The following is a 55,496-nucleotide window of genomic DNA, read 5'->3' on the forward strand; positions in this document are numbered from 1 at the left end:
AGAGCGCCACCTGCTCCGGCGACGTTGTGGCACATCGCGCAGTTGATGCGGAACAGCTCTGCACCTTCCGATGCATCGCCCTCGCCCGTGAGATATTCGGCTGAGGGGATTGCCGGGCCCGGCGCCTTCGAAGCGACGAACTCGGCGAGTGCTGAAACTTGTTCTTCGGTGAACTGCACAGGCTTCTTCTCGGCCTGGGGGCCGGTTGCTGCCAATGGCATACGGCCAGTGCCCACCTGGAAGTCGACGGATGCAGCACCGACACCGATGAGCGTTGGCCCCTGTTTCGTTCCCTGGAGGTTCAGGCCATGACAGGTTGCGCAGTTGGCCGCGAACAGCTTGCCGCCGTCTTCGATGGTTGCCTCTGCTGCAGCGCTGGTTTCAGCCGTCGCGCTGGTCGTGAAGAGCGCGTAGGTTCCACCTGTGGCGAGGAGGCCGACCACAATCAACGCCGCGGTGGCGAGAGGGTGACGTCGACCTGCGGAGCGCTGTGTACGATTTTGTCGTGCTGGCTTCATGGCCATGCTGCGTGGGGTTCCTTTGTTCATCAGGGTGTGGGTCTTGTGTCGTTTCGGCTATTTCAGGATGTAGATGACCATGAAGAGGCCGATCCAGACCACGTCGACGAAGTGCCAGTAGTACGACACGACGATCGCACTGGTGGCCTCCTTGTGGCCGAAGTTCTTGACAGCGAAGGCTCGCCCGATCACGAGCAGGAAGGCGATCAGCCCGCCGGTAACATGCAGGCCGTGGAATCCGGTGGTGATATAGAAAGCCGAGCCGTAGGAATCACTCTGCAGAGTGACGTGTTCGGAGACCAGCATCGCGTACTCGTAGACCTGGCCGGCGACGAACGTGGCGCCCATGGCGTAGGTCAGGTAGAACCACTCGACCATTCCCCACTTCCAGAACTGGCCGAGTGTGCCCGTACGCCTCGCTTGCAGTCGCTCTGCGGCAAAGACACCGGCCTGGCAGGTGAAGGACGAGAGCACAAGCACGATCGTGTTGATCGCCGCGTAGGTGACGTTGAGCTTGGCGGTCTCTTCAGCCCACAGCCCAGGGGATGTGGATTTGAGGGTGAAATAGATTGCGAACAGGCCTGCGAAGAACATGACTTCGCTGCCGAGCCAAACGATCGTGCCCACAGCGACGACGTTGGGGCGGTTAACCGTCTGTGCTCCGAGGGAGCGAGTTAATGAGGCTGTAGTCACCCCTCTATTATGCCCGATTTTCGGGGTAGGTTTTGTCATTCGGCTGGTCTGTCGCGACTCGCTCGTTAGGATTCGATCATGGCACGAGAGCGAACCTGGCCCGGTATCCTTGCAACCTTGGTGGAGGGTGATGACCTATCGATCGGCGAAGCCGAATGGGCCATGCAGAGCGTCATGGCGGGGGAGTCGACGTCAGCTCAGCTGGCTGGATTGCTCGTGGCGCTGCGCATCAAGGGCGAGACCGTAGATGAGATCGTGGGCTTCAGGGACGCCGTGCTCGCGAGTTCCCTTCCTCTCGAGGTCGACCCCATGGTCCTCGACATCGTCGGCACCGGTGGCGACCCCTACGGCGCCGTCCTCAACATCTCGTCTGTAGCGTCGATCATCGCCTCCGCGGCCGGAGTTCCCGTCGTCAAACACGGCAACAGGGGCGCCAGTTCAGCATCAGGAGCGTCGGATGTGCTCTCGGCTCTGGGGGTCAATCTCGACATTCAGCCGCCGCGGGTCGCCGAGGTGCTGCGGGAAACCGGGATCACCTTTGCATTCGCCACGCTGTTCCATCCGGGATTCCGCCATGCGGGCCCCACCCGGAGAGAATTGGGGATCTCGACCCTCTTCAACATTCTGGGACCGCTGTGCAACCCCGCGCGGCCCGAAGCGTCCGCGGTCGGTGTGTCGTTGCTCGAACGAGTGCCGTTGGTGGTTGGTGTGTTCCGTTCCCGCGGGGCAACGGCGCTGGTGTACCGCGGCGACGATGGAATCGACAAGCTCACGACAACCGGTCACAGCCACATCTGGGAAGTATCGCGGGGTTTTGTTAGCGAATACGACCTCGATCCCGCTGACCTGGGAATCGCCCGGGCAGAGATAGAGTCATTGCTGGGAGCCGACCCTGAGCATAATGCCGGCGTCGCGAGGGCGGTGCTGACGGGGGAGCCCGGTCCGGTTCGCGACATTGTGCTGCTCAACGCCGCTGCGGGACTCACCGCCTTCGATCTCGCTCAGAACCCTGAGCAGCTGCGGAAGCCGATCCTGGGCAGGCTGGCCGAGCAATTGGACCGGGCGGCGGCGGTCGTCGATTCAGGTCTCGCTGCAGAAAAGCTCGCAGAGTGGGTCGCGGCTACGAACCGACAGTGACGGACAACAGCTCCGCTCGCTACTCGACCACACCGTCGAGGTAGGACCACGCTCCTGATTCCCTGATGAAGCGGCTGTTTTCTCGTTGGGAACCCCGGCCGTCGGGGGAGTGGAAGTGGGCCACGAACTCGACGGTACCCTCATTATCGAGCATTCCTCCGCGACTTCGGCTGAGGATCTCGAGCCGGGTCCATCGAAGGGTGCCGTCGAGCGTCAACCCTGCCGGCCGCGTGGATGAGTGCCATGTGGCGAGAAGATACCGGGCATCATCGGTCGCGAACGCACTGAACCGCGAACGCATGAGCCGCTCGGCGGTGGGTGCGGGGGAGGTTCCTGCGTGGAGCGGCTTGCAGCATTCGCCGTAGCGGAGACCGGAGCGGCAGGGGCAGCGCGCCGCTTCGTCACCCACGAAGGCCTTGAGCTCCCTCGCACGTTCTTTCATCGCTGCGCGCTCATCGATGGAGAATCCCTGTGTTGGCGTGTTCGCATGGCCTTCTTCCTGTGATTGACGGTAGTTGCGACGCCGGTGGTCACCAGGAGCCGCTGGCAGCGGATGATTTTCACGAGCGCCCACCGTGGCCAGCTCATCGATGACCAGGTGTTTCGATACGTCCGCCTCAAGAAGCTCGCCAGCCGCGTTATGACGCGGCCCGGGTCCGTTTTCGTGCGGCGTCTCTTGTGCATTGTCGTCGCGTGAAAAGAATAGACGGCGGAAAAGATCAGAATGTTCCGCCGCAACGTTCCGCCTCATATCGCGTCGTTTCCATGCCGACATTCTCGCTAGCGAGGCGCCGAGCGGCGGGCGGCAGGCGCTAAACGATGTGGGGGACTTTGGGCCCTAGTCGAGATCCGATGGGCGAGGGAAGCTGAACACATGGACACAAGTAGTCGTACAAACCCGCTCATCGTTGTCGGAGTTGACGGGTCGAATCCCTCGCTGGCGGCCCTTGAGTTCGCCAGCGAATATACGCAAAAACTGAATGGTCGTCTTCGCGCTGTTTCCACATGGGACATTCCTATCGGTGATGCCGCACTACCCCTGTCGTGGTCACCCGGAGAGAACGCTGAACAGGAACTCGGGCGAGTATCTCGCGAGGTTCTGGGAGACCCGCTTCCCGACTGGTACGAGTTCACGGCTCGGGAAGGTTCTGCCGCCCGGACTCTCCTCGATGAGAGCCGCTCGGCCGATGTGCTGATTGTCGGGAGCCGGGGCCACGGCGGTTTCGTTGGGCTTTTGCTGGGCTCGGTGAGTTCGCAATGTGCCGCGCATTCGTCGTGCGCTGTCATCGTCGTCCACCCGACCGACAACACGTCGACCGACAACACGTCGTCGATGTCGAGTGCAGGACCTATCGTGGTCGGCCATGACGGCTCCGCCGATGCTGATGAAGCGCTGAAGTGGGCGTTGGCTACTGCAGCGATGCTCGACACCCAGCTCGAGGTGGTGCGAACCTGGAGCATCGACCACATTCCTCCCCAGTTCACCGAGGAACACGGCTACGTACCGTCGTTCGAGGAAGTGACAGCACGAGTGCATCGAGACCTGGTGGCGGGAACTCATCGACTGACCGAGGGTCACCCGAACGTTGAGGTTACCTTTCGCGCCGCTCTTTCACAGCCCGCGGAAGCACTGATCGAGAGTTCGAAGCACGCCCGCATGATCGTGGTTGGCTCTCGGGGTCGGGGCGGGTTTGCGGGACTCGTCCTGGGCTCGGTCAGCACGACGTGTGCGGCGCACGCCCATTGCCCGGTCGTTGTCGTGCCGGGAGCATCTCGAGCGTGAAGCGTGGTGACAGCCGGGGAAGCTCTTGACACACTGATCGCACTCAATACTGATAGCGCCCGGGGCTGACGGGCCGGATTCCTCAACGACCTCGATGGTAGTCAACTGCAATGGCAGTCACCTGCAATCTGATCGAGCATGCAGGCCGGTCAGGATAAAGCACCAGAGGCGACACATCGAGTGAAATGCGCACTACTTGACATAATGTTCATTATCGGTGATGTTACTGCCGAGAGGAGGAGGCGGAATCCATCTGGCTCACGAAGCGACTGAGAGCCTCGGCCGCAGCCTCATGGTCGATCACGTCCGGTTCTCCAGACATCGTGATCGTCCCGGCAATCACGCCGCCGACTCGCAAGGGAATGGATCCACCGTGCGCCTTGAATGTGTCGTGGTCGATGTCGGCCCGATCCGCAAACGGCGTGCCAGCCTCGAGATGACGAAGCTTCACGAGCAACGATGGTTCGCCGAAACGATTCACTGTGGCCGCCTTGCCTGCCAGCCACGGGTCATTGCCGGCGCCTGTCGACTTGAGCTTCGCCCTGAACACGAGATCGCCAGCCAGCACGATATCGACGGCCAGGGAGAGATCCCATTCCCGGATCACCTGCACGGCGATCAGGCCGAGGGCAACAGCGTCGTCATTGCTCATGCGAGGCAGCTCGACCGAGTTCAGATACTCGAGGTCGGCCGCGGTGTATTCCGGAACGGGACGGGTCATCGTTTCTTCTCCTCGAGTTGTGAGCGGACGAGCTGGACGAGTTCGGCCGGCTCGAATAGTTCTGTCGTGGCATCCAGCTCATCCAGCGTCCACCATTTGTGTGCGAGCACGTCCACTCGCTCATCATCGGTCCACAGCGCGTCAGAAGGCGTGAACGCGTCGACGGTGGCTGAGTAGAACTCGGCGTGACCGGTGTCGTGGTCGGCGGCATCCCACTTGACGATGAAATCGTAAGCCCAGATCGGCTCGCCCAGATTCGGGATGACGAGCCCGGTCTCCTCCTCCAGCTCACGCACAGCGGCCTGCAGGTGGGTCTCGCCGGGGTCGACTCCCCCGCCGGGCGTGAGCCACCGGGCGACTCCGCTGGTGTCAGGCGCCAGCGTGAGAAAGAGCAGGAAACGGTCATCCCTGTCCAGCAGCAGGATGCGGCTCGTAGGCCGATTCACGGGCGTGTGGCCATTCACAGGTATCGCCCGAACCACTCGAGGATCGCGTCGAATCGCTGCACTCGATGCCGCGGTGAGCCCGATCGGCTGAGTTCGTGGTTTTCGCCGGGGAACACAAGCATCTCCGACGCGACGCCGTTGAGCTTCACCGTTGCAAACCACGTCTCGGCCTGCGAGATCGGGCACCGCAGGTCGTCTTCGGAATGGACCACGAGGGTTGGAGTCGTGACGAGTCGTGCCACCGCTTGCGGGCTCTGGGCACGAATCGACTCGTGATCCGTGCCGTTGTACTGCTGAGGGAAGAACCAGCCGATGTCAGAGGATCCGACGAACGCCTCCGGGTCCAGGAATCCACGCTCGACTACTGCAGCGGCGAATCGGTGATCATGGGCGATCGTCCAGGCGGTCAAATATCCGCCGTACGAGCCACCGAGGATACCGAGCCGCGTCGCGTCGAGTTCCGGGTGAGCTGCCAGCGCACCATCCAGGAAGTCCAGCACATCATCCATGTCGACAGTGCCCATGGCGCCGGTGATCGCGCGCCCGTGCTGCTGGCCGTATCCAGCACTGCCCCGGGGGTTGCAGAATACGACGGCGTAACCGCCGTCCGCGTAGACCTGCGCTTCGTCGAAGAGATGCACCGAGTACGCCGCAAACGGGCCACCGTGGATCATCAGCAGCGTGGGGTGCGGCCCCTCCCCCGCTGGAGTCATGATCCAGCCGTGAACGGGATAGCCATCCCGGCCGTCGACCGTGGATTCTGTCGCTATGCGGATGCCGACATCCCGAAGCACTGCCGAGAAGTCGGTGAGTGGCTCGACGACCCCGTCGTTCAGCCTTCCGACGTCACCGAACGTCGTCGGCGACGAATAGGTGACCACGATCGTGTCTCCGGATGCCGCCTGCCCCTCGATCTCGATCGCGCCGCTGGTCAGCGCGCTCAAGCCCCCATGCGCCACCGACAGCAGTTGTCGCGTTCCGTGGGTTCGATCCTGCAGCAGAACCGTATCGCCTGCGATCGCGAGGTGCGAACCGACCTCGCCCGGATCGACCGAATCGGGGTCGGTGAGCCGCACAGGTCCAGTGCTATCGAGCCTGTACAGGGCGGGATTGGTACCGACGAAGCCCACTCCGGACTCTCCCATATCGGTCGCGATGGCGTACACGGCGCCGTCAGCAGCGGTCTCGAAGCTGCTGTAACTGAGTGAACTGAGTGGTGTGAGCGGCTGCGAATCCACCCAGATCTGGTCGAGGAGGTCGGCGTCCCTGGATTCGTGCTGCGCAGAGATCCACGCGACCGTGTCACCGATGAACCTCACGCAGGAGTGGTCGACGTCCCCGCTCGTGAGCTGCGTCGATTTCGGGACAGGATGATGGTCTGGCGTCGATCCGTCCGCCAGAGGAGCGCCCTCGTAGGCGGGCTCGGAATCGGCGGGCGGCACGTCGACGATGAAGACGTGAGCGCGCCTGTCGTTGGTATACCCGATCCCGTTCGACTTGTAGTTGAGGCCGGTAAAGCGCCGCGGCGGCTCGGCGGAGGCGCCAAGATCATCCACGGTTCCATAGCGGCCTTGCTCGGGGACTCTCGAGATGTACGCGATCCTGGCCGAATCAGGCGACCACTGGATGTCGCTGACGCCGAGTTTCGCGTCGGTGAGCCGCTGCGGCTCTCCCCCGCGCGCGTCCATCACATACAACTGAGGCGCGGCGCCCCGGAGCGTGCGGATGAAGGCGATGCCTAGACCATCCGGACTGAAGGTGGGCGCGGTGTCCAGCCGGCCGCGAGTGATGCGGCTGGCACCGGAGCCGTCGAGCGGCACGCTCCACAGCTGGCCGACGTCGGCATCGGCATCCAGCGATGGATGGGTGACACTGACAACCGCTCTCGAAGCGTCGGGAGAGAGGCTCGGGCGCGAGACGCTGTAGAGCTTCTCGATTTCTGTCGCCCGCACGGGTCAGGCCCCCTGGAAGTCTGAAACGTCTCCGACATAGCGGGTGTGGTTGCCTGGCACCGGTTCGACCGCCGCCGCCACTACCTCCGCCGCGAACTCGCTGACGTTGTAGAGGCGACCGGCCGCCTCCTTGCGGGCCTCGATGGCTCCGGGGTTTGCACGCTGCAGCAGGGTCGCCGTTATGGTGCCCTCGATCATGTCGCCAGAGACGACCACGAATTCGATCCCAGCGTCGTCGAGCATCGGGATCAGGTCGCGAAGCGCATCCTCACCGGCTCGCTTGCTGAGCGCAACGGGCAGGTACTCGGGCATCGTCTCGACGGTCTTGATGAAGTGCGCCTGGTGGCTGGTGACGAAGACGATGCGCGAACCGCGGTGCAGCAGCGGCATCATCGCCGCCAGGAAGTCGACCTGGGCATCGCGATTGAGCTTCATCGCGTAGTCCTCGGACATGCCGCTCTCCATGCCGCCCGATGCGTTGAGCACGAGAATGTCGAGCTCGCCGTAGGCCGCTCCTATCTGTTCGACCATCGAGCCGACAGATTGCGGATCGGTCAGATCGGCTCCGATGGCGATCGCTTCCGCTCCGCCGTCCTGCAGCCGGGCCACGAGCTTGAGGGCCCTCGCCTCCTTATTACGGAAGTTGATGACGACCCGCGCTCCTGCCTCGGCGAAGTAGCTGACGGTGTCGGCACCGATCCCTCGAGAGGAGCCCGTCACCAGGACACGCGAGCCGGACAGGGAACCAGGAGCCAGTGGATTATTCACGCTACGACTTTATCGCCGCAGCACCTCGTGGTGTCACAGCGGGGTGGTACCGTCGAACCAGCCGCATGGCAGCAACGAAGCAACGAACCGGGGAGCGCCGCCAGATGTTCGCTGACCTGACGCAGTACCTCTGGATCATGTGGCTGTCGATCGTCGTGCTCTTCGTGGTCGTCGAGCTGCTGACTCTTGAGTTCACCTTCCTGATGCTGGCCGCCGGCAGCCTGATCGGCGGCCTCGGTGCGAACCTGCTCGGGCTCGAGTGGTGGGCCCAGATCGGCGCAGCGGCGGTCCTATCGGCTCTCCTCCTGTTCTTGATCAGGCCACTGCTGCTGAAAACCCTGCATAAGGGAGCCGACCTCACCCCGAGCAACCTCGATGCCCTCTACGGGATGGCTGCCCGCGTCACGCGTGATTTCGTCGACGGTGACGGCATGGTCAAGCTCGATAACGGAGAAACCTGGACGTCGCGTGCGGCCCTCGGCCTGATTCTGCGAGAGGGTGATCGCGTTTCAGTGCGTGCCGTGCACGGATCGATCGTCGAGGTTGAGACCCGTCCTACGCCTACTCCCCCTCCTGTGCCCACTGCCCCCTGATCCACTGACGAAAGGCGCAATCTCATGCTCGACCCAGGAGCTTTCCTCGGCCAGATCTTCGTGGTCGTCCTGCTCGCCATTGTGGTGATCTTTGTGCTGGTCATCCTGTTCCGCTCTATTCGGATCATCCCCCAGGCCAGCGCGGGCGTCGTCGAACGTCTCGGTAAGTACCACAAGACGCTCGCACCGGGCCTGAACATCCTCGTGCCGTTCATCGACCGGGTGCGCCCGCTCATCGACATGCGCGAGCAGGTCGTGTCATTCCCCCCACAGCCGGTGATCACCGAAGACAACCTCGTTGTCTCTATCGACACCGTCGTGTTCTTCCAGGTGACGGATGCCCGCGCCGCCACCTACGAGATCGCCAACTATCTCGGCGCCGTCGAGCAGCTGACCACGACGACCCTGCGTAACGTCGTCGGTGGCCTGAACCTTGAGGAAGCCCTGACCTCGCGAGACAACATCAATGGCCAGCTCCGGGTCGTGCTCGACGAGTCGACGGGTAAGTGGGGAATCCGCGTCGGTCGTGTCGAGCTCAAGGCCATCGATCCGCCCATCTCCATCCAGGACTCCATGGAGAAGCAGATGCGCGCCGAGCGGGACCGTCGTGCGCAGATCCTCACCGCGGAGGGAACCAAGCAGGCCGCGATCCTGCAGGCTGAAGGGTCGCGCCAGGCGAGCATCCTCGAGGCAGAGGGTTATGCCCAGGCCGCCGTTTTGCGTGCGAAGGGCGACGGCGAGGCGATCGCCACGGTCTTCGGCGCGATCCACGCTGGTGACCCGACTGCAGACCTGCTGGCCTACCAATACCTTCAGACCCTCCCGAAACTGGCCGAGGGCGACTCGAACAAGATGTGGATCATCCCGTCGGAACTCACTGAAGCACTCAAGGGCATCAGCGCCGGGTTCCTCGGCACGGCAGCCGGCCGTGGCCCCACTCCCCCCACCCCGTAGGCGGATGCCCGGGAACATCCCTTCCGACTTCCTCTCTCCCGCCGCCCCCCGCGTGTTCGCGCACCGGGGGCTGGCGGTGGATGCGCCGGAGAACACCCTTCTCGCCTTTGCGAGGGCAATCGCAGCCGGTGCGAGCTACATCGAGACCGACGTGCACACCAGCGCTGACGGTGTTGCGATCATCGCGCACGATGCGGACCTGTCGCGTGTTGCCCGCAGGAACGTGCGGGTCGACCAGCTCACCGCGGCCGAACTGGGAAAAATTGATCTGGGACACGGGCAATATTTCTGCACTCTCGCGCAGGCTCTCGACAGCTTTCCCGATACGCGATTCAACATCGATGTGAAATCTGCCCCGGCAGTAAATCCGACAATCGCGACCGTCCAAAAGTTCGACGCCTCGCATCGCGTTCTCGTCACGTCGTTCAACGAACGCCGTCGTTCTGCAGTCACTCATGGGCTGCCGGGGGTGGCCTCCTCGGCATCGGCCGCACGCCTGCTTCCTGCCCTGCTCGCGGCAAGGTTCGGCGTCGTTCCCCTGGTGAGATGGGCACTGCGGGGCTTGGTTGCCGTGCAGGTGCCGGAGAAAGCGGCCGGGATGGCTGTGACGCGTCCTGCGATGATTCGAGCGTTTCATGCTGCGGGTGTGGAGGTACACGTCTGGACGATCAACGACCCGGCACGCATGAGGGAACTGCTCGCGCTCGGGGTGGACGGCATTATCACCGACCGTGCCGACCTGGCACTCGCGGTAGTCGCAGAGCTGAACTGACCTGAACTGAACTGAACTGAACTCAGGAAGCTCGGCCGGGGCATCCTGCTCGCGGTTGTTTGCTGTGAACCAACTGGGAAGTGGCGCGCGCTTGGAAGGATACGCCCAGCTTGTGGGTTTATACCTATTGATGACCACGACATGAGAAGGAGGTCACATCATGGCGGACCGTAGTTTGCGCGGAATGAGACTCGGCACTCAGAGCCTACAGAGCGAAGAGGGTGTCGAATTTTCCCCGCGAAAGAAGAGCGTCTACCGGGCTGCTGACGGCAGCACATTCGAAGTGATCTTCTCTGCCGATGCCGAGGTGCCTCAGCAGTGGGAGTCGCCGAAGTCAGGTCTCGAGGGAGTGCTTCTGGCGGCCAATGGCGAGCCTGTCGTGCTCGACGAGACCGACGTGAAGATCCCCCGTAGCCATTGGGACATGCTGCTTGAGCGCCGCACCCGCGCCGAGCTCGAAGAACTATTGCAGGAACGCCTCGACTATCTTCGCTCCCGCAAGGGCCAGCAAAAGATCGGCGCCTAGCCACTGTCGATAGGGCTGGCCACTACTTGCTGGTCAACCTGAGCGGCGCGCTGCTAGGGCGCTTTTCCGGTGTCTCAGGGTCGCCTCAATCCCCCATGCGGTGACCCTGAGCAAGGCTTCCACGACAATCCCGGCATGCATTTTGGATTGCCCCGTTTCCCTCTCGATGAAGGTAATGGGGTGCTCCGCTACCCGGTGCCCGGTTCGTTCAAGCCGCCAGGCCATCTCCACCTGAAAGCAGTACCCCTGTGACGAGATCGCGTGCAGGTCAAGATCTCTCAGGGCGTCGGCCCTGAATACCCTGAAGCCGGCGGTGATGTCCCGGATGTTCGACCTCAGCATCACGCCTGAATACCAGTTGCCCGTGCGCGATATTGCCTTGCGAAGCGCAGGCCAGTTCACCACCGAGCCGCCGTCCACCCAGCGCGACCCGATCACGAGATCGGCTCCGTCTTCGGCCAGCGCGAGCATGGCCGGTAGGGACTGCGGATCGTGTGACCCGTCGGCATCCATCTCGACAACGAATTCGTAGCCCTCGCTCAGCGCCAGCTCGAAACCAGCCAGGTACGCCTGGCCGAGGCCGTTCTTTTCTTTTCGATGAAGAACGCGCATGCTTCGGTCGGTCGCGGCCAGGCGATCGGCAAGCTCGCCCGTGCCATCAGGGCTGGAGTCGTCCACGACGAGCAGGTCGGCCGCGGGGATCGCCGCGCGGATTCGGGTCACGATGCGCTCGAGGCCATTGATTTCGTTGAAGGTGGGCACGATGATGAGGGTCTTAGGCACGTCGTCTCCTGACGGTGAAGCCGGCGATGACGATACTCGCCAGGCCGAGGGCTGAGACGAACCACTCGAGTTCGCGACCAAAAGTCACAGCGGGGGTCACAGCGGTGCTGAGCCGGACGTCCTGGATCATTGAGCCGGGCTCGTACCAGGGCAGCTGCTGAACGATCGACCCATCGGGGGCGATGACGGCGCTCAGTCCAACAGTCGAGATGTTGACGACGCTGCGGCCCAGTTCCATGGCCCGGATCCGCGCGATGGCGAGTTGCTGCGCGCTCTCGTCGGTCATGCCGAAGTCGGCGTTGTTCGACGAGGCGAAGATGACCTGGGCGCCCTCTTCGACGGAGTCGGTCAGAAGCTGGTCGTCGACGATGTCGAAGCAGATATTCACCCCGACTGTCACGCCATTCACGTCCATGACCATGTCGGTCGTTCCGGGCGTGTAGTCGCGCCCGATGAGGTCGATCAGATCGGGTGCGAAAGGCCGCCAGAACGCGCGGTCGGGAACGTACTCACCAAAGGGAACGGGATGCTTCTTGTTGTAGAGGTCGAGGGCGCCCTCCCCCGACTTCCAGAGCATGACGGTGTTGTAGAACCTGTCATCGCTGGTGGTGATGCCCTGGGCGATCAGCGGTGCATCCATCTTCTCTGAAACGAAGTCGAACACTTGGCCTGTGTAGTCGTCGGTGAGGGGATCGGCGTAGGTGGTGCCCTCCGGCCACAGCACGACATCGACTGGCTCACCGAACAACGGAACGGTCGCATCGAGTTGGGCTTGCAAGAGCTCGTTGGCGGTCGAACCATCGAAATAGCCTGCTTTGCCAGCACCCTGCACGGCGGCAACCCGCAGGGAGCCCTCCGTAGGAACCTGCACGGCGGGAATCGCCAGCAGTACAGCGGCGAGGCCCACAGGCACGGCCGCCCTGGCCAATCGCGGTGCGCCCAGCACGCGGACACACTCCACTGTCACAGCGACGAGAAGCACCATCACGAAACTGACGCCAGACATTCCCAGCCAGCCGAACAGCGGCGAGAACGGGCTATCGGCCTGGGACATCGCGGCTCTCCCCCATGAGAATCCGCCATACGGCCACACCGCGGCCCAGGCCTCCCGCGCAGTCCACAGGCCCGCGATCGCGATCGGCAGCAGCGCAATCCTCGCCAGGACGCCGGGGAAGGCGCGTGGCATCCAGCGATAGGCCAGGGTGATCGCAAGCCCGCCGAGGGCGGCAAAGAGAGATTCGAGCACCGAGAGGGCAACCATCGGCAGCAACCCGAGAAACAGCGAAGCCCAGGAGATCTGGGTGAGGTAGAACGAGAGGCTCGCGACGAATGCAACCAGCAGGGCACTCGCATTGCGGCGTCCGATCAGACAGAGCAACACGAGACCGACGCCGACGAAGGTGAGTGGCCACAATCCCTTGTCAGGGAAGCCGGCATCCATCACAGGTCCTGATGCCACCGCCACGACCAGTGCGGCCCACATTGGAAGTGCGGCGTGGGTCTGCGGGGCCGGCCGCAGTCCAGAGAAGGTGAAGAGTCCGACGACGGGTCGCGTCGTCAGGTTGATGCTCACGGATAGAGCTTATTTGCTTCGGGACCCCGCTAGCTGTGAGGGCGGTCTGGCCCCGCACATACTTCGGTGCGGTCGGACCTGGCATCCGACCGCACCGAAATTCTTTGCAGCAGGCCTAGTGCTTGGTCGCCTTCTCTGCGCCGATTCCCGTGAGGGATCGGACCTCCATCTCGGCCTGCTTCTCCGGGCTCTCGACGCCTTTGTCGAGCACCGTCACGATCCACCCGAGGAAGAACGCGAGGGGAATCGAGACCAGCCCGGGGTTGGAGAGCGGGAAGAGCGCGAAGTTAGCCCCGGGGATCATCGACGTCGGGCTGCCAGACACAACCGGGGAGAATGCGATGAGCACGATCGCCGAGATGAGCCCGCCGTACATGCTCCAGACCGCGCCCCTGGTGGTGAAGCGCTTCCAGAACAGTGAGTACAGGATCGTCGGCAGGTTGGCCGATGCCGCGACAGCGAAGGCCAGTGCCACGAGGAAGGCGATGTTCTGCCCGTTTGCCCCGATGCCACCCACGATGGCCACGATGCCGATGACGACCACGGTACGACGGGCGACCTTGACCTCGTCTTCTGGCCGAGCCTTGCCCTTTTTGATGACGCTCGCGTAGATATCGTGAGCGAAGGATGCCGCGGCCGTGATGGTCAGACCCGCAACCACCGCAAGGATCGTGGCGAACGCCACAGCGGAGATCAGGCCGAGCAACAGCGGCCCGCCGAGTTCGAACGCGAGCAGTGGAGCCGCAGAGTTCGCGCCACCGGGTGCTGCCGCGATGGCTTCCGCTCCGATCAGTGCTGCGGCGCCGTAACCCAGCACGAGGGTGAAGATGTAGAAGATTCCGATGAGCCAAATCGCCCACACCACACTCCGTCGGGCCTCCTTCGCCGTCGGCACCGTGTAGAAGCGCATCAGCACGTGAGGCAGGGCTGCGGTTCCGAGCACGAGCGCAAGGCCGAGTGACAGGAAGTCGAGGCGACTTGCATCGCTGACCCCATATTTCAGGCCCGGGTCGAGGATCGCCGGGTTGTTGGCAGTAGCCACCGCGTGATCGAGCAAAGCCGACAGGTTGAAGCCGTGGAGTGCGAGCACCCAGACCGTCATCACTGCCGCGCCGCTGATGAGCAGCACTGCCTTGATGATCTGCACCCAGGTCGTGCCCTTCATGCCACCGATGAGCACATAGAGGATCATCAGACCACCGACGACGGTGATGACGATCGACTGTCCGAGCTTGTCGTCGATTCCCAGCAACAGGGAGACGAGTCCGCCAGCGCCGGCCATCTGGGCCAGCAGGTAGAAGAAACACACCACAAGCGTCGTCGTGGCCGCCGCGATACGCACGGGGCGCTGCTTCAGCCTGAATGAGAGCACATCCGCCATCGTGAATTTACCGGTGTTGCGCAGGAGCTCAGCCACCAGCAGCAGGGCGACCAGCCACGCGACAAGGAATCCAATCGAGTACAGGAAGCCGTCATAGCCCTGGATGGCGATGGCCCCGACTATCCCGAGGAAGGATGCGGCAGACAGGTAGTCTCCCGCGATAGCAGCACCGTTCTGAGGTCCCGTGAATGATCGGCCTGCCGCGTAGTAGTCGGCGGCCGTGTTGTTGTTCTTGCTTGCCCTGAAGACGATGATCATCGTGATCGCAACGAACCCGAGGAAGATCCCGATGTTCAGGATCGGATTGCCTGGCGCGCTCGACGCGGCTTCCATGTAAAGCATTAGCGGCCCGCCTTGTCAGTTAGCGCCTCGGGAATTTCCACGCTGTCGCGGATCTCCGTGGCAATGGGATCGAGGTGCTTATTCGCGTACGAGACGTACCACGTCGTCACGATGAAGGTCGTGGCGATCTGGGCCAGACCCAGCAGGAGCCCGATATTCACGCTTCCGAATACCCGAGTCGACATGAAGTCGTGGGCATATGCGGCGAGCAGTACGTAGGCCACGTACCAGAGCAAGCAGGCGATGACGACCGGAAACACGAAGCTCCGGTGCCGTCGTTTCAGTGTGCGGAATTTCTCGGACTCTCTCAGCGCCGCAAAGTCGGCGACGGGGGCCGCATCCTCAGCGATCGGGGCTTCATTGCCCATGGTGTCTCCCAGGTGGTTCGGCGTCGACGACAACGTCGACGGTTCCGTGGTGCGGTTCATTCCACTATGACTTACGTCACCTGTCCCGTGGCCACTCTGCCATTCGTCATCGACCAGCGGCGGCGATAGTGCGGCGAACGGCGAGAAGAGTTCGATGAACGATGGCCTATCGTGGGCAGCATGACGTGGTCGGTGTTGATCGCCCTGGCCGTGGGAACCGTGGCGGGGCTCGGTGTCTCGGTGATCTACGCCCTGGCGAGGAGATATGCGCGAGGGTCGCGGGAACTCGGCACCGACGCCGAACGCGCCACCTTCGAGACGCTCAACCTCGCCTCGCGCGCCGCGACCCATCTACGTGGCGGCCTTCTCGCCGGAGATCCGGCGAGGGCGGCTCGATATCTCCGTGTTTTGTTGAACTGCGAGGTGCTGGTGATCGTCGACGAGCGCGGAGCCATCGCCGTCGACGGCGGATCGGATCGTGTGCGGGCATCGGCGGAACGACTCGCCCAGGCCGCACGGCAGAGCGGGCGGGTGGAGTTATCGCGCGCCGTGGTCCAGCTCGAGCACGGCGAACGGGATGGCGTGGCTGCACCGATCATGATCAGGGGTCGTTCGATCGGTGCCATCGTCGCGTTCTCCCGAACCGTTCGCCCCGGCCTCGTGAGGGCGACCGACGAGGTGGCGGATTGGGTTGCAGCACAACTCGAACTTGCCGACCTGGATGCCTCGCGCGCTGCATTGGCCGAGGCAGAGGTTCGGGCGCTCAGGGCTCAGATCAGTCCGCACTTCATCTACAACGCCCTCAATGCGATCGCGTCGTTCATCACCACCGATCCCCCGAAGGCACGAGATCTCGTGCTCGAGTTCGCGGATTTCACCAGGTACTCCTTCCGTCGTGATGGCGACTTCACAACCATTGCCGAAGAATTGGGCAGCGTCGACTCCTATTTGAAGCTGGAGCGCGCACGGTTCGGTGACAGGATCTCTGTGACCCTCCAGATCGCCCCAGAGGTACTGGGCACCGTGATTCCGTTCCTCAGTGTGCAGCCGCTGGTCGAGAATGCCGTCCGTCACGGTCTGGAATCCAAGGAGGGCGGTGGGCACATCACGATCACCGCCGAGGATTCGGGGTCGTACGCGCAGATAACCGTCGAAGACGACGGTGTCGGCATCGATCCTGAGGTTCTGCGTGATGTGCTCGCGGGGAGGCCGAGCACCGGTCATATCGGGCTGAGGAATGTGGATTCCCGGTTGCGCCAGGTATATGGCAACGCGCACGGCCTCGTCGTGGAGACCAACCTCGATGCCGGTACCCTCGTGACGATGCGGGTGCCGAAATCCCAACCGGATCATCTCGCGGGCCAGGATCAGGGGCGCTGATGCACGCATACACAGGGGATGCCGAACAGCCTGGCCTCACGGTGCTCGTCGCTGACGATGAGCTGCCCGCTGTCGACGAACTGGCGAGGATGTTGCGCGATGACCGCAGGGTCGGCACCATCTACAGGGCGTCATCTGGTTCGGACGCGATCCGGCAGCTCGCCACGACGAGTGTGGATGTGGCGTTCCTCGACATCCATATGCCCGGCCTTTCGGGATTCGACCTGGCGCGCGCGATCGCTCGTTTCGACCGACGGCCCGCCATAGTCTTCGTCACCGCCGACGAGGATGGTGCGATCGAGGCCTTCGACCTCGAGGCGATCGACTACCTGCTGAAGCCGGTGCGGGCCGAACGGGTGGTGCGGTGCATCAGCCGCGTCATCGACGGTCTCGAATCCAGGATGCCCGCGGTCGTTCCGGCACGGGAGGGCCTCATCGCGGTCACGGTGGGGTCGACCACCCGCATGATCAGGCGTGAGGATGTGCACTACGTGCAGGCCCAGGGCGACTACGCGAGGTTGTTCACTGACGACTCCAGCCATCTCGTCCGAATCCCGATCTCAGACCTCGAACGCCAGTGGGCCGACGCAGGTTTCCTGCGCATCCATCGCTCCTATCTCGTGGACCTCGCCAGGATCGAGAGGCTGAAGCTGGGCACCGGACATCCGAGCGTCACGATCGCAGGCGCAGAGTTGCCGGTGAGCCGCAGGCTCGTCGCGTCAGTGCGGGACATGGTGGAGTCGAACCGGATCAGGCGACGGTCATGATCGGCCCGGAACAGCAGCCCGTGCGGCCTCGTGAGAGGGTGACGGCTCCCGAGGCGACAACCAGCCGTGCCGAGGCGAGAGAGGGTCCGATCGACATCGACATCGACATCGGCACCGTCTACGTCCGCTCGCTGGTGCGATCACAGCTGAGACTGGCCGTCGCGTGTGCGGCCGGTTTCGCCGTGCTGCTGCTTGGTTTTGCCGCGTCATTCGTGCTCATGCCCGACCTTGGCTCGCTGCTGGTGCTGGGGGTGCCGGTGTCGTGGCTGATGCTCGGGTTCGGCGGTTACCCACTGGTCATCGGAATCGCCGTGATTTATGTCAGGGCCGCAAGGCGCAATGAGGCCGGATACCTGGCGTTGAGCGGCAGCGCTCGGCGCGAGTCTGACGGCGATCCGACATGAATCCTGTTCTCGGGTACATCGCGATCGCCCTGGTGACCGCAGCCACCGCACTCATCGGATTCTTCGGGCTCCGGTTCTCGCGCACGACAAGTGACTTCTACGTGGCCTCGAGAACCGTGAAACCGTGGTGGAACGCCTCGGCGATCGGAGGGGAGTACCTGTCAGCGGCGAGCTTCCTCGGTATCGCCGGGCTGATCCTGTTGCAGGGATCGGATGCGCTGTGGTTTCCGATCGGCTACACGGCCGGGTACCTCATGCTGCTGCTGTTCGTCGCCGCCCCGTTGCGGCGTTCCGGCGCATACACGATCCCCGATTTCACCCAGGCCAGGCTCGAATCGACGGCCGTGCGACGCATCACCAGCATCCTGGTCATCGTCATCGGCTGGTTGTACATCGTGCCCCAGCTGCAGGGAGCCGCCCTCACCGTGCGCATCACCACCGGCCTCCCGGCGTGGATCGGAGCCGTTGCCGTCGCGGTGATCGTCGGCGTGGTGGTGGCGGCCGGGGGCATGCGGTCGATCACTTTCGTGCAGGCCTTCCAGTTCTGGTTGAAGCTCACCGCGATCGCCGTCCCCGTGGTGTTCATGCTCCTGGTGATCTCAGACGTTCCTTCCCTCGACCCCATGCTTGCTTTTCCGATAGAACTCGCCCCGAGTACTCCTGACACCTACCGCACGGTCTCCCTCCTGGTGGCGCTGCTGCTGGGGACCCTCGGGCTTCCTCACGTTCTCGTGAGGTTCTATACGAATCCGGATGGCGTGGCCGCGCGAAACACGACTCTCATCGTGCTGGCCCTGCTGAGTGTGTTCTACGTCTTCCCGACGATCATCGGGTTGCTCGGTCGAGCCCTCGCACCAGATCTTGCGGAGCCCGCCGCAGCGGATGCCCTCGTGCTGTTGCTGCCCGGCCGGCTCATCCCGGGCCCTCTCGGAGACGCAATGACGGCGCTCGTCATCGCCGGAGCGTTCGGTGCCTTTCTCTCGACCTCGACCGGTCTCGTGGTGTCACTGGCGGGGGTCATCAGCCAGGAGGCCTTTGGCGGCAGCGTGAGAGGCTTCAGGATTGCGGCAGCACTGTCGATCGTCGTGCCCCTCGCTGTCTCGTTGCTGGCCTCCCCCGGCGGACTTGCGGGAAGCGTCGGGTTGGTGTTCGCCTTCACCGCATCGACTCTCTGTCCGGTTCTCGTCCTGGGAATCTGGTGGCGCGGATTGACGGCCCGTGGTGCCGTGGCCGGGATGGTGACGGGCGGCTCAGCCTGCGGCCTCGCTATCGTTGCCGGTGCCACGATCGGTCCTGGCTCCGGCGTTATCTCGTCGGTGCTCGCACAGCCCGCAGCGTGGACAGTACCGCTCGCCGCGGCGGTGATGGTCGGTGTGTCGCTGGCCGACTACCGTCACATCCCGCGAGGGACTGACCGGTTCATGCGCCGACTGCACGTGCCAGAGCGGCCCACAATCCCTGCCCCATAGGGGCGCCGGGTGCCGCTGCTCAGGCGACCGAACTGTAGGCGACGATTCCCCGGCGGATCGAGTCGAGCGCGGTTCGCGCAGTTCGGCCCACCTCGCCATTGGCGACCACGGAGAGCTGGTCGAGAAGGTCGATGACCTGCTTGGTCACCCGCACGAAGTCACCGGCCGCCATATCGGCTTCCCTCAATACCGCATCCAGGCTGGTGCCACTGGCCCAGCGATACATCGCGAGGGCGAGTCCCGCCGCCAGGGGCTGGCTTCCTGGAAGCTTGTTGAGCCGCTCCAGGTCGTCGAGCTCGCTCCACAGGTTTCCCGTGAGATCGAACGCCTCGCGGAACCGTCCGCGCGGAAGGTGCCTGTCGCCCAGCTGCCCCTCTTCACGACGCGGCTCGTACACCAGCGTCGTCGCCATTGCCGCAAGGGATGCGGGGTCGAGTTCGTCCCAGAAACCGCGGCGCAGGGACTCGGTGATGAGCAGGTCACGCTCGCCGTAGATGCGCCGCAGCATCCTGCCATTCGCATTGAGCGAGAGCTCACCCGACTTGGTTGTCGAAAGGTAGCCGAGTTGCGACAGCACGACCGTCACCCTGTCGAAGACCTTTGCGACGGCTCCGGTGCGGCCGCGGATCTGGGTGCTCAGCTGCTCAGTCTCCCGCTTGAGCTTCCACCAGCGCTCGGCCCACCGCGCATGCTGCTCCCGCTCAGGGCAGGCGTGGCACGGGTGCTGCTTCATCCGTCGTCGAAGGTCAGTGAGCTGTCGCTGGCGACGATCCCGCTCGGCTCGGCTCGACGTGTCTGCGCGTGACTGGCCTTTACGTTCCAGGTCGCTCAGTTCCCGTCGGATTCCCGAGTACTCGGCGAAGTCGCCCAGATGGCAGCTCATCGACGAGGAATAGCCGTCGAGCGACTGCTCCTGCGAACGTACCTTGCGCGCGAGTTCGACGACGGCGCGGTCAGCCTGGAACTGCGCGAAACTCGACTCCAGGATCTCCCGGGTCCGGTCCCGTCCGAACTTGTCGATCAGGTTCACGGCCATGTTGTAGGTGGGCTTGAAGCTGGAATTGAGCGGGTAAGTGCGTCTCGATGCGAGGGATGCCACGGCCTGGGGGTCGAGCCCGTCAACCCACTGGATGACCGAGTGCCCCTCGACGTCGATGCCCCGTCGACCGGCCCTGCCCGTCAGCTGGGTGTACTCCCCCGGCGTGATCGGAACGCGTGCCTCACCGTTGAACTTCTCCAGCTTTTCGAGCACCACGGTTCGCGCCGGCATGTTGATACCCAGGGCTAGTGTCTCGGTGGCGAAGACGACCTTGACCAGTTTCTTCTGGAAGAGCTCTTCGACTACCTCCTTGAAGGCGGGCAGCAGGCCAGCGTGATGGGCCGCGACGCCGCGCTCGAGACCGCTCAGCCACTCCCAATAGCCGAGCACCGCGAGGTCTTCGTCGAGCAGTGTGCGGCAGCGTTCCTCCACGATCGCGCGGATCTCGTTGCGCTCCTCGATGGTAGTCACACTGATTCCGGCACGAAGCACCTTGCTTACGGCCTGGTCGCACCCGACCCTGGAGAAGATGAAGAAGATCGCGGGCAGCAGGTTCTTGCTGTCCAGCAGCTTCACCACGTCTGGGCGATCCATGCGCATCGACTCTTGCCGGCCGCCCTGTGGGTGGTTACGACGCGAGTCGTGCGACCGGCGTGAACCACCCGGGCGCCCACTGAACCGCGCCAGCTGGGCGAGCTCAGGGTTCACCCTGTGGGTTGCCGCAAGCCCTGAACTGTCGAACAGGTCGACGAGCTTGGTGCGCATCAGGATGTGCTGGTCGAGCGGCACCGGCCGGTCTTCCGAGACGATGACCTCGGTGTCTCCCCGCACTGCCTGCAGCCAATCACCGAACTCCTCGGCATTGGATACCGTGGCGCTCAGCGACACCATCGTGACGTGCTGCGGAAGATGGATGATGACCTCCTCCCACACCGCCCCGCGAAACCTGTCGGCCAGGAAGTGCACTTCATCCATCACGACGCAACTCAGGTTCTTCAGCAGGTCCGAGTTGGCGTAGAGCATGTTGCGCAGCACTTCGGTGGTCATGACCACGATGCGGGCGTGGGAATTGATGTTGGTGTCACCGGTGAGGAGGCCGACCGCATCCTCACCGTATTCGGCCTGCAACTCCTGGAACTTCTGGTTGCTCAGCGCCTTCATCGGGGCCGTGTAGAAGACCTTGTCGCTCTGCTGCAGCATCGCGCGGTAGATGGCGAACTCGGCGATGATCGTCTTGCCAGCCCCGGTCGGGGCCGCCACGAGCACGCTCTTACCGCCCTCGACGACAGTGCACGCCGCGATCTGGTAGTCGTCGAGGTCGAAGCGTTGGGCAGCACGAAACGACTGGAGGATGGGCAGATCCCGATTCTTCTTCGCCGCCGCGAACCGCTCTGCCGGCGACAGGATCTGGTCGGTCACAGGTCAGACACCGGCATGCTTCCCGAGGATTCCACCCTGGCGAGCCTGCGGGCGACCGCTCGATCGTGAATCCAGGAAACCCCCACCGCAGCAAAGTACAGCACCACCATCGGGATCGCCAACAGGAACATCGAGACGATGTCGACCGCCGGTGTCGCAACCGCGCAGAACAGGGTGATGACCAGGATCGCCACCCGCCAGCCCTTGAGAATTGCTGCTGCGCTCAGGATGCCGACGAAGTTCAGCAACACGAGAAACACCGGCAAGACGAACCCGACCCCGACAGCCAGCACGAGCTTGAGGATGAAGTCGTAGTAGATGCGGGCATCCAGGATCACCGCGTCCTCCTGGGGTGTGAAGGATGCGAGCAACTCGACCATGTGAGGGAACAGCAGCCAGCCTGTGAAACCACCAGCGAGGAACAGGGGAACGGCAGAGAAGAAGAAACCGAAGGTGTAGCGCTTCTCGCGGCCGGTGAGGCCGGGAACGAGAAACGCGAAGATCTGGAACAACCAGATGGGGCTGGCGATGAGGATCGCGATCGTGAGCCCGATCTGCAGGTGCAGATCGAACGCGGCAGACACCGTGGTGTAGCTGATGGTGGCTGAATAGTCTTCGGCGATCTTGGTGATCGGCACTCGCATGCCGTCTTTCACGAAATCGGTGAGGCTGGACAGCTGAAACGGCAGCCTGAGCAGTGCCGCAACTCCTGACCAATCTACGAAGGCGATGATGGCGGCCACGACGATAGCCACGGCCGAGATCACTAGCCTTTTACGAAGTTCCCGAAGGTGATCACCGAGCGACATTCGCTCGTCGCTTGCGGTGCGCCACCTCCCCGGGCGGGTGGCCACCCGCGCTAGGGTTTCGGCTTAGTGGCGCCCGTGGAAGTAGTGCCCGTGGTGGTGTCGGTGGAAGTGGTGGCGGTCGGGCTGTCTGTCGAGACCGGAGTCGAGGTGTCAGCCGCGGAGTTCCCGGCGGGCGCATCGTTGCCGTTCTCGTCTTTCATCGTCTTGACTTCGCTGCGGAAGATGCGCATCGACTGGCCGAGGCTGCGCGCGAGACCGGGAAGCTTCGGTGCGCCGAACAACAACAGCACGATGGCGAGGATGACCAGCAGGTGGGGCCATCCGAAAGCATTGCCGAACATGGGTGCTCCTTATGCTGGGGCGGTCAATCTTCCCAGTATAACCGGCAATGCTGAAGGGTTGGCGTGACTCGAACCGCGTCAGGATCCAGTGCGGGGAGGTCGCCGGCGCGCGCCCAGCGCGGCTGGCCACTCGGTGCTGGCCACGTCGACGCTGCCGATCTCGATGGCCCGTGCCATCCGTCGCTCCTGTCTCGCACCGCGTCGTTGACGCCGTGCGGCGACCCGGCCGGCTTCCCTGGCCCTGACGTCGAGTGGATCAGCGAGCACAGCCAGATTCGTGGCGGGAAGGTCGTACGTGTGCTCGGCATCACTGAGGATGTCGAGTTTGTCGGTCAGGTCAGCGAGGTCATCCAGGAGCCCGAGACCCGCCCGGAAAAGGCGCCACGCGAATAGTGTGAGCATGGCGATCGAGCCGAGCCCGAGAGCGAGCCAGATCAGCAGCCAGCCCCACCAGGCGATTCCTTCCGACATGGCCGTCACATCGCTTCGCGGCGCGTCGGATCCGGTGCGTCGGGGCTGAGGTATCGCGCTGCCGCCGCGGCAGCCCATTCCCGGACGACGGCACGAGCCTCGGCAGGCTCGACGACGGTCGCGACCCCCGGCAGCCGGGCGATGAGTCGTTTGAGCCCGTGATAGTGCGATACCCGGACCGTCGTCCGCACGAGGCCGTCGTGTTCGGAGCTGACAGTGCCCTCCGGAACGTAGTCGGCGATGAGCGGCAGTGCCGAAGCAGCGACATCGAGGGTGACGAAGAGGTCATCAGCCGAACCCTCGAAGAGCACGTCGGGCAGCGGCACGTCCCTCGGGTCGTGGGTGATGGGTTCGACTGTGATGGCCGGAGTGGACATGCGGTCGAGCCTGAAGGTGCGCACGGCCTCCCGGCCATGATCCCAGCCGCGCAGGTACCAGTCCGCGTCGATCGATTCGACCCTCAACGGATCGACCTCACGTCGCTCCCGCTGACCCTGGGAGTTCAGGTAGTCGAACTCGAGGCGGAGGCCATTCTCGACGGAGGTCCGGATGAGCGCGAGGGTGCTGTCGGTTTCGCTCGCCTCCACGCCCACGGGGCTCGGGGCCGACGACGCGCCCCTCGAGAGCTTAGAGCTGAGAGTCGCAATCGCTTCGCGGTCGGCGTGTTCGGGCAGCGATGACAGGTACTGCAGCCCTGCGATGAGGGCTGCGGCCTCCCTGGCGGAGAATCTCGGTGACTCGTCGATAGCCACGAGGTTCGTCAGGACGATCTCGTCGGTCTCTTCGAAGGTGTCCCATGCGATGTCGAAGAGGTCGCCGTGCTGGTACGTGGCAGTCTCACCCGGGATGCCCGACACACCGATGAGCCGCACAGCCTCGCGGATCTGCTCGGGCGGCACCCCGAAGTGGCGGGCAGCGTCCACCACCCGCACCCTGTCGTGATCCATCAGGTACGGCACGAGCGACAGCAGGAAAACGAGTTTGTCCTGGGCGAGCCTCGGAGGGTTCTGCGCGGCGCCACTTCGTTTAGCCATGATCTGCCGCCGTTCGCTCCAGCCGCGCCCGCACCGCGTCACGCAGCTCTGGCGGCGAGATGACGAGAGCCTCCGGACCATAGCCGGCGAGCTCGTCAGCGAAGATGTTGAGGTCGGAATAGTGGAGGTTGAGGGTTCCGGCGCCGGGAACTGTGGCTCCTCGTCGTTTACCGAGGCGGGTCGCGGCATCCGTGCCCTCGTCGACCTGAACGACGGCCGAGTTCGAGTTCCAGACCGTCTCGAGCTCGGAGAGTGCGAGGTCGGCCTGTCCCGGTGCCGACGGCGCAAAAGTGGTGGCGAGCGTGCTCACCTGGGTCACGATCCGTCTCAGGAGGAACGTCTTCGTCGTCGACGTGGACTGGTCGGTAGCGAACAGGTGCCAGCGACCCTGGTGCTGCACCAGCGCGCGCGGCTCGACCGTTCTCACACGAGCTTCGCTCTCGCCGGGCTTCAGGTATCCGAAGCGAACGACCTGGCGCCTCTCCAGCGCCGTGCCGAGCGGATCGAAAGCGGCTTCACGCACGCGGACCCGGGGTGCGTACCCCAGGACAGGTTCGGTCGTCGTCACTCCGAGTGACCGCAGTTTGAGGATGGCGCGCCGGGATTCGGCAGACAACGATCCTTCGCGCCAGACCATCGCGGCAAGGTTCAAGAGGGTCGTCTCTTCCGGCGAGAAACGGATATCCGTGGGCAACTCGTACGCCCCCCGCGGGATGCGGTACCTCAGGTTGTGGTTGTCACCGGCGTGCCCGGGACTGTCGATGGTCTCGAGGGGCACCCCGAGGTCGCGGATGTCGTCCTTGTCGCGCTCGAACTGGCGCTCCAGGTTCGCGTTGTCTCCCGAGCGGGAGAACTTCTGGCGATACCCCTGCACCGTCGAGAGGATGTCGGTCTTGGTTAGGCCGGCATCTGTGGCGAGCAGCGCGAGGACCAGGCTGAAGAGTCTCTCCTCTGCCGGGATCCTGGATGCACCACCCACGTTGGCCACGTGAACGGGCTATTCGATGCCGAGGATGTCGAACACGAACACCATCGTTGAGCCATCCGGCACGGTGGAGGGGCCCTGACCCGTCGGATATCCGTCTTTCGGCGGGATCACTGCGATGACCTGCGATCCGACGCGCTGGCCGACCAGGGCTTTCGCGAATCCGGGAACCAAGCCACCGGGGTTGTCTTTCAGGCTCGTTGCCACCAGCATCGCCGGAGCGTTACGTTCCCAGGTGGAATCGAAGACCTTTTTGGTGTCCCAGAGCACGCCCGTGTAGTGCAGCACGACCCTGTCGTCTTTCTCGACTTTCGCACCGTTTCCGGCTTTCAGGGTCTCGATCGCCAGCGTGGTGGGCGGCTTGGGGTCGGGGAAGGTGAAGCCAGGGCGTCCGTCCGGCGCGAGCACGATTGACGGGAATCCGGCCTTCAGGATCTGGTCTGCGCCGTTGGCTTTACCGAGGTAGACAGACTGCACATCGACGACGATCGCGACCGTGTCATCCGCAGCAAGCGACAGGCTGTTTTGCTGGATGGCGCCATCGCCGATGAGGTCACCCGCGGTTCCGACGGCCGCGACTCGCGAACCGACCCTCGCGCACTGTCCGATGGCACCGAACGCGGGGGTGGAGTCGATGGCACTGAAGAGCGCGCCAGCATTGTCGTAATTGGTCGCGATGATGGTGTCGCCGGTCTTGCCGTCGTAGATCGTCAGCTGCACCACGGTGGTGGCCCCTGGCGCGACGCGCTTGCCATTGCCGTTGCCGTCGGAGATGACATGCATCTGGCTGGCACCGGCGGCCACCAGCGGCGTCGGAAACGATGCCTTCGGGTCATTGCCGAACGTGCCGTCAGCCGTCACGAGGGCGGCGTTGGAGCCTGAAGCGATCGACGGTACGCAACCATCGATGCCGCCAGGGCCCGCTGCGCACGACGAGAGGGAGACCAGCAGTGCTGAGGCCGCGATGATGGCTGGAAGCTTGCGCACGAGAAATCTCATTTCTTTGCCATGCGAAATCGCCCGGCTACGAAAATACTCTACTGGTCGGCTGGGGTGGTTCCTGTGGCTGCCCGCGCCGCCGCCTGCGCTTCACGGGCGGTCTTGCGCAGTCGCTTGGCGCTGGATGTGCGCTCCCCCAGTGCACCGGGGGTCCAGGCCTCGACATCCTCATCGCTGAAATCCGACTTCGACGCGCGGCGCTTCAGGGCTGGCAACACTGCACCCGGGGCGAGGCGACGGGCCGTCATGAGGAATCCGGTGTGTCCGATCATCCTGTGATCAGGACGCACGGCGAGACCCTCGACGTGCCAGGTGCGCACCATCGTCTCGCTGGGCTCGGGGTCGGTGAAAGCGCCGGTCTCGCGAATCGCCTCGGCCACTCGAGACAGCTGGGTGACGGTGGCGATGTAGCAGATGAGCACGCCGCCGGGGGTGAGCGCGTCGGCACACTCGTCGAGGCACTCCCACGGGGCGAGCATGTCGAGCACGATGCGATCGACGCTGCCGTCGGCGACCGTCGCGGGCATCGCCACCTGCAGGTCTCCGACCGTGACGGACCAGTTGGTTGGCTCGGCGCCGAGGAATGCTGTGACGTTCGCCCTGGCGACATCCGCAAATTCGTCGCGGCGTTCGAAGGAGTGCAGTGTGCCGGTGGCGCCGATCGCCCGCAGGAGCCACAGCGACAGGGCACCCGACCCCACCCCGGCCTCGACCACCGTCGCACCGGGGAAGATATCGGCCTGTCCCAGGATCTGGGCCGCGTCCTTGGGATAGATGATTGCGGCGCCGCGAGGCATCGACATCACGAAGTCGGTAAGCAGCGGCCTCATGGCGAGGTACTCGACACCATTCGTGGACTCGACCACGGAGGCATCCGGCTGCCCGATGATCGCATCGTGGCTGAGAACTCCACGGTGACTGTGGAACGTGCCGCCCACCTCGAGGGTGACCGTGTTCAGATTGCCCTTCGGGCCGGTGAGCTGTACGCGGTCTCCCACGCGAAATGGGCCGCTCTGTCGACGGAAGCCGTCACTCATCGCGCACCTTCGATCAAAAATGCTGCCGAGAGGTCTGAGACGGTGCGCCCGTCGAGGGTGGGCCAGAGAACGTCAGCCGGCGAATCGATGAGTTCGACCATGAACGGCACGCCGATGACGACCGCACCCGCTGCAGAGGCCGATGCGATTCCGGGGGGTGAATCCTCGATCGCCAGGCATTGCGTGATGTCGACACCGAGCAGCTCGGCCCCCCGATGGTATGCCTCAGGATGCGGCTTGCTGTTGGTCACGTCATCCCCGGACACCACGGCATCGAAGCCGACGAATCCGAGCCGGTCGGCGACGTGGTGAGCCATCCTGCCGACCGACATCGTCACGAGAGCGGTGGGGATGCGGGCTTCGCGCAGTTCCATGAGCAGTTCGCGGGCTCCCGGGCGCCACGGAATCCCGAATTCCACGAGCTGTTCGATCACCTTGTCTGTGAGATTGTCGATGATCTCGACCTCGGTGAGGGCCACACCCTTGGTCTGCATGATCTGGGCGGAACGCCACAGTCCAGAGCCGATCAGCTGGAGAGCTTCCTCATGGGACCATGAGCCGCCGAACGCCTCGATCAGCTCGGTCTCGGCGGCTATCCAGTAGGGCTCGGTATTGACGAGGGTGCCATCCATGTCCCAGAGAACGGCGGCAGGAGCAGAGTGAGTCACAACGCACCATCGTAGTTCTATCCTTGAAGAACGCCCGGTCACTCGATTCGGGCAAGGAAGGAAACCTGTGACTGACAGCCAATTCGGTAGCGGACGGCTGCTCGTCGTCGCGTTCGAGGGCTGGAACGATGCGGGCGAGGCCGCCAGCGGCGCCGTTCGGGCGCTCAAGGAACTGCTCGATCTCTACCCCATCGCCGAGGTGGATCCCGAGGACTACTTCGACTACCAGTTCAACCGGCCCTCCATCGCCAACGACGATGAAGGCAACCGGTCGCTGGTGTGGCCGGGAGTAACCGTCTACGGTCCCACCAGGCCCAATAGTGCACCAGCCGTCGGAATTGCCGAAGATGCCGAGCTGACGGTCAGCGGAGCCAACGGACCCAATGTCTACCTGCTGCTCGGCACAGAGCCGTCACGTGGGTGGAAGACGTTCACGCGCGAGATCCTCGATGTGGTGGAGACAAACGAGATCTCTTCGATCGTCTTCCTCGGCGCGATGCTGGCCGATGTGCCGCACTCACGGCCCATCTCGATCTTCACGAGCAGCGAGAACGCGGGAGTGCGGTCGCAGCTTTCGATCGAGCGGAGCGCTTACGAGGGACCGGTCGGAATCCTGTCAGTGCTCGGCAACGCCGCTGAGCTGGCCGGGGTCACCACGATGTCGATCTGGGCGTCAGTGCCCCACTACGTGCACAACGCCCCATCGCCCAAGGCGACCCTCGCCATCCTCGACAAGCTTGAAGAGATCGTGGATGTCGTCATCCCGCGCGGCGACCTCGTTACCGAAGCCCAGGCCTGGGAGACGGGAATCGATGCGCTCGCCGGTGACGACGACGACATGGCGTCGTACATCGCGCAGCTGGAGCAGGCCAGGGACACCGTCGATTCGCCTGAGGCCAGCGGCGAAGCGATAGCCCAGGAGTTCGAGCGGTACCTGCGGCGCACCGGGGATAAGCCCGGCGACAAGCCCGGTGAGGGAACCGCGGGCGACGAACCCTGGCGCCCGAAGGAGTAGGTGCGGTCCACCCCGCGCGCACCTGATCCAGTCGGTGTGAGCGGCTAGGTAAGGCTCGACGTCCTGCGCCAAAAGGGGTATCGGCTGCGGTGTCAGACCGCACTCTCATGATCCGGCGCGATTCGGCCAGACGGCTAGTTTTTTAATGTCGTACGCAAGTTCGTCACCCACATCTACTGGGTTCTCGCATAAGAATAATTCCGCAGCGCAGAGCACCAGAGCATCGTGGAATACATCAGGCGCGGTCGGGAGGGTGCTGAGTTCGTCATTCACACCAGGGGTTCAACACCCTCCGCCGGACTTTAGAAGCTGACCCCCAAACCAACTCGACAGGGATTGCTCATAACCGTCTTTCTCACGTCTCGACGACGCTCAACGGGGCCATATGTTGTGCGAGGTCAACGCCCGGAGGCGAAGAAGCGCACGCAGTCGCCCTGATTGCGGAATACCGGTGCCGAGCTAGTTGCCCAGCCGCCGTTCTTGCAATCGGATTTCGAGGTCAGCACCACCGGCGTGGAGAAGGTGTATCGATCTCCAGCAAATTGCAGGGCGTTTAGCTTTCCATCGGCATAAACACCAGAGCCCAACGAGAAGCCGAAGGCAGAGACGATAGCCTGGGGAAAGGCCATTCTCCAAGCTTCGAGGGAGCCGTGATAGGCGCTCCCCGAGCCCCCTGTCTTCAACGGCGCTGCTTGCTTGACGAAGGGTGCGGAACCGTTACTCGCCCACCAGTCGGTGCCGTAGACGGTCTCGCCGACCAGGATTCCGTCGTTGGTGCCGTCGCCGTCAAAGTCGACGACGAGTTGGAATCCCGGTGCAATTCCGAACGAAGCCGTGTAGTCGAGCGATGGTTCACCCGCGGAGGCGAGCGGCACGCCCGAGGCTATGTACTCCGCGACCTTAGCCGTCGAGGTCGCATTGTCGGTGTAGATGTGAAGTGCGGTGCCGACCACTTCGTAGTGTCCACTCGCGCGGGTATCAGACAGTGCCGGGACGAAATCATTGGGGACATTGATGGTGGCGGATGCGGCCGCAGCGGGTGTGCTGATCGCCACGGTAAGACCGACCGCGAGCACGGTGGCGAGGGGGAGCAGACGCTTCATTGCATTGTCCTTTGTTCAGTTTGCCGGGTTTTCGGGTATTCATAATCCGACCTCAGGTCGGTCGTGCCCAGCTTAGATGAATAATTCCTCATTTTTCTAGGTGATGAGCGAGCATGTACGGGTTGTAGTGATGGCCCAGTTGTGCGGCGTTCCAGCGGGGCGAGCAGTTTCGCCCCGACGCACGCGCGGACACCGGCGATTATCGGCCGCCGCGGCGATGTAGACCCGGCTGGCCCTTCCGGGTGCCGAAGACCAGGCCACCCTCTTGGCGGCTGCAGGGCTGGCTAACCGTGGTTTCGCGTCTTTGTGGCCGGTCGGCTGCTCAGCGCAGCGCGACACCGAGCAGGGCGTGGATCGCGTCGAGATCGACCGGGGTGGGGGCGACACCGCTGCCGACGCGAGCATCCACGATGGCCAGTGCGGCAGGCGTGTCGAGATCGTTGGCGAGGGCATCCCGCAATTGCTGCAGGATGCCGTCACCGTCGGCCGTCGCCCCTGCCCACACGTCCCAGGCGGCCAATTGTGACTCGGCGGTGCGGAGCACCTCGTCGGTCCACTCCCAGTCACCCCGATAGTGGTTCCGTAAAATGGCCAGTCGGATCGCGCGCGGGTCGACACCATCCGCGGTGAGCGCGGAGACGAACACGAGATTGCCAAGGGACTTGCTCATTTTCTCTCCGCGATACGCGACGAGTCCGGCGTGAACGTGAGCGCGGGCGTGATCGCGACCGGTGAGGGCCGCGGTATGGCCGGCGGTGAACTCGTGGTGCGGGAAGACAAGGTCCCGCCCTCCTCCGGCGACGGTCATCGGGACGTTAAGAAACTCCTGCGCGATGACCGAGCACTCGATGTGCCAGCCGGGCCTGCCGTCGCCCAATTCGCTCGGCCACGACGGCTCCCCCGGCCTCGCGCCCATCCACAGCATCGGATCGAGAGGATCGCGTTTCCCTTCGCGCTCAGGATCCCCACCGCGCTCTGCCGCGAGTTCGAGCATGATCTCGCGATTCAGCAGACTCTCCTGGCCCAGGTGCCAAGGGGAGGATGCGGCGGCCGCCGCACTGTCGAAATACACGTCGTCACCGAGCCGGTACGCCGTGCCGGTATCGAGAAGCCGCACCACCGCCAACGCGACAGGCGTGACCATGTCCGTGACCGCGACATAGTGATCCGGCGGGATCACGCTGAGCGCGAGCATGTCACCTCGGAACAGCTCGACCTGCTGCGACGCCAAAACGCGCCAGTCGACGTCGCTAGCTGTCGCGCGTTCCAGGAGCGGATCGTCAACATCCGTCACATTCTGCACGTAGCTCACGTCGTGCCCGGCGTCGAGCCAGAGTCGGACGAGCGTGTCGAAGGCCAGGTACGTGGCGGCATGACCGATGTGGGTGGCGTCGTACGGGGTTATTCCACACACGTATAGCCCAGCGACAGCGTCTGCGTTCGACTCGACGATCGACGCTGACGAGGTGTCGAAGACACGAGGAGCGGCACCGTGACCCGGCAACCGCGGAACCTCGGGCCGGCTCCAGGATTTCACTGGTCCAGCCTAGAGCGGCTTTATGATCCCGTTTGACAGCAGCACCAGCAGCACGGTTCCCAGCAGCAGTCGGTAGATAACGAAAGGCAGGAACGAGCGCTTCTCGATGTAGCGCATGAGAAAGGCGATGACGATATAGCCGACGATGAAGGCAACTACCGTGGCGACGAGTGTCTCCGGGTAGCCGTAGACCCCGGCGGGCTCGCCGAAACTGTGGACGAGCTCATACAGTCCGCTCCCGAAGACCGCCGGGATGGCGAGCAGGAATCCGTACCTCGCGGCGGTGGGTCGCGTGTATCCGAGGGAGAGCCCCATGGTCATGGTTGCGCCCGAGCGGGACACCCCGGGGATCAGGGCGAGCACCTGGGCGAGACCGATCGCAATGCCGTGCCCGTATGTCATCTCCTCGATCGGGCGGATCTTCTTACCGAAATAGTCGGCGAGCCCGAGGATGATGCCGAACACGATAAGCACGATCGCGATGAGCCACAGGGAGCGGAACACGGTGCGGATGGTGTCCTGTGCGAGGAATCCGATGACCACGATCGGCAGTGTGCCGATGATGATGAGCCATCCGAGGCGCACATCCGGATCATTTTTGGGAACGCCCTTGGAATGTGCACCTCCGGCCGAACCGAAATGCCTGAACCAGCGGCTGATGATGCGCACGATGTCGTTGCGGAAATACAGGATCACCGCAAGCTCGGTGCCGATCTGCGTGATCGCCGTGAAGGTCGCGCCGGGGTCGTTCGCGCCGGGCAGGAACTCGCCAACGATGCGAAGGTGAGCACTCGATGACACGGGAAGAAACTCCGTCAGCCCCTGGACGAGTCCGAGAATGATTGCTTCAATGAAGCCCATCGGGGTCTCCTCGGTTCGGGCCAGCTTTAGTAGTTCGAGAGCAGGTCCCCCAGTACCTGCCTGCCAAAGACTAGTGCGTCCAACGGAACCCTCTCGTCAACGCCGTGAAACATGCCCGGAAAGTCGAGACCGGGCGGCAGTTGCAGCGGTGCGAAACCGTATCCCTTGATGCCCAGCTTCGACAGCGCCTTGTTGTCGGTGCCGCCCGAAAGCAGGTACGGCAGCACCTCCGCGCCAGGATCGTGCGCCTTGAGCGTGCCGACCATCGCATCCACGAGTGCACCGTCGAAGCTGTTCTCGAGGCCGACATCGCGGTGCATGACCACGATGTCGATGTCGTCGCCGACCAGTTCGCGCACCCGAGCGAGCACCGCATCTTCCTCGCCAGGCAGGGTTCGGATGTCGATGAGGGCTTCCGCGACATCCGGAATCACATTGTGCTTATACCCGGCCTTCAGCAGCGTCGGGTTGGTGGTGGTGTGCAGCGTCGCGTGAATGAATCCGGCGGCGGATCCGGTGCTCAGCACCACTTCATCGGGACCCGTGGTCTCGGGATCGACGTTCATGAGTCGCGCGAGCTCTGCCACCAGCTGCCGTGTGGTCGCGGTCAGCTCGACCGGCCACTCCTGCTGTCCGATCGTCGCGACCGCCCTGGCGAGCTTCGTGACGGCATTGTCATGGATGATGCGGCTGCCGTGTGCGGCGGTGCCGCGCGCGACCAGCTTGATCCACACCAGGGCCTTCTCGCCGGTCTGCAGCAGGTAGGCACGCTGGCCGTTGATGTGCACGGAGTAGCCGCCGACCTCACTGATCGCCTCCGTGGCTCCGGCGAACAGGTCAGGTCGCGTGTCGACGATGTGATGGGAGCCGAACACTCCCCCGTTCTCCTCGTCAGAGAAGAACGCGATGATGAGGTCGCGCGCGGGCTGGCGTCCCGAGCCGAGGACGTCCTGGAGCGCGGTGATGATCATCGCGTCCATGTCTTTCATATCGACGGCTCCACGGCCCCACAGCAGCCCGTCGCGGATCTCACCGGCGAATGGGTCGACGGTCCAGTTGGCCGGGTCCGCCGGCACGACATCGATATGACCATGAACGACCAGGGCCGGCTTGTCACCGTCGGCGCCGGGGACTCTTGCGATGACGCTCGTGCGGCCGGGGGCGGCATCCACATACTCGGTGGTCAGGCCCATGTCTTCGAGGATGGCGCCGAGATATTCGGCGGCCTCGGTCTCGCCGTTCGATTTCCCTTCGCCGTAGTTCGACGTGTCGAACCTGATCAGGTCGCGGGCGATACGGGCAGTTGATTCGAGCTCGGTGTTCTCGGCCATGCCTCCACCTTAGGTGTGTACGTCGAGGGTCGCAGAAGGGTGCTATTCTCATACTTCGGTGGTCCTGCGAAGGATTCACCACTGCGCGCGGATGGCGGAAATGGCAGACGCGCTAGCTTGAGGTGCTAGTGCCCGTATAGGGCGTGGGGGTTCAAGTCCCCCTTCGCGCACGTTGGGAGATTCGGGTAATTACCGGGTCTGTCTTCGGAAAATTCGGCCGGACAACTTTTTACGAGTTGTCCGGCCTTTTTTCATGGGGTTTTTCTGTTCGGTGTGGCCGCTCGACGGGACCGAAAACTCCCCGGAAATGAAAAAACGGCGCGCCTGAGGTTTTCAGGCGCGCCGTATCGACGTGTTCGTGCGGGAGATGATGTCAAATGTGCGGGATGACTACCGCGGGCTGACTACCCCGGAGGCTGCTGACCTGTGTCGCTCCCGTTGGGGAACAGGTCGCTCTGCCAGAAGACCGCGGGAATCGAGTCGTTCTTTGGGGTCAGCGATTTCGTGGCCAGCTGTCGTTTGTAGAAGCTCAGGATTTGGCGCAGGTTTTCAACGACGGTTGAGAGTGCGCCGACAAGGTAGGTGTACGTGTTTCCTCGGACGGCGCGATGGTCAGGGTTGGCGAGGTCCTCGTATTGGGCGCGTTTGATATTGCGGTTGACGGACTCGACGCCGTTGCGCAAACCCATAGCTGCGGACCAGTCTTTATCTCCGAAGGGGAAGTACTGTTCGTGCTTTAGTCCGCTGGGGTTAGTGTCGGCAGGGTCGACGACCTCGGGATGTTTCATCATGACGGTGTCTCCTTGGTGCGTGCCGGGTCGTCTCTTCCACATCGCGTATTCGGCGGTGGTCGTCGGCAGGAGGTATCGACGAGTCAAATTCTCGTCCATTTGGCCCTTCGCCTTGAGCATGTAGTTCCTGCGCTTGGCAACTTGCTTGGCGTAGAGATCCTCTGCGGCTTTGATGTCCGAACGGACGCTGCGGGAGTCTTTCGCTTTGGACTTCTTGAACTTGTTACGGGCGCCCAAGATGACCTTGTCGGCGTCTCGAAGTACCTGCGGGATGGTGTCCAGGTGCCAGGTTCCGGAGATTTGGACGAATCCGCGTGCGTCATACGCTTGAGCGCCAAGATGTTGGTCCTGATAGGTGACGACGAGTTTGCCACCGAGTCTTCTGACCGGTACTGCAAATTCGTTATAGATCCCGTAGTTGTAGGCGCGGTCGACGATAACCAGGTTGATCCGATGCCCTCGGGCCTTGATCGATTGCACTAGTCGGAGTCCTTCGCCCTTGATTGCGCCCGGAACGTGAAAGCTCACGGCGGTAGTGATCATCGGGAAGAGGTCTTCCTTTTCGTGCAGGTTGGCTGTGGTGCGGCTGATTTCAAGCTCCGTGCCCCAGACGAGTTTCGCGCGCGACTTGGCGTGGTGCTTGACACCGGGCTCGGTCTTCTTCAGGACGGTGGCGTCGGAGTGCGTCACGGCGTCATGACTGCCGGTGCCTCGGTAATAGCCGGCGTCGTAGTTGATACTCCGCCGATCTCCTACAAGAACTTTCGACGAAGGGTTTCCCAGTTTTCCCGCAATGGGAACACACGTTGCATCGATAGCGACGTTGCCTTCGTATCGATCGAGCAGATCTTGCCGCATCATTTGGCGCGATGCCTCGATAAGAGTGTTGGCAAGGATGAACATCCTCTCGCGTCTCATCTGAGTGTCGGCGGCGTCGCGAGCCTTTTTGACTGCGATGAATTCGGCTTGGGTGAGGATCTTGTCTCGCCGCCCTGGGAACTCGTCAACGAGGCGGATGAGTCGCATAATGGCGGTCCAGATTCGGTCGTACAGGCGCTCATCGATTTCGTCGTAGGTTAGCCCGAGTACCTTGCGGTGAGTCGCATTCAGCCCGAGAACGGTCTGGGTCATATGCGTGATTAGTGGTGACTTTCCGAGCCGCAGTTGGAGGAGGATAAGTCCGAGCGCTGCTGCCGGGGTGAAGATCGCGGGTCGGCCGGCCGCGGACTTGGCGTCCTGCGCCTGCCAGTCACGGAGGGAATTGCGCACGCCAGATTTCTTGATCAGACGGTCTACTTCGACGACGGCAACGCCGATGGGGTCAGCCATTGTCGAATCGAGATAATCGCGCATGCCTGCGCCGAAGCTATGGCACATCCACTGGTCAGCCTCTTCGTACTTACTGAGGTTTGTTGGGCGGCTCACAGAACGCCTCGCAGCTGTGCGTCGCGGTCGTCCGCGGCCGGTCGCGGGACGTATTGAGCGAGGCGTGAAATGGACTCCAACGATTGGAGCCCAGCGGCCTCCATGAGTGTGAGTACGTCGACCCGGTTGGCCATCTGGGTTACGAACCACGTGTTGCGAAGGCGACGGACGGTCACTGTCGGTGTCCCGGCAGAACGAGAGGTGCGCCCAACGAAACCGCTGATGACGGCGTTGTTCGTCCTCGACCGGAGGGGCAGGAAAACGAATTCTTCAGACGCGAGTTTTTTCACTGCCTTGGCGATGACCTTCTCGAACTGTGAAGAGACAATGACTCGTCGCTTCGATTCGCCCTCGACGATGACGTCGATCTCAACCAGCCCGGACTCGTGAATCCGGACCTGCTCACTCTTCAGCTGTGCAATCTCGATAGAAGTCAACCCGACGCCTGCGCCCAGCGCTATCAAAACTGCGGCGTTCGAGCGGGTGTATTTCGTCGATTGACCGCTGGCCCAACGGTCGAGGGCTACCAAGTCTGCACTCGTGTAAGGCTGCTCCATCGGTCGCTCATTGAGTGGCATTGGACGACGGGGGTTCTTGTCGGGCGCCACCGCTTCGGCAACGCGGGTGATCCAAGCCCGGTAGTTGCGTCGGGTGCCCGGGGCGATGTCAGACGGCAGTTCCTTTCGGACGTACGTTTCGATCAGCTCACGGTCGAAGATGATGTCGGCGTCGAGTTCAGCCCCGACGACGAAGACTGCCCAATGCACGAAGTACGTGACAGGGCTGATGAGCGCCTCGACGGAGTACGCGGTCTGCGGAAGCGTCAAGGTCATCGCGTCTCGGACGAAGTCGCGGATGTGCGCGGCGTTCGCGGACGGGAGTCCGTCTGGTTCGTATCTGCGAATCTGTTCGGCCACGTCGTCCGCGAGCTGCGTGCGAAGCGCTTGAATCGCCGCGCTGGCTTTCTTATTCATCGTGCCGCCTGGACGCAGCCAAGCCCGCGCCGCCGCTACTGTCGGGTGCTCGAAAGCCTCCGCGAACACGAGTGTGCGCATCGTCTTGTCGTACGTAACGGAGGGTGTCTTGCTTTTGCCAGAAGCAATCGTGCGCTCGGAAGAGGAACGTTCGTTGAATTTGAGGGTGTCTGAAACGGAAGCGAGTGATGTCATGCCGGAATGTGTGTGCGGGCACCTCTGTCAGCTCACGGTCCCACGGCGGAGATTGCACCAAAATATGGTGCATAAACGAATAACGAACCGCTCAAAGCTTTTTATAGCGTTTATTCGGTGAGAAGTAGATAAACTGTTCCCATGGGTAGGCTTCCAAAACCGGGTGGTGCGGTCATCGAACCGCGCTCGTTTACCAACATTCCGAAGAAATTCGGGCAGACCAGCTCGCGCCTTACAGTGGGCACTATTGACTCGCCGCAGCAGGGAGCGGCTGAGTTCCAGCATGCCTTGATGAATAGGATTCGAGAGTGGCTGGTGGATCGGGGCATGAACCTGCGGGGCTATTGCAACGTTACTGAACTGCCGTCCGGCCTCACCGCTGATCGCTTTTACAGACTGAGTGTCGGCGAGGCAATGATGGGCCTCACGGATCTCATGTATTGGGCGAGCGTGATCCCGGACTTTGCGGAAATGGCAGGGCGCGTCATGGAGGCGGTCGCAGCGAAGCCGGAGGACGAGGACCAGGTCGCCAGCACGACGGGCTGATCTAATCCCATGTGCGGCGCTCTGGCTCCACACGCCGCGACGATGATCCCGCATTTACTTGAGAGTAGACATTGTCGCTCGGTCGCTCTTCCCGTTCTGGAAGACAGTTACCACAGAAGCGGCGTGCCTAAACGATCTTGATCAGCAGTTTCCTCAATGCCGACACGCGTCCGGCGGGGAGCTGGCTGCGTTTGTAGATGTGCCTTTGTTTATGGACCCAGGCGCCAAGGGCCCGCTCGCTTTGATCCTGTGATCGGTAGCTCGGCACCCTCCCGTGTGCAGCTTGAAACCTGGCCAGTAGTTCATACTGCTCGTTCCACAGCTCGGCGTGGGGATCAAACGAGAAGCCGTCGATCTGCTCGAGAAGTGCATGTTGCCAACTCGGCAGGTTTCCGCCGGCGAAGCGGCGGCGCTGATAACGAGTCCAGCCGCCGAGAAGGGACTCGGCTCGGTTCTCTGTGCCGCCGCCAGGCTGCTCGCGAGGCATCCCATCGTGTTTTGCAACGAAGCGAACGAGTTCGCCATAGCGTCCCACCCAGTTCTTTACAGGTCGCTCGTCGCGTGCCCCGCTTGAGCTTTCGGTCTTTGCCATGATGCCGCCCTTCCGGACGACGCGTTTGCGCGTCCGAAAATGTCATGCGCGGCATTCGCTGACTGGCGGTCTATCTATCGGTTGCGATTATTGATCCAATGGGTCGGATAGGTGCATCGCGTGAACGGACGGGACATAGCGTCCTCGATCGCAAGCATCTTGACGGCAATCGCTGTCGCGTTCGCCGTCGCACAGTTCGTCGTCTCTCACCAGCGGTCGCACTGAGAAGTCGAGATTATGTACGTCTAGCGCTTTTGGGCGATCATCGATCGAAATCGAGCTGTCAGGTTCAGCGTTACCCACGGGTTGCGATCGGCTCAAGCCCTCTTCCGATCTCTGGCGCCTAGAAGCGCAATTACTGCCCAGGCGGGCATTGGTGGGCCGGCGAACGCGAGCATGTCATTGGGTGGCTCGACGAGCTAGGTGTTCTTCCCACGGGGGTTGTGCGCCGCTGCAAGCACACGGTGAAGGATGACGTCCGCGCGCCGACTAACGAGGAGCGCGTCCTCGTCATCGCTCAGGTCGTTTGCTGCAAGAAGCACCACCCGACACCGAAAGGTTTGGCCAGATTGGTCGTATTCGATGGTTTGGTCCATGAAGCGGTTGTAGTGGCCTCCAACGTACAGAGCCGGTTGTACCTGCAGGAATCCGCGGTGAAACATTCGGCGGCCGGCTTCGGCGAACGCCCGCATTCTGTGGTCCCCCAGTGTCGCGGTGCTGCGAAGGTGACTGTCCAAACTTGGTAGGTGCAGAGGGGCGTCGTGACCGACGAGAAGATCGGCATGTTCACTGCCGAGGGTTCGAAGCTCGGCTTCAGTAATTGATTCCTCGGGCCACCAACGGTGTCCTTCAACGCGCCAGTTGCGGTCGATGGGGTTGGCTTCGTCTAGGACGGCCATCGTCTTGCCCGACGCGAGTGTGGTTCTGTATCCGCGGGGAAGGTGAATGATGTTGTCCCGGATGGGGCGCTGTCCATCGTCGGTCAGGGCAAACTTCGCGTATAGGGTGCGGAAGTCCTCATGATTGCCGTCGACCCAGTACAGAGTCTGGCCCCGATCTTGCAGGCAGCGACTGAGTTTGTTGAGATTTCTGTCCCGATTTCGCTAGGGCCATACGAAACCGAAGTCGCCCAGCGCAACTAGCACGGCTACACCGCCCGCGATCATCGCTTCGGAGGCTGCGAGTAAGTGGCCCGTATCACCGTGCCGGTCGCCGATCAGTCCGATCTAGCAAGCTTTCATCAGTGGAATCACCGCGCCTCCCCATCAACCTGTGACCATACAGGCGGCAGGCGCCCGCTCATTTCCCGGTATGGACGACATCTTGGGAGCCTGGTCGACAAGCCGAGGGCTGACGCACCAGTATGAGTTGAGCAACGGAAGACCGGCCGAAAATGAACTCAGGTGAGGAATGTGGACCGTCTGTCATCTAGGTCAAGGCTGTGGGAAAGCGGCGGCTCGTGATTCGGACGAAACGCTGGGTGGCGAGGTGTTCCGGTTGAACCCGACGGTTCCATGACAGCCTCTGACCTGCGCCCCGACAACGTGTACGTCTGGACGTGGCTTCGCGGAGAGACCGGGCCTGTCGTCGTAGGCGAGGTTCAACAGCGCGGCGGCCGGTTCGTTTTCTCCTACGCGGATTCATACCTGCGTTGCAGCGACGCCATCAGCCTGTATGAGCCAGAAGTTTCTCTCCAGCACAGCGGGATTGAGCGTCTCGAGGGCCTCGCCCTGCCAGGGGCCCTGCGTGATGGCTCTCCCGACTTCTGGGGTCGTCACGTGATCGAGACGACGCGTGGTGTCGATTACAGTGCGATCTCGGAACTGGGCTACCTGCTGGCGTCGGGCTCGAACCGGTTTGGTGCGCTCGACTTCCAGGCGTCCAAGACGGAGTACATCCCCCGTCGCACCGCGGCGCCGTTGGACGAGCTGACGCATGCGGCGTCGCTTTTGCAGCAAAAGCGACCCCTGAGCGACTCGCTGGGAACGGCGCTGGTGCACGGCACAACGATTGGCGGCGCCCGTCCGAAGGTTCTGTTTGACAGAGGCGACGAGCACTGGATCGCAAAGCTCCCCTCCCCCTCGGACGCCTCGTTCTCCGTTGTCGGTGCGGAGACTGTCGCGATGCGTCTGGCTCGCGCGGCCGGCCTTGACGTCGCCGACACCGAGATCGCCGTCTCGAATGGGCAGGAAGTTCTGCTGGTGCGCCGTTTCGATCGCGGACCCGGAGGTGTAAGGCACCACACTGTCTCCGGCCTTACGATCGCTGGCGAGGATGAGATGTACGCCCGCTACGTCACCTACCCGATGCTGCTGGATATGCTGCGCCAGCGCGGTGCAGATCCAGCAGCGGTCGGCCAGGAACTGTTCCGCCGGATCGCTTACTCGATTGCGATCTCTAATTCCGATGACCACGCTCGCAACCACACGGCGTTCTGGGATGGCCGCCATCTCACTCTCACGCCTGCGTACGACCTCACGCCCGGGCCTCGCTCCGGCGAAACCGCAACGCAAGCGATGGCTTACAACCGCGAGGGTACCAAGATCAGCAACTTTGCTGTACTTCTCACCAGTGCCCACATCTACGACTTAACCCAGCGGCAAGGCCGGCACATCATCGAGAAAGTGATCGCAGCGATCAGTGACGGGTGGGAGGACGCCGCAGACGCCGCACGACTTTCAGTCGATGATTGCAGTCTGCTTTGGGGCCATCAGTTCCTGAATCCTGCGGCGCTCTACGACTTTTGAACAACGATCAGCGGTACGGCAAGCGGCCAAGTTTCACCCTCGATCTGATCGTGCACGAAATGGAGCGGCTGTACTTCTCCCAGCAATTTTTGGAGGCGGATGGACGCTCCGGCCCGATGCTTTTCCCATTAGGCGAGACGGGGGTGCGACTCTGTGCGCTGCATTTCCTTGACGGGCAATCGCGCGAGATGAAGATCCAAGCCGCGATTTGGGCCAATGGTACTTGGCCCTCTAACAGCGCCATTCTCGCTTGAGTCGTGGGTGGGCATGCCGGGAAATCGCGGCGAGCGGGTCCGTGTCCCCGCGGATCAACGGTCATCTAGTCCCATTCCCGTCGAGACTTGTTCTACCTGGTAGAGGTAGAGAGGGGCTCTACTCCACCCGACTAGTCCGGTAGCCTCGGCGGCGGTCTCACCCTGACCCCGGGCTTCCCCCACAAGCCGAAGCTTCTCGGCGGTCACCTTCGGATCCGACACCGGGCGGCCGAAGACAGTGCCGGACTTTCGGGATGCGGCAATACCACCGTAGACCCGTTCCACGATCAACTCTCGCTCGTTCCCAGCCAGGGTTCCGAGCATGTTCAACATCAGTCGCCCGGTGGTTGCCGCCGGTGTCATCTTCGGTACTCGTCTGCACAAATTTCCGCACTTGTCTGCGCAGCTCTTCTCTGCCGACCTCGACGATCACTGGCGACCCGGACGGGGAACGTCATGCGGGAATGGGATGGGTCACGCGAGCGGATGTTCGCGCGATGACGGACCCAAACGCCGCTGCGCAGCGAATTATCGTCTCCACTGGCGGCTCGATGCCGATGAAAGGGGTCGGCATGATCCTGAGAGGCGCCATTCTTGTGACAGCGCAGAGCATGATCGCGAAAGGTCACGTCGCCAAATAGCTCGGATGGTCACCGTCGAGCCAGAAGGCGACTAGCTGGATGGAGTGGCTGCGATCGCCTCGACAATCCTCGCCACGCCGAATTCCCACGCGCGCTCGACGTCGCCGCCGAGCTTGAAGCTGCCGTTCAACTCCATGCTGACGAAGCCGGCGGCCCAAGCGGTCAGCGTGCGGGCTGCCTCGAGCGCATGATCCGCGCCGGCCAGCGTTCCAGCGAGGCGGAGAATGGCCTCACTCGCGGCGGCCCCGAACTCAGGCCGGGCAACCGGAATCCCCGCTCCCGGCGTCATGACCAGCTGAAATGCGGCGGGCCGCTCATGACCGAACGCACGGAACCTGTTCGCGAGCTGCAAGGGGCTCGGTGCGGAATTCAAGCGGCCGGCGAGCTCGGTCAGACTCGCTTCCGCCACCAGCTGGATCAGCTCGTTCCGACTCTGCAGCCGCTTGTAGAGAGAAGGCGCTTGAACCCCGACGCGATTGGCGACGGCCTGCATGGTCAGACCGGCCAGCCCCTCTTTTTCAAGGAGGTCGCACGCGGCCAGCACGATCGCGTCGAGAGAGGTCCTATCCGGAGTTGGCATAACCCCAGTATAGCTATTGCCAATAGCTATCATGGCTACGTATGATAGCCATCATGGAACTCAACGCCTCTCTCCACCGCATTGGCAGCGACATCGTCGCCGCCTACCTCGTCGTCACTCCCGAGGGAGTGACCGTCATCGACGCAGGGCTTTCCGGGCATTGGCGCGAACTGCTCGCCGAACTCACGTCGATGGGGCGCACGCTCGACGACGTCAAAGGTGTGATCCTGACCCACGGCGATTCCGACCACGTGGGATTCGCCGAACGGCTGCGGCGCGATCACAAAGTGCCCGTCTACGTGCACGCACGCGATGCCGGGCGGGCGAAGGGCGGCCCGAAGCCTGCGAACGCAAAGCAGCCGATGAGACTGGGTCCTCTGCTGGGCTTCATGGCCTACGCGCTCCGAAAGGGCGGGATGCGCACAGCCTGGCTGACCGAGGTCGTCGAAGTTCACGACGGCGAGACGCTCGATCTTCCCGGCGCACCCCAGATCATCGGACTACCTGGCCATTCCGAGGGCAGCATCGCCATCTACGTCCCCGCTGCCGACGCCGTGTTCGTAGGCGACGGCCTCACGACTCGCCACGTGCTCACCGGCAAGAAGGGACCTCAGCCCGCACCGTTCACCGACGAACCGGATCAGGCGATCAGGTCCCTACGAGCCATCGTTGCCACAGGCGCAAGGTGGGTGCTGCCGGGCCATGGCGCTCCGTGGAGCTCTGGCGTCGAGGCAGCGGTCGCCGCCGTCGAGACCACGGCACGCGCAGCAAAGTAGCGGTGCCGGTTGCCTGGCCGCAGATGATGGTCGCGAGTCGACCGGGATTGTGAGGTGTCACGAGCCTTGACCAAAGTTTCACCTGATTTGGCGACCGGACCACCCGACCCGGCAAGCCGCCGGCGTCGTTCGCCAGGTCGGCAATCCAGCGTTCGTAAGCGGGACGGTCTGCGGGCAATCCCCGGAAGCTGGCGGTTCTGACCGTGGCGGGTTACGACGGTGCCCGTTGGACTGTCCCGACATTAAGCCCGATGACGGGGCGTCATACGCTTGAGGTCGAGCACCTCATGATGATGTTTCGCAACCCATGCGTTTCGGCACCCATCGGTTCCGAGACACTCGATGTCATCGAGTGGCCCGCAGGGTTGGCTTCAAACTTCGTGCGTCCCGGGAATGCTTTCACCCTAAGACAAGGTCGCGCGCCAGCTTGATGATCGCCTCGATAGACGGTCCTGGCGTTTCTGCGCTTTCAGATGAAGCCAGTTTGTAAGTCGCGGCGTTTTTCTTGGGAGCTCCTCTTCCGCTCGCGACAATTCGAACTCGAGATATTTCCCAGTCTGGCCACTCGGCCTTCAGCACCTCTTCGAGATTGTCGTCGACGGCGAACAGGTTCTTTGTAAGCACTCCACAAGGAAATTCTTGGGCTGACTGTTTGAAGTAGGCGAGAAGCTTCCCGTTGCTCGCTGCTTGCTGGTCTTTCTCGTCTGCTTCAATTTTATCCAGCTCTGCTGGGCTCTTCGGTGGCTCGAAGTACTTTGCAGCGGCGCGTGCGCCGCTGCCTGAATCATTGTCGAACACAACAATGGACGGTATGCCTAGTCGATTAAGAATCGCGTGCGGTATAAGGAGCGTCGATTTCGAGCCGGCATCCGCGACAGCAATCCCCGAATTTTCGAGCGGTTCGGGACCAACACGTCTCGCCGCCCCCTCCAGTACTGCCTTATCCGTCGTGCCCTCTACTAAGACGACTGCGTCGCTGAACAAGGCCTCGGCGAGATTCGCTGTGCACACTTGGTCCCAGCGGGCCATCAGCGCGTCTGTTGACACGTACGTTGCCAAATCGGCCTTGACCTGCTCAAGCGACGCCTGCTTCACAACAACCTGCCCTAAAGATTCCGGACTCGATAGCCGCGTGACGCGTCTCACCTGATCGAAGTGGGACGCATTCACGAAATGTGGGCTGTGTGTCGCGTAGGCGACCTGGATTCCCGCCCGAGCATCGGAGGCCAGGTTGCGGAGGACACTTGCGAAGACTCGCGCCTGCGTCGGATGCTGGAAGAGTTCAGGTTCCTCGATTGCGAGGGTGATGACATTCCCAGCACTGTCGCCTTCGCGCCGTTCCGCGAGTAGCTTCAGGGCACCAATAAGCAATGCTCGTTGGAATCCGTGGCCCTGACGCTCGATGCTCGTTTCGGAGAGCGCGTCGACAATCGCCAACCGGATGGCCGGAGATGTCGGCTTGAGCTCGGGCGTTAGACCGGTCAGTCTGACTGATTTTCCGGCGGTGAAGGCAGCCACCTCTGCACTAAGCGCTTTTCCGAGGTCGAGCAATTGCTCGTCGAGGTGATCTGCGTTGATTGTTTTTTGACGATTCCCGAACTCTTCTGCCAGGGCTTCGTATGCGCCGTCGAGAGCCTCCCGCTGGAGCGTGCGTTCCAAGATGCGGCCTAGAACCGTCTTTCGACCTTCGATGCTTTGTTCACCCGCGCGAAGATCTGCCGAGACGAAGACAAAGTCGAAAATTCCTGAAAGAACATTCTTTCCGTTGAAACCAAAGAAGTGCGTCGAAGCCAAATTCGAAGCGGTGAGGTCGGAAGGATGGTTGGTCTCCCACTCGAGCATGGCTACATCGACCTCGTCGCCGGTTCTGCAGGCCGGCAATAGCAACTCCGGTTGGCTTTCGGCCAGTTCCGTATACGCCTTTCGACGATCGGGTTTACCCGAGATCGTGCGAATCGCCTCGAAGGCAGGAAAAACACCTCCGACGCCCGATGTTTTATCCTCGCCGGCGGTCCACGTCCGGGTAGCGCTGAAAGTCGGTGCGCCTGCTGGGGCATATTTGTCGCCCAGGGCGCTGCGGTCGCTGTCGGTCAAACGGTCGAAGGTCACTGTCACCGATATTGAGACGTTCAGATCTGCGCCAGCGAAGACGTCCTCGCTTGTGAGAGCTGACCCCTTTTCACCGTTAAAGAACCAATCCAAACTCCGCAGAACGGTTGACTTGCCAGCTCCATTCGGACCGATGAAACTCGTGACGTCATCGAATCTGATCTTTACGTCTTCAAGGCACCGAAAATTGCGGATGTGAACGGTTTGAATGTGCACTTGGACCCCCGTAGAGCAGGGTATCGAACAGGTGACGTTCTCGGAAGCGTCAAACGACCGGTCTCGTATCCCTAGGGATATGAGGCGTCTCACTTACCCGTCTCGCGCCGGGTTCCCGGTGGCCGAGAACGCTGAGAATGCGGGCGATGTTTCGGCGCGTCGATTCTCATAACTACGTCGCATAACCTCATGCTTGATCTATGGTCTACACCGATAGATATGCGAGACGCTCGGGGCTGAAGTGTCGAAGCTGATTGGCTACGCGCGGGTCTCCACTCGCCAGCAGTCGACCGACAGGCAAGAGGTCGATATTCTCGCGTCCGGTGTTCGGCGCGACGACCTGTACGTCGACCAGGGAGTCTCCGGCGCTCGAGCATCACGACCCCAGTTCGACCGCGCCCTGAACGCCCTCCAAGACGGCGACACTCTGGTCATCACCACTCTGGATCGGCTGGGGCGATCGACACAGAACATGCTCGCTTTCGCCGGAGAGCTCCGCACACGTGGCGCGGGCCTGCGCGTGCTGAACCTAGGTGGCGGCGATGTGGACACCTCGACCCCGATGGGGTCAATGCTGTTCACGATCATGGCCGCCCTCGGACAGATGGAGCACGACATCAAGCGCGAACGCGTGGTCGACTCAATCACGAAGCGGCGTCAGGCAGGCAAGGATCTTGGCGGGCGGCCACGCCTGGTCACCGATAGCCAGGTTCGCAATGCCCAGCGTCTGGTTGACGCGGGGGAAACCGCGTCCGCAGTCGCCCGCGATCTTGGAATGTCACGGGCGACGTTCTATCGCCGCTCTCGAGCGCTCAACCTCGCAGGCGACTAACTTCGGGCGTCCTAATCGTGCCCCGCATAGCCCGCCCTCACCAGACAATTTCTCGGGCGGGTCTTACGGGAATTCGCGCTTCAGGACCTCTTTTCCAAGTCGGGAATTTCTGGAATCATCTGCACCCGTCCCGGTGAAGGTCCGCTTAGCGGAACGCCGAGAGTTGCCATTTGATTTCGCGTGACGGAGTTGGGGTGGTGAGCAATGAACCGAAATGCGGAAACCTATTCGTCCTACCTCGAGGGTCGAACGGCTTTGCGAGCGTCGAGGTCCTGGCATCGGTCCCGATAGGCTCCGGTCATGTTCTCAGCTCGTGATTGATCGGTGGCGCCTCTTGCCGGCGGCTTGACCTATCTTTCATTGCGCCCTCCTGCGCCTTTTCTGCTTGGAGCTTTCCCATGCCTTCCTTACGGAATGCACGTTCCATCGACGTGCTCAAATTGCCTCATGTTCCTTTTACCTTCCTGAGTGCGCTCATCGGACGATCGGCCTATGCGCTCGTGATCCTTCCTCTTCTCTTCACCGTCCAAGCGACAAGTGGCTCCGTCGCCACCGCGGGGATCGCTATAGCTGCGTATGGTGCCACGGCTTCATTTCTCGCGCCTTTTCGGGCGCGCCTGATCGATAGGCTCGGGCGCAGACCGGTTCTGTTACTTCTCGCAGTGGCCTTCGGTGGAATGCCCCTCGCGCTTGCGATCGGTGCTTCCGTGGCGTGGTCGGGCGTCACGATGGTGATCTTTGCAGCACTCGCCGGGTCTGTGGCTCCGCCTTTGGGGCCAGCAATGCGCGTGGCGTGGTCTGGGCTGGCGAAAGAGCCGGCGTTGTTGCGAAAGGCACTCAGTTTCGATGCAGTTGTGGAAGAGCTGCTGTACCTTGTGGGCCCGGTCGCGGCGGGCTTGCGCTCGTGATAATCGAGCCGGGCCTCGCTTTGCTCGTTGCTGCGGTGCTCGTGGTTCTCGGCACCGGGCTCTTCGTGTCTAGTCCGGCTATCAAACAGTCACCGCGCCGTCAGCACGCCGGGCCATCGATTCCGGGATCCTCCGCCCAGCGGCCATGCACACTTCTTGGGAACGCGCATTACATCAGTCTCCTTGTGCCAACTTTGGTGGCCGTGCTGGTGTCGGGCAACTTGACGATTGCGATTCCAGCTGTATTCCCAGGCGCCGACGGTGCAGCGGCGGCCGGGATTGTGCTCGGTCTGTTCGCCGGAGGCAGCGCCGTGGGCGGGCTGATCTTCGGCGCGGCGCGAATACCGGGGCGTGCCCGCTTTCAAGTCATTGGACTTGCGACGATTCTGGTCGTGCTCTCCTCTGCGGTCGGCCTGACCGGCAACATCGTAGGGATGACCATCACAGTCGTGGCCGCCGGTGCCTTCTTCTCACCCGTGACGATCGTGGCCTATTTCGCTGCTAATGATTACGGCGTAGATCACCGCAAGACCGAGTCGACAACATGGGTCAACACCAGCCACAACATAGGTGCGGCTGCCGGAAGCGCTCTGGCCGGAATCGTGATCGAACTCGTAGGGGTGAACGCATCATTCCTCGCCATGGGCGCGATAGCCGCGGTCCTTGTCGCTGCGGCATCCGTTCTCGCGTGCCGTCCGCTCCACGAGCCATCACGACAGGCGTGAACTGCAGACTCTCGACCAGACGAGGGGCATAGTCAAGTTCCCTAGGCTGGTCGCCTCCGACCGACCGAGTCTGCCGTTCGTTTACGGGACTTTCAATCACCTACGCGTCCGCCTTTCCGATGCAACCGGCCACTGGTCGATCTTTGCGTGCGTGTTTGCTGAGATGATCGGGGAGTGAGCGAAGGACGGAAAGCGAAGTCGGCAAGCCCTGAGCTGCTGATCCATCACGCGATCGCGCTCTGGGCCGCGAGCGGCGCCGAGCCCGCACTACCGACCTTCGAAGAACTACGAGCTGACGACGGTCGGCCGCGCGCAGCGATTGCAGCACTGTGCGCGTTGGAACTCGGGGAGATTCCCATGACAGCACGTGGCACCGCGGCGTTCGCAGCTCACGCGGCTGCACGTGACGCGAGCGAAGCCGACGCCCCGGCCGCCGTCGCGGCTGCGCGTGCGGCCGGTCAGGCCTGCGCGATGGCGCACAAGTTCGACCACACTCCGCACGCGGCGACCTGTGCCACGAAAGCTGCGGGCTTGCACGGATTGGGTAAAATCGATCGGCTTCGCAAAAGGTCCGTAGCGAAAGCGGATCCGCTCCTGACACCGCGGCTGTCCCGTTGCCGTTAGGCAGCGGAATCGGGTCCCATCCGAGAAGCGAAACGCCGTTCCCGCGCGTTCGTACCGTGGCCGCGGCCCCCATGCCGATCCAGCTCGGTCTGATCAGGACGAGTCGTCTGCCGCCGTCCGACAGCTGGGACCGCCGGACGTCGGAGTCGTCGAGCGCCCGCAGGCGATGCACTCAGTAGACTCCTGCTCCCGGGCTTAAAGTACGGCGGGTGCGAGTTCTTCAACATGATCGACTGGCGCGCAGAACACCGCAGAACCGGCGAGGGCCCCGATCACTCGGGGCCCTTCCAGATTCGAGCCTCACCGCGCCGGCCATGGCGGCGCCGGACGGGTCGGGTGCGGGCCTCGGCTGCGGCGCTACAAGACCGCCCGGATGGCCGCCGCGTACGCCTGATAGCCGGCGGGGGTCGGATGGAATGCATCCGGACCAGCGAAATTGACCCAGGAATCGGCATCGCCGATTGCGTGACCTACGAAGGCCGCGGAAACATCGACGTAGCCGATGCTCGCGTTCGGACGAGCTGCCTGGGCCTGGGCTACGACACCTTGGATGGTCTGGTTCAGCGACACCGTGGCGCTGTTGACTTGGTTGATCAGCGGGTTGGCAGAGGGAGCGAAGAGAATCGGGTAGCCGGTCACGACCACGCGGGCGTTCGGGGCCGCGACCGCGACCTTCGCGTACGTCGCGGCCAGACGGGCTTGCAACTCACCGGAGTAGAGCAATGCCCCGGCTGAGGAGATGGCCGCCCCGCAGGTCGCCACGTCCGCCGTGGCGCACGCCGCCGCGACCCCGGCGACGTTGAGGTCGTTGCCCCCCACGGTCAGGGTGACCAGCGTGGTCCCCCGGTTCAGTGCCGACAACTGGGTGGAGATGACGTCGATGGTCGTGGCCGAGCTGCAGCTGACGTTGCGCAGTAGGTTGGTCCCCTTGACCGCATCCAGCAGCGCCGGGTAGCCGTTCGGGCTTTGCAGGCAGCTGCCCGTGTAGCCACCGCCGCCCTGCCCCGCCGCGTAGGAGTCGCCCAGGGCAACGTATTTGTTGACCGGGGCAGTGGGCGCGGCAGAGGCCGGAAGCACACCGGCAGCGACCACTGCCGAAACGGTGAGGACAACGGCAAAGGCGCTAGACAGGAATCGGGTTTGTGGTCTCATGTTGTGACCTTAGTCTCACCTGGGCACGCAGCATAGGAGGATTTCGGGCGCCGCTTCAGCACGTCCAGGGAAGCGGCCCGGCGCGGCGCGCTCGATGAGTGTCGTGAAGACTCATCAGACAGTTGGGCAGGGCAAGCGCCGAGCAATATGACCCTCCGATTCCGCGGCCCGGGCGGCGGCAAAGTCCGGCATAAGAGTTGCTTGTTCGCGTCGCCTGTGCGGTCATCCCGGCGGTTCCCGACGAGACCTTTGCACCCAAGGCAACCGAGAGCCTGGTGACACTCTGTGGCGAGATCGAGAAGGAGGAGCGGGTGGAGACCAACCGAGGATGCCACCCTGGGCTGGTAGCTTCACCTGGTCGAAAGAAAAACCATGGAGCAGTAACCTGCATGGCATCGCTGCCCCGGCTTGCGAGCGCTGTTCGTCAAGTTACCTTCGGAGTCATGTGGAGAACTATTGTTCGACAGGCGACGGCCGATGATCTGGAACTTCTTGAAGCGATCGAGAATGAAGCTGACGCGCTGTTCGCGACCGTGTTCTCGACAGTCGGCTCGCGGCCTGCTCCTTCTGATGCGCAGCCACCGCAGCGGAGTGGCTTCATCCTCGTGGCCAATGACAACCTGGGATCGGACCCGATCGGGTTTGCCCACGTCCTCAAAATGCTTGGCAGCAGTCATCTCGAGCAACTGTCGGTCAGGCCGTCGGCGGCGCACCGCGGGCATTGGCGCGCTCTTGTCGAAGCAGTCAAGAGCGAATCGCGACTGCGCGGATGCAAACGGGTCACCTTGCGAATGTTCGCGGACGTTCCATGGAACGCCCCCTTCAACTTGAGCTGTGATTATACCGAACACGGTCCCGATCCTGATTTTCTTCGAGATCTGTTAGCGGCAGAGCAACAGCGGGGGCTTGGGTGCGGTCGGCGTATTCAAATAAACTTCGACCTGGCTGATGAACTGCCCCGATAACCGTTGCCCCTACGGGACATGGGCACGTCAAAATCGGGACTTCACGAATCAGGTCAGTCGCTTCGACCGCACCTGAACGTTGGCGTCTTCGTAGCCGAGGTGTTCATAGAAACCGAGTACTGCTTCATTGGTCGAGCGGACCATGAGGTGAACTTTCACGGCGCCGTGTTCGCGCAGCCAGTTTTCCGCGGCCGACATCAGTTGTGCTCCCAGGCCGGTCCCGCGCCGGTTTTCCTCAACGGCCAGGTAATACACCCAGCCGCGGTGTCCGTCGTGGCCGACCATCACGGTCCCGATCAATCGGTCATTGTCGAACCCTCCCAGTACGGTCGATGTGACGCCGTCGAGTGCACGCTGCAGGTCAAGTTCCGGCGGATTCCACGGGCGGGTCAACCGCGCTCTGACCCACAGTGACGTCGCTGCCCCGATATTTGCCGAAGTCAGATCGCGAATTTGCATGACCCTAGTGTGCTGTCGTCACCCTTGACCTCGTGGTTAAAGTTTTCCGCTTACGGGCCCCCGATCGGGTCGAGAAGTGGTCTCGAGCGCCCTTTCGCGAGGGCGGAAAACCTGTCCGCACACCGTCGGCTCACCGGAAGGGAATTGACGATCTCAGCACTGGGACTGATTCAAGTCCAGCGTCGTTGAGTAGCGTGCGCGCAGTTCGCTCTCGTTCAATCGCGCCTTCTCCAGGCCCGACCCGGACTGAGGTGATGGGCAACTTGCGACGTTCGAAAGAACTGTAGTTGACCAACTCTTCGCTGGCCGCCACGAGTGGCATGAAGCGTTTCGCTCCGTACTTGCCATTGCCGGTCTGCGCGAGGTTAGGGAAAGGTGGCTCGACCGCGATTATGCGAATCTCGTTTTCGTGAGCGAACGCGACATGCTTGATAGCTGCGACCGTCGCAAGGTAGACGTACGCGAGGGCGTTCTGCATTCGCTTTTCGTCAGAGACTCTTCCCGCGGCCAGGTTCGAATACCAGCCGAGCGCGAAGGAGATAGTCTCCCAAATCTTGTTGTCGACGCGCTCAGTCCAGTCGAGGTCGAAGTTCCCGTACTGGATTTGTCGCCAATAGAGCGTGGGGATGTAGTCGGGCTGGAAGAGTTGAGGGCTACCGGGAGGGGCAAGTATGCGGAACTCCGCATCTGGAGCGAATCCGATCGCTAGCCCTGGCTTGTCGCCGCTGGCGTAGAACTTCCAGTGTTCAAGGCTGTCACCATGAATGGTGGCGGACACAAAGAAGAATTCGAGAGTGTTCGCCAAGCTCTCGACTTCATCGAGCCAAGAACTGATGAGGTCGACAGGAATACCTTTGACAAGGCGAGGTACGGACTGCTCCCACGCCGCTCGAACAGCCGATACGCCAAAACTGATTTCGGACGTGTCGTTGAGCGCTCGATGTGACGAGGCCCAGAGACTTTTGCTCGCGAGAATGCCGCGCAATCCCGCCTCATCTGTGTAGTGCCACGCTTCGTCGAAGTTCTCACCGCGTCGCTGCTCGGGATAGTCAGAGGGCGCCAGCCACGGCTCTCGCAATCGACGGTCGATCATGGACGTAAGCCTATGGGTGCTCTACCAGCACCAAGACGTATAAAGGCCGATGTCGCTCCGACCATCGCCCGTCACTCGAAGTCTGAGTGTCGAGAAGGGTCCGGCTTGCGGGCATCGGACGCGGCTGCGTTCGGGATGTTGAGAAAATACTCGGGCGTCCAGGCTCAGCGTGGCTTCGGCGCACGCTTTCGTATTCTCCGGCGGAAGGGACTCCTTGCCACGCTCGACCTTTCCCGCCAATATGTCTTTGGACGGGAGCGCCCCCGGCTGCTCCGTTCGGAGGCTGCATGAGCGTAGTGCGCAACAAGTCGAACAGGATAATGGTCGTCCAGGCGGGCCGTGGTCTATTCCCGCGCCAACCCGCTTCAGCAGTCCTGGTGGCCGGGGCATCGATCGCGATTTTGGTTTTGCTCGGCGGGTGTACCTTCCCTGAAAACTATGACCACTACGCGATCTTCGACCGGGAGCCGGAACTAGCGGACGCGCCTCCCCCCGAGCTTGCCGATCAGGAACTTTCTAGCGTCGACGTCGACTCTTTTCGCTTCGCCACCGAGTACGAGGGCGACCGCCTTTACCTGGCCAGAGAGAGTGATCGTGTAGGGGGAATCTGCCTTCTCGTTTATGGACCCGGGGATGCTGGCGTGACGGCGGCCTGCAGTGGCGGCAGTTGGGTTGATATGCGCAGGGCCGGCGCGGATGCGTATCACGTTCACTCGGATGCCGCCCTACCGCCCCCCGGCTATAAGGACATAACGGAGAACATTTCGGTCCGGACGGATAGAGGCTAATTGATCCCATCTCCAGCGATGTCGCTGGACCGTTACCGTCCGCGGCGTTACGGCTGATCGCGGCCATCGCGACCAGCGCCGTTGCCGTTGCCGCTGCGGACGACAACGACCCCCCCCCAGACTGAGACGAGGACCCCACGGTAAGGACCAGTCGCGCGTAGTGCTCACTGATGAGTTCAATCACGACTGTTTCGCTTGGAGCGCTGACATTCCAGAACGACTTGTCGCCGTCCTTGTTGAATGTTCCGGCCCATTTCCCCGGTATCGCCAGTCCTGGGGCGCGGAGTCCTTTGGGTTCCTGATTTGCGCCGGGGTCGAATGTTGCACCGCGGACGTGGTTCAACGGGATTTCGAGTTTGCGCGTGAAGGACCAGAGTTTGTCCAGTCCCTGTGGCTCAACAACAAGCGTTGTGTCGGTCAGAGTGATGATGTTCATGCGGGTTCCTTTGTTGTGTCTTCGTCGGTATGTGATTCGCGGGCGCGCTCGAGGAGTCGCTCCCCGAGAGACTGCGAGGTGTGCTTGGAAACCCCGCCCGACAGAATGTCGAAAGCGATGGATCGAATCTCGGGGACATAGGATCGGGATAACTAGGAAGTGCCATGCGACGATTTCCACTCGCTTTTCTGCCGCTGATTCTGCTGCTCCCTGGATGCTCCGGGTCCTTCGCTGGTGGGTATGACCGTGTCGTCGGCGAGAGTGACGCTTGGGGTGTCAGCGTCGCAGATCCGAGGGTCGATTCGCTCGGTGAATGTCACGACGACCCAAGCGTGGAAACTGCAGCCCTGAGCACGGACCTGCCGTCGTCCGCCTATGGCTTGCGGCTCGTACCGGGGTCAACCGAAACCGACGCTCTGCGTCTGGCTGACTGCCTCGCCGATGCCCGCACCAGCGACACGATAACCATCAGTTCACCAGCTCAGTAGCTGGCCCTGCTAAACGCGCAGGGTTGGGAGCAGCCGCCGCGGTCGGCCAGGCCTAAATTCGCAAACCAGTCTCACAACAAACACCTGCAAGGTCGTCCGGCGGGGCGCTTTCATCGCCGGAGTACCTCCTATCTTGAACGTCCCGTAAGCCGGACGATCAACGGGCATTGCGAGTGCGGGTCCCGCGCCTACGGCCCATTGCGCTTTACGAGCGCGGCGCCGAGGCGCATGAGCTCCGAGCGCACGGATGCCGGCTCGAGAACGTCAATGTATTCGCCCCATCCCGCGAGGCCACGGGCGAGCATGATTTCGGCTGGCGCACTGATTCGCACCCTGGCTTGGTGGCCGTCGATCGCGGTGTCCTCCACTGCCAGCTCGCCGAACTGTTCACGCAGGAAGGGCACGATCTCGGTATTTGTGACCACGATCGTGGATGCGCTCTCGCGCTGCTGATTCACGTCGCATACGACGCGATTCCATGCCTCTGCGAGGTCGAAGTCATTCGGGCGGTCGGCGGGCTCGTCCGTGACAACAGCCCAGATGATCCGCTCGATGCGAAATGTGCGCTGGGCGCCATCCACGCCGCCGAGTAAGCACCACACCTCATTCTTCTCGACCAGACCCCACGGGTCACAGAGCCTTTCGACCGGGTCGCGGTCCCAACCCCGGTAGCTCAGACGCACCTTTCGGCGCTTTATGACAGCGGCTTGGAGTTCGGTCACGAGTGGTGGCTGTGCGCGGTGGGGCTGGCCCCACCGCGCCGGGTCAATCACGACCGCCTCTGCCGCCGCTTCGGCGTCCGTTCTAAAGGTGTCGGGAAGAGCGTGCACGAGTTTGCGGAGCGCCGACTTGGCCTCTGGGTCTACGAATGCTGCTGACCCGACCAGGAGGAATAGCGCACGCGCCTCAGCCGATGTGAGCCCGCTCAGGTCGGTGCGAGCGCCGCCGAGTAGGTGCCACCCCCCGCCGCGGCCGGCCTGTGGGTACACGGGAATTCCCGCCGCTGACAGTGCTTCGAGATCACGCCTCGCCGTGGCGACGGATGTCTCAAACTCAGCAGCTACTTCCTTCGCTGTGACGCGTCCCCGCGCCTGCATCAGCAGCAGTGTGGCGACGAGGCGATCTGCGCGCATGAATTAATTGTCGCAAACAAAGTAGTCAGAAGGTGAGCACTTTACTGGTGGAGACTGAAATCACCTGA

Annotated in this window: 57 protein-coding genes and 1 tRNA gene (1 of these 58 cut by a window edge); 22 read left to right on the plus strand and 36 right to left on the minus strand. The window is 62.7% G+C overall.

The window, feature by feature from the left end; genetic code table 11:
- Both qcrC and ctaE read right to left on the minus strand, forming a co-directional pair.
- A protein-coding gene (gene qcrC / locus IEW81_RS14035; protein ID WP_097061017.1) for a cytochrome bc1 complex diheme cytochrome c subunit crosses the window boundary here: on the minus strand, positions 1-524 show its 5' portion. The gene continues 286 nt to the left of window position 1, outside the view; 524 of the gene's 810 nt are visible here — the first part of the coding sequence; the start codon lies at positions 522-524; the stop codon falls past the left edge of the window.
- A gap of 51 nt (positions 525-575) precedes the next feature.
- Positions 576-1,250, minus strand: coding sequence for an aa3-type cytochrome oxidase subunit III (gene ctaE / locus IEW81_RS14040; RefSeq protein WP_097061016.1), 675 nt, complete (start codon positions 1,248-1,250; stop codon positions 576-578).
- A 39-nt stretch (positions 1,251-1,289) separates the two neighbouring features.
- Between ctaE and trpD the strand changes: the two genes are divergently transcribed.
- Positions 1,290-2,348, plus strand: a complete 1,059-nt coding sequence (gene trpD / locus IEW81_RS14045) for an anthranilate phosphoribosyltransferase (RefSeq protein WP_097061015.1) — start codon at positions 1,290-1,292, stop codon at positions 2,346-2,348.
- Positions 2,349-2,367: 19 nt separating this feature from the next.
- Here the strand turns inward: trpD and IEW81_RS14725 are convergent, their stop codons facing one another.
- Positions 2,368-3,099, minus strand: coding sequence for a YchJ family protein (locus IEW81_RS14725; protein ID WP_308421923.1), 732 nt, complete (start codon positions 3,097-3,099; stop codon positions 2,368-2,370).
- A gap of 123 nt (positions 3,100-3,222) precedes the next feature.
- On the opposite strand from IEW81_RS14725, the gene IEW81_RS14055 reads away from it, so the two are divergent.
- A complete protein-coding gene (locus tag IEW81_RS14055) occupies positions 3,223-4,131 on the plus strand; it encodes a universal stress protein (RefSeq protein ID WP_097061013.1) in 909 nt (302 codons plus the stop codon).
- Between the two features lie 223 nt (positions 4,132-4,354).
- On the opposite strand, the gene IEW81_RS14060 is transcribed toward IEW81_RS14055, so the two are convergent.
- Genes IEW81_RS14060 through IEW81_RS14075 form a run of 4 tightly spaced genes read right to left on the minus strand, consistent with a single transcriptional unit; the run spans position 4,355 to position 8,018 of the window.
- Complete coding sequence (locus IEW81_RS14060; RefSeq protein ID WP_097061012.1) at positions 4,355-4,852, minus strand: heme-degrading domain-containing protein; 498 nt, start codon at positions 4,850-4,852, stop codon at positions 4,355-4,357.
- Positions 4,849-5,298: an NUDIX hydrolase gene (locus IEW81_RS14065; RefSeq protein WP_097061011.1), complete on the minus strand. Its 450-nt coding sequence runs from the start codon at positions 5,296-5,298 to the stop codon at positions 4,849-4,851. Before IEW81_RS14065 ends, IEW81_RS14060 begins: the two co-directional genes overlap by 4 nt.
- Before the next feature lie 14 nt (positions 5,299-5,312).
- Positions 5,313-7,250 (minus strand): S9 family peptidase, encoded by a 1,938-nt coding sequence (locus IEW81_RS14070; protein ID WP_097061010.1) that lies wholly within the window; start codon positions 7,248-7,250, stop codon positions 5,313-5,315.
- 3 nt (positions 7,251-7,253) lie between these two features.
- Positions 7,254-8,018, minus strand: a complete 765-nt coding sequence (locus IEW81_RS14075; RefSeq protein WP_097061009.1) for an SDR family oxidoreductase — start codon at positions 8,016-8,018, stop codon at positions 7,254-7,256.
- Between the two features lie 65 nt (positions 8,019-8,083).
- On the opposite strand from IEW81_RS14075, the gene IEW81_RS14080 reads away from it, so the two are divergent.
- From IEW81_RS14080 to IEW81_RS14095, 4 genes are all read left to right on the plus strand, one after another.
- Positions 8,084-8,611: an NfeD family protein gene (locus tag IEW81_RS14080; RefSeq protein WP_229671420.1), complete on the plus strand. Its 528-nt coding sequence runs from the start codon at positions 8,084-8,086 to the stop codon at positions 8,609-8,611.
- Between the two features lie 24 nt (positions 8,612-8,635).
- Positions 8,636-9,565 (plus strand): SPFH domain-containing protein, encoded by a 930-nt coding sequence (locus IEW81_RS14085; protein ID WP_097061008.1) that lies wholly within the window; start codon positions 8,636-8,638, stop codon positions 9,563-9,565.
- A gap of 4 nt (positions 9,566-9,569) precedes the next feature.
- Positions 9,570-10,337: a glycerophosphodiester phosphodiesterase family protein gene (locus IEW81_RS14090; protein ID WP_097061007.1), complete on the plus strand. Its 768-nt coding sequence runs from the start codon at positions 9,570-9,572 to the stop codon at positions 10,335-10,337.
- Between the two features lie 160 nt (positions 10,338-10,497).
- A complete protein-coding gene (locus tag IEW81_RS14095; protein WP_097061006.1) occupies positions 10,498-10,863 on the plus strand; it encodes an RNA polymerase-binding protein RbpA in 366 nt (121 codons plus the stop codon).
- Positions 10,864-10,896: 33 nt separating this feature from the next.
- Here IEW81_RS14095 and IEW81_RS14100 read toward each other — a convergent pair whose 3' ends face one another.
- From IEW81_RS14100 to IEW81_RS14115, 4 genes are all read right to left on the minus strand, one after another.
- The gene (locus IEW81_RS14100) at positions 10,897-11,646 is read right to left on the minus strand and encodes a polyprenol monophosphomannose synthase (RefSeq protein WP_097061005.1); all 750 of its coding nucleotides are present in this window, start codon (positions 11,644-11,646) and stop codon (positions 10,897-10,899) included.
- Entirely contained in the window at positions 11,639-13,219 is a 1,581-nt protein-coding gene (lnt, locus tag IEW81_RS14105; RefSeq protein ID WP_229671421.1) for an apolipoprotein N-acyltransferase, read from the minus strand. The genes IEW81_RS14100 and lnt overlap by 8 nt, the downstream gene beginning before the upstream one ends.
- A 115-nt stretch (positions 13,220-13,334) precedes the next feature.
- Positions 13,335-14,942 (minus strand): monocarboxylic acid transporter, encoded by a 1,608-nt coding sequence (locus IEW81_RS14110; protein WP_097061004.1) that lies wholly within the window; start codon positions 14,940-14,942, stop codon positions 13,335-13,337.
- Positions 14,942-15,310 carry a DUF485 domain-containing protein gene (locus IEW81_RS14115; protein WP_097061452.1) on the minus strand — a complete coding sequence of 123 codons (369 nt, stop codon included), beginning with the start codon at positions 15,308-15,310 and terminating at the stop codon, positions 14,942-14,944. Before IEW81_RS14115 ends, IEW81_RS14110 begins: the two co-directional genes overlap by 1 nt.
- Positions 15,311-15,490: 180 nt before the next feature.
- Between IEW81_RS14115 and IEW81_RS14120 the strand changes: the two genes are divergently transcribed.
- The 4 genes from IEW81_RS14120 to IEW81_RS14135 are packed head-to-tail and all read left to right on the plus strand — an operon-like array spanning position 15,491 to position 19,330.
- On the plus strand, positions 15,491-16,690 hold the full coding sequence (locus IEW81_RS14120) for a sensor histidine kinase (RefSeq protein ID WP_097061451.1): 1,200 nt from the start codon (positions 15,491-15,493) through the stop codon (positions 16,688-16,690).
- A complete protein-coding gene (locus tag IEW81_RS14125) occupies positions 16,690-17,457 on the plus strand; it encodes a LytR/AlgR family response regulator transcription factor (protein WP_097061003.1) in 768 nt (255 codons plus the stop codon). The genes IEW81_RS14120 and IEW81_RS14125 overlap by 1 nt, the downstream gene beginning before the upstream one ends.
- Positions 17,454-17,861, plus strand: coding sequence for a DUF485 domain-containing protein (locus IEW81_RS14130; protein WP_229671422.1), 408 nt, complete (start codon positions 17,454-17,456; stop codon positions 17,859-17,861). The genes IEW81_RS14125 and IEW81_RS14130 overlap by 4 nt, the downstream gene beginning before the upstream one ends.
- Entirely contained in the window at positions 17,858-19,330 is a 1,473-nt protein-coding gene (locus tag IEW81_RS14135) for a sodium/solute symporter (protein ID WP_097061002.1), read from the plus strand. The genes IEW81_RS14130 and IEW81_RS14135 overlap by 4 nt, the downstream gene beginning before the upstream one ends.
- Before the next feature lie 19 nt (positions 19,331-19,349).
- Here the strand turns inward: IEW81_RS14135 and IEW81_RS14140 are convergent, their stop codons facing one another.
- The 9 genes from IEW81_RS14140 to IEW81_RS14180 all read right to left on the minus strand — a co-directional run bounded on the left by IEW81_RS14140 (position 19,350) and on the right by IEW81_RS14180 (position 28,132).
- On the minus strand, positions 19,350-21,788 hold the full coding sequence (locus IEW81_RS14140; RefSeq protein WP_097061001.1) for a DEAD/DEAH box helicase: 2,439 nt from the start codon (positions 21,786-21,788) through the stop codon (positions 19,350-19,352).
- Positions 21,785-22,597, minus strand: coding sequence for a twin-arginine translocase subunit TatC (gene tatC, locus IEW81_RS14145; RefSeq protein WP_097061000.1), 813 nt, complete (start codon positions 22,595-22,597; stop codon positions 21,785-21,787). The genes IEW81_RS14140 and tatC overlap by 4 nt, the downstream gene beginning before the upstream one ends.
- 50 nt (positions 22,598-22,647) lie before the next feature.
- The gene (gene tatA, locus IEW81_RS14150; protein ID WP_097060999.1) at positions 22,648-22,938 is read right to left on the minus strand and encodes a Sec-independent protein translocase subunit TatA; all 291 of its coding nucleotides are present in this window, start codon (positions 22,936-22,938) and stop codon (positions 22,648-22,650) included.
- Positions 22,939-23,016: 78 nt separating this feature from the next.
- A complete protein-coding gene (locus IEW81_RS14155; protein WP_143544682.1) occupies positions 23,017-23,409 on the minus strand; it encodes a hypothetical protein in 393 nt (130 codons plus the stop codon).
- 5 nt (positions 23,410-23,414) lie between these two features.
- Positions 23,415-24,443 (minus strand): helix-turn-helix transcriptional regulator, encoded by a 1,029-nt coding sequence (locus IEW81_RS14160; RefSeq protein ID WP_097060997.1) that lies wholly within the window; start codon positions 24,441-24,443, stop codon positions 23,415-23,417.
- The gene (locus IEW81_RS14165) at positions 24,436-25,431 is read right to left on the minus strand and encodes a helix-turn-helix transcriptional regulator (protein ID WP_097060996.1); all 996 of its coding nucleotides are present in this window, start codon (positions 25,429-25,431) and stop codon (positions 24,436-24,438) included. The genes IEW81_RS14160 and IEW81_RS14165 overlap by 8 nt, the downstream gene beginning before the upstream one ends.
- 9 nt (positions 25,432-25,440) lie before the next feature.
- Positions 25,441-26,415: an FKBP-type peptidyl-prolyl cis-trans isomerase gene (locus tag IEW81_RS14170; RefSeq protein WP_179691856.1), complete on the minus strand. Its 975-nt coding sequence runs from the start codon at positions 26,413-26,415 to the stop codon at positions 25,441-25,443.
- 50 nt (positions 26,416-26,465) lie between these two features.
- Complete coding sequence (locus IEW81_RS14175) at positions 26,466-27,464, minus strand: tRNA (adenine-N1)-methyltransferase (RefSeq protein WP_097060994.1); 999 nt, start codon at positions 27,462-27,464, stop codon at positions 26,466-26,468.
- Positions 27,461-28,132 (minus strand): HAD family hydrolase, encoded by a 672-nt coding sequence (locus IEW81_RS14180; protein ID WP_229671423.1) that lies wholly within the window; start codon positions 28,130-28,132, stop codon positions 27,461-27,463. Before IEW81_RS14180 ends, IEW81_RS14175 begins: the two co-directional genes overlap by 4 nt.
- Before the next feature lie 67 nt (positions 28,133-28,199).
- Between IEW81_RS14180 and IEW81_RS14185 the strand changes: the two genes are divergently transcribed.
- Positions 28,200-29,147 carry a proteasome assembly chaperone family protein gene (locus IEW81_RS14185; RefSeq protein ID WP_097060993.1) on the plus strand — a complete coding sequence of 316 codons (948 nt, stop codon included), beginning with the start codon at positions 28,200-28,202 and terminating at the stop codon, positions 29,145-29,147.
- 398 nt (positions 29,148-29,545) lie between these two features.
- Here the strand turns inward: IEW81_RS14185 and IEW81_RS14190 are convergent, their stop codons facing one another.
- From IEW81_RS14190 to IEW81_RS14205, 4 genes are all read right to left on the minus strand, one after another.
- Positions 29,546-30,250, minus strand: coding sequence for a hypothetical protein (locus IEW81_RS14190; RefSeq protein WP_097060992.1), 705 nt, complete (start codon positions 30,248-30,250; stop codon positions 29,546-29,548).
- Between the two features lie 322 nt (positions 30,251-30,572).
- Positions 30,573-31,787 (minus strand): cysteine--1-D-myo-inosityl 2-amino-2-deoxy-alpha-D-glucopyranoside ligase, encoded by a 1,215-nt coding sequence (mshC, locus tag IEW81_RS14195; protein WP_097060991.1) that lies wholly within the window; start codon positions 31,785-31,787, stop codon positions 30,573-30,575.
- 9 nt (positions 31,788-31,796) lie between these two features.
- Complete coding sequence (locus IEW81_RS14200) at positions 31,797-32,648, minus strand: undecaprenyl-diphosphate phosphatase (RefSeq protein WP_097060990.1); 852 nt, start codon at positions 32,646-32,648, stop codon at positions 31,797-31,799.
- 26 nt (positions 32,649-32,674) lie between these two features.
- The gene (locus IEW81_RS14205; protein ID WP_097060989.1) at positions 32,675-33,979 is read right to left on the minus strand and encodes a M20/M25/M40 family metallo-hydrolase; all 1,305 of its coding nucleotides are present in this window, start codon (positions 33,977-33,979) and stop codon (positions 32,675-32,677) included.
- Between the two features lie 85 nt (positions 33,980-34,064).
- On the opposite strand from IEW81_RS14205, the gene IEW81_RS14210 reads away from it, so the two are divergent.
- Positions 34,065-34,149 (plus strand) — tRNA-Leu (locus IEW81_RS14210).
- Positions 34,150-34,383: 234 nt separating this feature from the next.
- Here IEW81_RS14210 and IEW81_RS14215 read toward each other — a convergent pair.
- Positions 34,384-35,901: a hypothetical protein gene (locus IEW81_RS14215; RefSeq protein ID WP_143544681.1), complete on the minus strand. Its 1,518-nt coding sequence runs from the start codon at positions 35,899-35,901 to the stop codon at positions 34,384-34,386.
- A 290-nt stretch (positions 35,902-36,191) separates the two neighbouring features.
- On the minus strand, positions 36,192-37,364 hold the full coding sequence (locus tag IEW81_RS14220) for a hypothetical protein (RefSeq protein WP_097060987.1): 1,173 nt from the start codon (positions 37,362-37,364) through the stop codon (positions 36,192-36,194).
- Positions 37,365-37,505: 141 nt separating this feature from the next.
- Between IEW81_RS14220 and IEW81_RS14225 the strand changes: the two genes are divergently transcribed.
- Complete coding sequence (locus IEW81_RS14225; protein WP_143544680.1) at positions 37,506-37,910, plus strand: hypothetical protein; 405 nt, start codon at positions 37,506-37,508, stop codon at positions 37,908-37,910.
- Between the two features lie 127 nt (positions 37,911-38,037).
- On the opposite strand, the gene IEW81_RS14230 is transcribed toward IEW81_RS14225, so the two are convergent.
- Positions 38,038-38,502, minus strand: coding sequence for a helicase associated domain-containing protein (locus IEW81_RS14230; RefSeq protein WP_097060985.1), 465 nt, complete (start codon positions 38,500-38,502; stop codon positions 38,038-38,040).
- 419 nt (positions 38,503-38,921) lie between these two features.
- Positions 38,922-39,401, minus strand: coding sequence for a hypothetical protein (locus IEW81_RS14235; protein WP_097060984.1), 480 nt, complete (start codon positions 39,399-39,401; stop codon positions 38,922-38,924).
- A 615-nt stretch (positions 39,402-40,016) separates the two neighbouring features.
- On the opposite strand from IEW81_RS14235, the gene IEW81_RS14240 reads away from it, so the two are divergent.
- Together IEW81_RS14240 and IEW81_RS14245 are read left to right on the plus strand one after the other, a co-directional pair.
- Positions 40,017-41,249: a type II toxin-antitoxin system HipA family toxin gene (locus tag IEW81_RS14240; RefSeq protein WP_097060983.1), complete on the plus strand. Its 1,233-nt coding sequence runs from the start codon at positions 40,017-40,019 to the stop codon at positions 41,247-41,249.
- Positions 41,246-41,503 carry a hypothetical protein gene (locus tag IEW81_RS14245; protein WP_097060982.1) on the plus strand — a complete coding sequence of 86 codons (258 nt, stop codon included), beginning with the start codon at positions 41,246-41,248 and terminating at the stop codon, positions 41,501-41,503. Before IEW81_RS14240 ends, IEW81_RS14245 begins: the two co-directional genes overlap by 4 nt.
- A 54-nt stretch (positions 41,504-41,557) precedes the next feature.
- Here the strand turns inward: IEW81_RS14245 and IEW81_RS14250 are convergent, their stop codons facing one another.
- Complete coding sequence (locus IEW81_RS14250; RefSeq protein ID WP_143544679.1) at positions 41,558-41,866, minus strand: recombinase family protein; 309 nt, start codon at positions 41,864-41,866, stop codon at positions 41,558-41,560.
- A 134-nt stretch (positions 41,867-42,000) separates the two neighbouring features.
- Between IEW81_RS14250 and IEW81_RS14255 the strand changes: the two genes are divergently transcribed.
- Complete coding sequence (locus tag IEW81_RS14255; RefSeq protein ID WP_179691855.1) at positions 42,001-42,144, plus strand: hypothetical protein; 144 nt, start codon at positions 42,001-42,003, stop codon at positions 42,142-42,144.
- A gap of 31 nt (positions 42,145-42,175) precedes the next feature.
- Here the strand turns inward: IEW81_RS14255 and IEW81_RS14260 are convergent, their stop codons facing one another.
- Positions 42,176-42,724 carry a TetR/AcrR family transcriptional regulator gene (locus IEW81_RS14260; protein WP_097060980.1) on the minus strand — a complete coding sequence of 183 codons (549 nt, stop codon included), beginning with the start codon at positions 42,722-42,724 and terminating at the stop codon, positions 42,176-42,178.
- Positions 42,725-42,777: 53 nt separating this feature from the next.
- On the opposite strand from IEW81_RS14260, the gene IEW81_RS14265 reads away from it, so the two are divergent.
- Entirely contained in the window at positions 42,778-43,500 is a 723-nt protein-coding gene (locus tag IEW81_RS14265) for an MBL fold metallo-hydrolase (RefSeq protein ID WP_097061448.1), read from the plus strand.
- Between the two features lie 399 nt (positions 43,501-43,899).
- Here IEW81_RS14265 and IEW81_RS14270 read toward each other — a convergent pair whose 3' ends face one another.
- Positions 43,900-45,825: an ATP-dependent nuclease gene (locus IEW81_RS14270; protein WP_179691854.1), complete on the minus strand. Its 1,926-nt coding sequence runs from the start codon at positions 45,823-45,825 to the stop codon at positions 43,900-43,902.
- Positions 45,826-46,066: 241 nt separating this feature from the next.
- On the opposite strand from IEW81_RS14270, the gene IEW81_RS14275 reads away from it, so the two are divergent.
- The 4 genes from IEW81_RS14275 (at position 46,067) to IEW81_RS14290 (ending at position 48,914) form a co-directional block, all read left to right on the plus strand.
- Positions 46,067-46,657 (plus strand): recombinase family protein, encoded by a 591-nt coding sequence (locus IEW81_RS14275; protein ID WP_097060978.1) that lies wholly within the window; start codon positions 46,067-46,069, stop codon positions 46,655-46,657.
- 398 nt (positions 46,658-47,055) lie between these two features.
- On the plus strand, positions 47,056-47,565 hold the full coding sequence (locus IEW81_RS14280) for an MFS transporter (RefSeq protein ID WP_097060977.1): 510 nt from the start codon (positions 47,056-47,058) through the stop codon (positions 47,563-47,565).
- Positions 47,562-48,290, plus strand: a complete 729-nt coding sequence (locus IEW81_RS14285; RefSeq protein ID WP_143544678.1) for an MFS transporter — start codon at positions 47,562-47,564, stop codon at positions 48,288-48,290. The genes IEW81_RS14280 and IEW81_RS14285 overlap by 4 nt, the downstream gene beginning before the upstream one ends.
- Before the next feature lie 174 nt (positions 48,291-48,464).
- Entirely contained in the window at positions 48,465-48,914 is a 450-nt protein-coding gene (locus IEW81_RS14290; RefSeq protein ID WP_097060975.1) for a putative immunity protein, read from the plus strand.
- A 357-nt stretch (positions 48,915-49,271) separates the two neighbouring features.
- Here IEW81_RS14290 and IEW81_RS14295 read toward each other — a convergent pair whose 3' ends face one another.
- Positions 49,272-50,066, minus strand: a complete 795-nt coding sequence (locus IEW81_RS14295) for an SGNH/GDSL hydrolase family protein (protein ID WP_097060974.1) — start codon at positions 50,064-50,066, stop codon at positions 49,272-49,274.
- A 197-nt stretch (positions 50,067-50,263) separates the two neighbouring features.
- On the opposite strand from IEW81_RS14295, the gene IEW81_RS14300 reads away from it, so the two are divergent.
- On the plus strand, positions 50,264-51,031 hold the full coding sequence (locus tag IEW81_RS14300; RefSeq protein WP_143544677.1) for a GNAT family N-acetyltransferase: 768 nt from the start codon (positions 50,264-50,266) through the stop codon (positions 51,029-51,031).
- Between the two features lie 48 nt (positions 51,032-51,079).
- Here IEW81_RS14300 and IEW81_RS14305 read toward each other — a convergent pair whose 3' ends face one another.
- From IEW81_RS14305 to IEW81_RS14320, 4 genes are all read right to left on the minus strand, one after another.
- Positions 51,080-51,490 carry a GNAT family acetyltransferase gene (locus IEW81_RS14305; protein ID WP_097060972.1) on the minus strand — a complete coding sequence of 137 codons (411 nt, stop codon included), beginning with the start codon at positions 51,488-51,490 and terminating at the stop codon, positions 51,080-51,082.
- 130 nt (positions 51,491-51,620) lie between these two features.
- Positions 51,621-52,583 carry a hypothetical protein gene (locus IEW81_RS14310; RefSeq protein WP_097060971.1) on the minus strand — a complete coding sequence of 321 codons (963 nt, stop codon included), beginning with the start codon at positions 52,581-52,583 and terminating at the stop codon, positions 51,621-51,623.
- A 473-nt stretch (positions 52,584-53,056) separates the two neighbouring features.
- Positions 53,057-53,296, minus strand: a complete 240-nt coding sequence (locus IEW81_RS14600; protein ID WP_229671424.1) for a hypothetical protein — start codon at positions 53,294-53,296, stop codon at positions 53,057-53,059.
- A 1,187-nt stretch (positions 53,297-54,483) separates the two neighbouring features.
- Entirely contained in the window at positions 54,484-55,428 is a 945-nt protein-coding gene (locus IEW81_RS14320) for a helix-turn-helix transcriptional regulator (protein ID WP_188732735.1), read from the minus strand.
- Positions 55,429-55,496 lie beyond the last annotated feature (68 nt).

This window comes from Salinibacterium xinjiangense (genome assembly GCF_014645015.1).
Lineage (GTDB): Bacteria > Actinomycetota > Actinomycetes > Actinomycetales > Microbacteriaceae > Rhodoglobus > Rhodoglobus xinjiangensis.

Excerpts from the sequence above, each read along its gene's own strand:
- IEW81_RS14725 (WP_308421923.1), bottom strand. The coding sequence starts at position 3,099 with ATGAGGCGGAACGTTGCGGCGGAACATTCTGATCTTTTCCGCCGTCTA.
- IEW81_RS14160 (WP_097060997.1), bottom strand. The coding sequence starts at position 24,443 with ATGGCTAAACGAAGTGGCGCCGCGCAGAACCCTCCGAGGCTCGCCCAG.
- IEW81_RS14130 (WP_229671422.1), top strand. The coding sequence starts at position 17,454 with ATGATCGGCCCGGAACAGCAGCCCGTGCGGCCTCGTGAGAGGGTGACG.
- IEW81_RS14215 (WP_143544681.1), bottom strand. The coding sequence starts at position 35,901 with ATGACCCAGACCGTTCTCGGGCTGAATGCGACTCACCGCAAGGTACTC.
- IEW81_RS14085 (WP_097061008.1), top strand. The coding sequence starts at position 8,636 with ATGCTCGACCCAGGAGCTTTCCTCGGCCAGATCTTCGTGGTCGTCCTG.
- IEW81_RS14060 (WP_097061012.1), bottom strand. The coding sequence starts at position 4,852 with ATGACCCGTCCCGTTCCGGAATACACCGCGGCCGACCTCGAGTATCTG.
- IEW81_RS14135 (WP_097061002.1), top strand. The coding sequence starts at position 17,858 with ATGAATCCTGTTCTCGGGTACATCGCGATCGCCCTGGTGACCGCAGCC.
- tatC (WP_097061000.1), bottom strand. The coding sequence starts at position 22,597 with ATGTCGCTCGGTGATCACCTTCGGGAACTTCGTAAAAGGCTAGTGATC.
- IEW81_RS14240 (WP_097060983.1), top strand. The coding sequence starts at position 40,017 with ATGACAGCCTCTGACCTGCGCCCCGACAACGTGTACGTCTGGACGTGG.
- IEW81_RS14235 (WP_097060984.1), bottom strand. The coding sequence starts at position 39,401 with ATGGCCGTCCTAGACGAAGCCAACCCCATCGACCGCAACTGGCGCGTT.
- IEW81_RS14125 (WP_097061003.1), top strand. The coding sequence starts at position 16,690 with ATGCACGCATACACAGGGGATGCCGAACAGCCTGGCCTCACGGTGCTC.
- IEW81_RS14115 (WP_097061452.1), bottom strand. The coding sequence starts at position 15,310 with ATGGGCAATGAAGCCCCGATCGCTGAGGATGCGGCCCCCGTCGCCGAC.
- IEW81_RS14310 (WP_097060971.1), bottom strand. The coding sequence starts at position 52,583 with ATGATCGACCGTCGATTGCGAGAGCCGTGGCTGGCGCCCTCTGACTAT.
- IEW81_RS14280 (WP_097060977.1), top strand. The coding sequence starts at position 47,056 with ATGCCTTCCTTACGGAATGCACGTTCCATCGACGTGCTCAAATTGCCT.
- IEW81_RS14230 (WP_097060985.1), bottom strand. The coding sequence starts at position 38,502 with ATGGCAAAGACCGAAAGCTCAAGCGGGGCACGCGACGAGCGACCTGTA.
- IEW81_RS14260 (WP_097060980.1), bottom strand. The coding sequence starts at position 42,724 with ATGCCAACTCCGGATAGGACCTCTCTCGACGCGATCGTGCTGGCCGCG.
- IEW81_RS14305 (WP_097060972.1), bottom strand. The coding sequence starts at position 51,490 with ATGCAAATTCGCGATCTGACTTCGGCAAATATCGGGGCAGCGACGTCA.
- IEW81_RS14220 (WP_097060987.1), bottom strand. The coding sequence starts at position 37,364 with ATGACATCACTCGCTTCCGTTTCAGACACCCTCAAATTCAACGAACGT.
- IEW81_RS14055 (WP_097061013.1), top strand. The coding sequence starts at position 3,223 with ATGGACACAAGTAGTCGTACAAACCCGCTCATCGTTGTCGGAGTTGAC.
- ctaE (WP_097061016.1), bottom strand. The coding sequence starts at position 1,250 with ATGACAAAACCTACCCCGAAAATCGGGCATAATAGAGGGGTGACTACA.
- IEW81_RS14090 (WP_097061007.1), top strand. The coding sequence starts at position 9,570 with ATGCCCGGGAACATCCCTTCCGACTTCCTCTCTCCCGCCGCCCCCCGC.
- IEW81_RS14200 (WP_097060990.1), bottom strand. The coding sequence starts at position 32,648 with ATGGGCTTCATTGAAGCAATCATTCTCGGACTCGTCCAGGGGCTGACG.
- IEW81_RS14250 (WP_143544679.1), bottom strand. The coding sequence starts at position 41,866 with ATGACACCGGCGGCAACCACCGGGCGACTGATGTTGAACATGCTCGGA.
- IEW81_RS14155 (WP_143544682.1), bottom strand. The coding sequence starts at position 23,409 with ATGTCGGAAGGAATCGCCTGGTGGGGCTGGCTGCTGATCTGGCTCGCT.
- tatA (WP_097060999.1), bottom strand. The coding sequence starts at position 22,938 with ATGTTCGGCAATGCTTTCGGATGGCCCCACCTGCTGGTCATCCTCGCC.
- IEW81_RS14080 (WP_229671420.1), top strand. The coding sequence starts at position 8,084 with ATGGCAGCAACGAAGCAACGAACCGGGGAGCGCCGCCAGATGTTCGCT.
- IEW81_RS14265 (WP_097061448.1), top strand. The coding sequence starts at position 42,778 with ATGGAACTCAACGCCTCTCTCCACCGCATTGGCAGCGACATCGTCGCC.
- trpD (WP_097061015.1), top strand. The coding sequence starts at position 1,290 with ATGGCACGAGAGCGAACCTGGCCCGGTATCCTTGCAACCTTGGTGGAG.
- IEW81_RS14295 (WP_097060974.1), bottom strand. The coding sequence starts at position 50,066 with ATGAGACCACAAACCCGATTCCTGTCTAGCGCCTTTGCCGTTGTCCTC.
- IEW81_RS14175 (WP_097060994.1), bottom strand. The coding sequence starts at position 27,464 with ATGAGTGACGGCTTCCGTCGACAGAGCGGCCCATTTCGCGTGGGAGAC.
- IEW81_RS14120 (WP_097061451.1), top strand. The coding sequence starts at position 15,491 with ATGACGTGGTCGGTGTTGATCGCCCTGGCCGTGGGAACCGTGGCGGGG.
- IEW81_RS14320 (WP_188732735.1), bottom strand. The coding sequence starts at position 55,428 with ATGCGCGCAGATCGCCTCGTCGCCACACTGCTGCTGATGCAGGCGCGG.
- IEW81_RS14095 (WP_097061006.1), top strand. The coding sequence starts at position 10,498 with ATGGCGGACCGTAGTTTGCGCGGAATGAGACTCGGCACTCAGAGCCTA.
- IEW81_RS14255 (WP_179691855.1), top strand. The coding sequence starts at position 42,001 with ATGACGGACCCAAACGCCGCTGCGCAGCGAATTATCGTCTCCACTGGC.
- IEW81_RS14225 (WP_143544680.1), top strand. The coding sequence starts at position 37,506 with ATGGGTAGGCTTCCAAAACCGGGTGGTGCGGTCATCGAACCGCGCTCG.
- IEW81_RS14190 (WP_097060992.1), bottom strand. The coding sequence starts at position 30,250 with ATGAAGCGTCTGCTCCCCCTCGCCACCGTGCTCGCGGTCGGTCTTACC.
- IEW81_RS14205 (WP_097060989.1), bottom strand. The coding sequence starts at position 33,979 with ATGGCCGAGAACACCGAGCTCGAATCAACTGCCCGTATCGCCCGCGAC.
- IEW81_RS14110 (WP_097061004.1), bottom strand. The coding sequence starts at position 14,942 with ATGCTTTACATGGAAGCCGCGTCGAGCGCGCCAGGCAATCCGATCCTG.